Source organism: Aureimonas sp. OT7 (assembly GCF_014844055.1).
Lineage (GTDB): Bacteria > Pseudomonadota > Alphaproteobacteria > Rhizobiales > Rhizobiaceae > Aureimonas > Aureimonas altamirensis_A.
Map to the genome: position 1 here is coordinate 1,285,867 of NZ_CP062167.1, position 57,024 is coordinate 1,342,890.

The following is a 57,024-nucleotide window of genomic DNA, read 5'->3' on the forward strand; positions in this document are numbered from 1 at the left end:
AGCCATCGCGTCCGGCGCGGCGTTCGCCCGGGGGCGGACAACGACGAGCGCCCGGTCGGGAAAAGGCGCTTGAGGGCCGGGAAGGGGCGCAGGTTCAATCGACGTTCAGCCGGTAGCCGATGCCGCGCACGGTCTGCAGCCAGAGCGGATTTGCAGGGTCGCTTTCGATCTTGCGCCGCAGCCTGTTGATCTGCACGTCGACGGTGCGCTCGCCCACTTCGCCCTCGCCACCCAGCAATTCGTGGCGCTGGACGGTCTCGCCGGCATTGGCGGCGAACTGGGCCATGATCTCCTGTTCCCGGTCGGTCAGCCGGATCAGGTCCCCGCCGCGCTTCAACTCCCGCCGCGACAGGGAGAAGGTGAAGGGTCCGAAGCGCACATTCTCTACCTTGTGGATCTGTGGAGGCGCGCCCCGGCGCAGGATGTTGTTGACGCGCAGCAGAAGCTCGCGCGGGTCGAAGGGCTTGGGCAGGTAATCGTCCGCGCCGGCCTCCAGCCCGTTGATCCGCTCTTCCGTTTCGGACAGCGCCGTCAGCATCAGGATGGGGGTTTCGCGGGTCGCGGAAAAGCTGCGGACGAGATCGAGCCCGCTTTCCCCCGGCATCATCACGTCCACCACCAGCAGGTCGAAATCGAGCCCGCCCAGGATGCGCCGCGCCTCGGCGGCGTCGGCGGCCACCGACACCCGGAAGCCGTGCTCGGACAGAAATCGCGACAGAAGGCCGCGGATGCGCCTGTCGTCGTCGATGACGAGGATATGGGGGGCATCGTCGCCGGGCTTGCGGCCGTCGACAGGAACCGCGGGCTGGACATGGCTCATCGACGTTCATCCTCCACAACGCCCTGCCGCGCGAACCATTCGCGCGTCGCCTGACCGTCCTGACCCATCAGCCGCAGGAAACGGTGGATGGAGTCGGAGTGGCGCTGTCCCGTTCCGGCCATGGCCAGGTCGATGCGCCGCGCCTGTGCCCGCGACAGTTCCAGCGTCAGCTCCCTGCCGCGCGCCGTCGGAAACAGAAGCCGCTGGCGACGGTCGTCGTCGCCCGGCAGGATGGCGATGAAACCCTCCTCCACGAGCTGGCGCAAGACCCGCGACAGGGACTGCTTGGTGATCTGCAGAAGATCCAGGATCTCGGCGATGGTCATTCCCGGTGCGCGGTTCACGAAATGCAGGATGCGATGATGCGCCCGCCCGAAGCCATATTGCGCCAGAAGCTCGTCGGCATCGGCGGTGAACTCGCGATAGGCGAAGAAAAACAGCTCGATGAGCCGGAAGTCGACCGAGCCGGTCGTGGGCAGCGCTTCCCGCTCGATATCGTTCGGGTCGGCAGGAGGGTCCGTCAGGTCAAGCAAGGGAAAATCCGCTAAAATAGGTCAGCATTGTTGACGTATCCTGACGTTATTGTTACACGCAACACCGCAACGTGGAAACACTCGTCATGCCGGTCGAACCCCGATAAGGTCTGTCCGGAGACAGGGTCCCCGGGAGGCATGAGCCGCCGTTCCGCGGCTGCTATGATGTGGCGCATTGCCAAGCGGCAAACCGGATATCCTCTTTGCCAGACAATGCAATGGACAGGAAAGGCCGCCCGCAGGGCGAGGGGAGAAAAATGAGCGTCCCATTCGATCAAATGGACGGAAATATCTGGTTCAACGGCGAATTCGTCGACTGGAAGGATGCCAAGGTCCACGTACTGTCGCATGGCCTGCACTATGCCAGCGCCGTATTCGAGGGCGAGCGCGCATATGGCGGCGAAATCTTCAAGCTGCGCGAGCATACGGAGCGGCTGATCGAGTCGGGCCGCATCCTCGGCTTTACCGTGCCCTACAGCACGGACGAGATCGACGCCGCCTGCAACGAGCTTCTGCAACGTCAGGGCTTCAGCGATGCCTATGTGCGTCCCATCGCCTGGCGCGGATCGGAATCGATGGGCGTTGCCGCCCAGAAGAACCGCATCAACCTTGCCATCGCGATCTGGCAGTGGCCGAGCTACTTCGATCCCGAGCAACGCATGAAGGGCATCCGGCTCGACATTGCCGAGTATCGCCGGCCGGACCCGCGCACCGCGCCGTCCAGGTCCAAGGCGGCCGGCCTTTACATGATCTGCACGATCTCCAAGCATGCGGCCGAGGCCAAGGGCTATGCCGACGCGCTCATGCTGGACTGGCGGGGGCAGGTCGCCGAGGCGACCGGCGCCAACATCTTCTTCGTCAAGGACGGGGTCCTGCACACGCCGACGCCGGATTGTTTCCTCGACGGGATCACGCGCCGGACAGTCATCGATCTCGCCAAGCGTCGCGGCCTCGAGGTCCAGGTGCGGGCGATCCAGCCGGAAGAACTGGAAGGCTTCACCGAGGCGTTCCTGTGCGGCACGGCCGCCGAGGTGACGCCGGTCGCGGAGATCGGGCCGCACCGCTTCAGCCCGGGCGCGATCACCCGGCAACTGGTGGAAGACTATATGGCCGAAGTTCAGCCCAAGCGGCTTGCTGCCGAATAGGGCAAAGGTTGCGACGCAGGCCAGGGTCTGGTTTGACGCTTTGAAGAAGGCCGGATCAGGGAGCGGGGTGGCCGTCGGCCGCCCCGTTTCCATGTTCACCGTCCTGAGGCTTCTGTATCGCGGAGATCATGCGACATGACCAGACTTGCGGCCGAGATCGTCCCCGTCACGCCGTTCCAGCAGAATTGCTGCATCCTGTTCGACGTGGAGGAAAAGCGCGGCGTGGTCGTGGATCCGGGCGGCGATGTGGACGCCATCGTGGCGGCCATCGACAAGGCCGGTGTCGCCATCGAGGCGATCTGGCTGACGCATGGTCATATCGACCATGCGGGCGGGGCGATGGACCTGAAGGAGCGGTTCGGAAAAATCGAGATCATCGGTCCGCACCGCGCCGACGAATTCCTTCTGCAGCGCATCGAGGATCAGGCGACGATGTTCGGGGTCGGGGCAGGCTACCGCAACGCGACGCCGGATCGCTGGCTGGATGATGGCGACGCGCTGGCCATCGGGCCGCATCGCTTCGACGTCATCCACGCACCCGGTCATTCGCCGGGGCACGTCGCCTTCTTTCAACCGGAGGCGAGGTTCCTGCATGCGGGCGATGTGATCTTTGCCGGCTCGATCGGCCGAACGGACCTTCCGGGCGGCGACCACGCAACCCTCATCGACACGATCCGCACACGCATCCTGCCATTGGGCGACGATGTCGGCTTCCTGTGCGGTCATGGTCCCGGCGGGCGCCTGGGCCAGGAACGGCTGACGAACCCCTTCCTCCGCTGATCGGTCGTGCCGATTGCGGTGCCGAGTTTTCACGGGTGTGCGGTGGAGGAGCGGCCGGGTCGTGCGGACCCGCCCGTTCCTGTCATGATATCGCGCTGAACGGCGGTCCGGAGACCGTCAGTCGTCCGCTTGCAGATTGACCGCCTTGGGGCCTTTGCCGCGCTTGTCCGGCTCCATGTCGTAGGAAACCTTCTGGTTTTCCACGAGGCCGGACAGGCCGGAAGCCTGAACGGCGGAAATATGGACGAAGATGTCCGCGCCACCATTGTCGGGCTTGATGAAGCCGAAGCCCTTTTCGGTGTTGAAGAATTTGACCGTGCCGGTCTGAGCCATGCTGGAACCCTTTTCCTAAGGCTATTCATGTCGCCCTTGCGGGCATGCAGGCAAGTCTTGATGCGAGGAAAAGGAACCGATACATCGCAGACCGCATAAGCGGGCTGCTCGGGGAATGCGCCCCCGATACGCAATTCGTCCATTACCCGTGTTCGCAAAATTGCCCGAACGTTACTTTTGTGAATGCCAATCAAAGACTTTGCAAGCAAAAGTTTTGTGCACGACTGCTGAAAATATGGCCCGAGCAATGGTGGATCCCGAGCTGCTTCGCAAATGTATGTGAAGCGAACTAATCTGCACGCTATGGCGCCAATCACCTGCATTCACTGATGCTGGCCATCTTCAAACCGGTCCGTGCAGCGCTGGCGAAGGAATGACATCCTAAGTCGACGTGCCGGCCGGAGAGCGGATTGACGGCATCACCCTTTTCCCGACGCTCTTGAGTCCCAGATTGGGGGCATCCCTTCGCGGACGGGACCGTTCGCTACAAGAGTTCAGTCAAGGAGTTTGGACGATGAGACAGCTCACTGCCGCCGCCCTCGCCACCATCATCCTCGGTTCGGCCGGCGCCGCCCATGCACAGGCGCCCGCCACGCAGCAGGACCTGGAACCCTCGATGCAGACGGGGACGCCGATGGGCGGCAGCGCGCCGGTGGACAGTGTCCTGGGCACGGGTGCTCTCCCCGGCGTGGGCATGGGTAGCTCGGCGGCGCCCGACACGTCCGGCATTTCCGGGCCGGGCGGCCTGCAGAACGGCGTCGGCGCGCAGGGCGTGGCCGCCCCGAGCCTGTCCGGCTCTGCGGTGACGAACGATGGCTCGGTTCCTGGAACGGGCCAGTCCGGTTTCGGCATACCGCTCGACCCGCAGCCGGCGACCGGAAACTAAGCCGCCGCTGGCCTGTCGCCTGCCTACTGCCCCGGCCGGCCGGTCTTGCCGGGGCGGCGCTTGCGCCGCTTCTCGTCGCCGGGATCCTCATAGGAACCCGCGCCGATCTTCTCGCGGCGGATCGGCCGCGCATCGCCCTCAGGCTTTGAGGGCATAGATCCGCCGACCGGCTTTTCGGTCCGGCCCACGGTCATCTCGTCCAGGGTATTCTTGCGGAACAGCGATCCGCCGGCTTCTCCGCGCGGTGCCAGGGGCTCGCCGCGCGGCCCGAAGCGCGGGTTGGCTGGCGCCTTCGACCGGCCGCGCCGCTTGCCGCCTTCGGCCTCGCCGATATCCCGTGCCAGCGGGTCGTCCGCGATGGCCAGCTCGGTCGCCTGCAGGCGCTTGATCTCGTCGCGCAGCCGTGCGGCCCGTTCGAAGTCGAGATCGGCCGCCGCGTCGCGCATCTCCTTTTCCAGATGCTCCAGGTGGCTCTTGAGGTTCGAGCCGACCAAGGCGCCTTCGCGGGCGTTCGGCCCGGTATCCACCCGCACATGGTCTTTTTCGTAATAGCTGTCGAGGATGTCGGCGATCTTCGCCTTGACGCTTTCCGGCGTGATGCCGTTGGCGATGTTGTAGGCCTCCTGCTTCTCGCGGCGGCGATTCGTTTCCGCGATGGCGCGCTCCATGGAGCCGGTCATCCTGTCGGCATAAAGGATCACCCGGCCGTCGACGTTGCGCGCGGCGCGGCCGATGGTCTGGATCAGCGACGTCTCGGACCGCAGGAACCCCTCCTTGTCGGCATCCAGGATAGCGACCAGCCCGCATTCCGGAATGTCCAGCCCTTCGCGCAGCAGGTTGATGCCAACCAGCACGTCGAAGGTGCCCAACCGCAGATCGCGGATGATCTCGATCCGCTCCAGCGTGTCGATGTCCGAATGCATGTAGCGCACGCGGATGCCCTGCTCGTGCAGATACTCGGTCAGGTCCTCGGCCATGCGCTTCGTCAGCACGGTGCACAGAACGCGGTAGCCCTTGGCGACAGTTTCGCGGATCTCGCCGATCAGGTCGTCGACCTGGCTGCGCGCCGGGCGGATTTCCACGGGCGGATCGGTCAGCCCGGTCGGGCGGATCACCTGCTCGGCGAAGACGCCGCCCGCCTGTTCCAGTTCCCAGGCGCTGGGGGTCGCCGACACCGCCACGGTCTGCGGCCGCATGGCGTTCCACTCCTCGAAACGGAGTGGCCGGTTGTCCATGCAGGACGGCAGGCGGAAGCCGTATTCGGCCAGCGTCGCCTTGCGCCGAAAGTCGCCGCGGTACATCGCGCCGATCTGCGGCACGGTGACATGGCTTTCGTCGATGAAGACGAGGGCGTTGTCCGGCAGGTACTCGAACAGCGTCGGCGGGGGGTGGCCGGGCTGGCGCCCAGTCAGATAGCGCGAGTAATTCTCGATGCCGTTGCAGGACCCCGTCGCCTCGATCATTTCGATATCGTAGTTGACGCGCTGCTCCAGCCGCTGCGCCTCGAGCAACCGGCCGGCGCGATTCAACTCCACCAACCGATGGCGCAACTCGTCCTTGATCGACTTGACCGCCTGCTGCAGCGTCGGGCGCGGCGTCACATAGTGCGAGTTGGCGTAGATCTTCACGCTTTTCAGGTCGTCGGTCTTGCTGCCCGTCAGCGGATCGAACTCGGCGATGCTTTCGATCTCGTCCCCGAACAGCGAGATGCGCCAGGCGCGATCCTCCAGGTGGGCGGGGAATATCTCGATCGTGTCGCCCCGCACGCGGAACGAGCCGCGCTGGAAATCCATGTCGCGCCGCTTGTATTGCTGGGCAACGAGATCGGCCAGGAGCTGGCGCTGGTCGAGACGGTCTCCCACGGTCATCTGGAAGGTCATGGCCGTATAGGTCTCGACCGAACCGATACCGTAGATGCAGGAGACCGACGCGACGATGATGACGTCGTCCCGCTCCAGAAGCGCCCGGGTTGCCGCATGGCGCATCCGGTCGATCTGCTCGTTGATGGAGCTTTCCTTCTCGATATAGGTGTCCGACCGGGGCACATAGGCTTCCGGCTGATAGTAGTCGTAGTAGGAGACGAAATACTCCACGGCATTATCCGGGAAGAAATTCTTGAACTCGCCGTATAGCTGCGCCGCGAGCGTCTTGTTCGGCGCAAGGATAAGGGCCGGGCGCTGCGTGCGCTCGATGACGTTGGCGACGGTGAATGTCTTGCCCGAGCCCGTAACGCCCAGCAGAACCTGCGTCTGCTCCCTGTCGGCGATGCCCGCGACGAGATCCTCGATGGCCTGCGGCTGGTCGCCCTTCGGCGTATAGTCGGAAGCGATGCGGAAATTGTGCCCGCCCTCCGACTTTTCCGGCCGGTGCGGCCGGTGTGGTACCCAGATTTCGCCGTTCTTCAACAGCGGATTGCCCTCGGAGATCAGCCGGGTCAGCGCCTCCACGGTGGCGGTGACGCCGCTTTCCGGCAGCGCGGCGGCATCCTCCAGGCTGATATCCATTCCGGCCACGGGGTTGAGCCCGGCGCGGGCGCGCGCCTCGGGGTCCGCCGTGCCGCCCATGGACGTACCGCGCGCGGTGCGCCCGGAACTGGCCTTTGGGTCGCCCTTCCTGCCCTTGCCGCCCCTCGAGCCGGCCCTGGCGGGCTTGTCGCCGGACGTGTCCGCGGTTTTCTCCCCCGTCTCCTCCAGTTGTTCGGCGATGGCGTCCGCCCAGCCGGACACCGGCCCCTGGTAGGGCGTGGCATCCCAGCTCGGCTGCGGCGCCTCCCGCATGACGCCCGGCTTGTTCAGCGGCTCGGATGCGTCCGAAAAGTCGAGCGTCGGCGAGCGACGCGGGGAGGGTTTCTTGGAGTCGGCCATGGCGGGAATATGGGCTGTCGCAACGGTCGTGAAAAGGCCTGCGATGATCTTCATCTTTCGCTTACCAAACACACCCTACAGTTACCTTCGTCCGCTTGAGTTTGCGGGGAATGAGAGGCCATTTCCCATGGGTTTTGCGTACAGGAGATGGCATCGCACCGCGCTCGCCGCCGCGTGTATGGCGGCGGCGGGCACGGTCTGGCCCTCGGCGGCGAACGACCTTGCGCCGATGGACGGCATGCCGACCCTCGGCCAGTCCGGAAGCGGACAAGGCGCCACGCCGCGGCCGCAGGGCAATCTCGTCTGGGGTGGGCCGGTGCCGCCCATGCCGGCGCCTGGGCAGGACACGGTCTACGTGCCAAGCACGGCGTTCGGCGAGCGGCCCGTACAACCCGATCGATCCGATCGTGAACTCGCCCCGATGCCGTCGCCGGTAGAGGCGGGTGCGCTGCCGCCGCTGGAGCCTGTCGACGACACGGAGGACTATGCCGCGCTGGAGGATGAGCCGCCGGCCTACCCGCCGACGCTGCCGCCCGGCCGGGGCGTCCCTGCCGAGCAGACCCCGATGGGCTATGTGGTGCTGCCCGAAGGCGAGGCACTCTGCCGGCGCGAGCTGGCGCGGCTCGGCGCGCAGTTTACCGAGGCCGGGTCTGTCGGGCCGGGCAATGCCTGCGGCATTCCCCATGCGCTGAAGGTGCAGGTGGCGGTGCGTGGCATCGCCATGCAGCCGCCGGCGACGTTGAACTGTCGGGCGGCGCTGCAGGTGGCCCGCTGGCTGGACGACGACGTGCGCTCCGCCGCGCGGTGGCGGCTTGGGAAAAACCCGACGGCGGTGATCAACGCGTCGTCCTATCGCTGCTCACGCATCGCGGGCTCGCGCACGGTGTCCGAACATGCGACCGGTAACGCTCTGGATGTCGGCGGATTTCGGTTCTCCGACGGATCGACCGTGCGTGTGGAGCCGAAGGGCATCTTCCGCTTCCGCGAAAGGGCCTTCCAGAACAGCGTGCGCCAGGCGAGTTGCCGCCATTTCGGCACGGTGCTCGGCCCCGGCTACAACCGCGCCCACGACGACCATTTCCATCTCGATGCCAAGCAGAGGCGAAGAGCCGTCTGCAAGTAACGGGTCGGCATGGCCTGGCCGCCACAGCCGGCTATCGCTCCCAGTACCATGCGACATACATCCGGCTGCGTTCGTGGCCGCGACGCTGGTTACGCTTCGGTGGGCACCGGGGTCGGGCTGCCGGCGCCATCCAGGGCGACCATGGTGAAGACGCCTTCCGTCACCTTGACGAGATCGCGCGTCAGATAGCGCTGCGCCCAGGCCTCCACCGCGATCCGGATGGAGGTGCGCCCGACGCGCTCGATGGCGGTGTAGACGTTCAGCGTATCGCCGATCTTGACGGGGCGGTTGAAGACGAGCTTGTCCACCGCGACGGTGGCGACGCGGCCGTGTGCGCGCTCGACGCCGCGAATGCCGGCCGCCAGGTCCATCTGCGACATGACCCAGCCGCCGAAGATGTCGCCCGCCGCATTGGCGTCGGCCGGCATCGCCGGCACCCGGACCGTCAGCTCGCCCGCCGGCGTCTCGCTGGCCTGCTGAATCATGTTGCTTCGCTCCCCTCGCGGCACCGTACGGCCCAACGAGATACATGACTGTATCGGCAGGTTCAATTTCCGCGGCGGCGTGCCTGCCACGCGGCCGGCCCCACTTCCACCAGAAGCATCGCGGCGAAGATCAGCCCGCATCCGGCCAAGGCCACCGGGCCGAGCCGCTCGCCGAGGATGAGCGCGCCGAAGAGGCCGGCGAAAAGCGTTTCGGATGACAGCATCACCGCCGCCTGCGGGCCGGTCGTATGCTGTTGGGCCACCACCTGTACGGTGAAGCCGAGTGCGACGGATACCAGCCCCGCATACAGGATTTCCGGCGCCGCCGCGGCGATTTCGGACAGGCCGGTATCCTCAAGAAACAGCGCACCGACGCTGGAAAGCCCGCCTGCAACCAGAAACTGCGTCGCCGACAGGGCGAAGGGGCGCCCGGCGCCCGGGGCGAAGCGACCGATGAACAAGATTTGCAGCGCCCAGAAAACGGCGCCCGCAAGTACCAGCATGTCACCGCCTGACAGCGGCCCCAGATGCCCGCCGCCGGTCAGCACGATGCCGACGAAGGCCATCGGCGCCGCCATCAGGATGACGGGATGCGAACGGTTGCGAAACAGCGCCAGCGCAAGCAGCGGCGTCAACACGACATAGAGACCCGTCAGGAAACCGGCATTGGTGACGCTGGTATGGACCATGCCGATCTGTTGCAGGATCGATCCGGCGAAGAGGAATAGACCGATGGCGACATAGCCGTGCCACTGCCGCCCGGACAGGGGCGCGGCGGCGCGGAGCGCCTCCAGCCGCACGAGCGGCAACAGCGCGAGCCCGCCGACCAGGAAGCGCAACCCGTTGTAGGACCACGGCCCGATCTTCTCCATGGCGGTCGACTGCGCGACAAAGCCCATGCCCCACACGGCACCGGCGAAGAGCAGCAGGAGATTGGCGGTTACGCGGGACATGCGGGCAGGTCTTCAGGCAGAATTCGCAAGTCCGTGATCGGGAAAGTTGGAACCAAAGCGTGTGCCTGCGCCTTTCGCACCCCGCAGGCCGATGGCGCATCCGCTACGGCCGGCTTACGAATAGAGAGGCATTTATGAAGAACATCCTGATCGCCGCCAGCATTGCAGCCCTTATGAGCGGAAGCGCGATGGCGCAGACGAGCGCCACGACGCCGGCCCCCGCCTCCGACAATCCGGTCATCGTCGTGTTGCCTCCGGTTACGCAGGGTGCGGCGCCGGCGCATTTCCTGATCGACGATCTGGACGATGAGGATGTCTATGGCGTCGATGGCGCGAAGATCGGCGAGATCGAAGACTTCGTCGTCGACACCGAGGGGCAGATCGCGGCGGTGGTTGTCGAGGTCGGCGGCTTCCTCGGCATCGGCGAGAAGGAAGTGCTCGTGGACTGGTCCGCCCTCGACATCCAGGTCACCGATGGCGACCTGCGCGTCAACGCACCCACGCTGACCCGCGAGGAGCTCGAGGCTGCCGCCGATGTGGATGTCGATGCCATGGTGCTCGGCCGCGACTGACGCCTTTACCGGACGCCCGCCCTTCATCCGGCGGGCGTCCATTCTTTCGGCTTGAAGCCGGGCAGGGCCTCGACGCGGGTCAACCAGGCCGTGACTTCGCGGAACGGGCCGAGGTCGAACCCGCCTTCCGCCGCATCACGCGTGTAGGGATACAGCGCGATATCCGCGAGGCTTGGCCGCTCGCCTGCGAAAAACGCAGAGCCGCCTAGTGCGCGGTCCATCACTTCCAGCGCGGAATTGCCCCTTTCCAGCGTCGTCTTCATCCGCTCGGGCGTCGCCGCGGCCTTGCGCTCGGGATAGACGGTCAGGGCGCGGCGGACCGCAATCGCCGGCTCATGCTGGTTCTGCTCGAAGAACATCCATTGAAGCATCCGCGCGCGATCATAGGGATCCGCCGGCACGAAATCGGTCCCTTCGCCAAGATAGTTCAGGATCGCGCCCGACTCCGCCAGGAAGCGGCCGTCTTCCAGCTCCAGCAGCGGGCACTGGCCGATCGGGTTGCGGCCCAGGAAGGTGTCCGTACGCGTGGAGCCGTCCCGCGTCGAAAACTCGACATGCTCGAAGGGACTCCCGGTAAGAGCCATCAGAAGGCGCGGCTTGTAGCAATTGCCACTATCCAGCATTCCGTAAATACGCAGCACGGTCTGATGCCTCCGATCCGAAAGTGTTCGGGCGCGACGCTACCGACCGCGTGCGGGGACGGCAAATTCATAATGACGCGGCCGTGCATCACATTAATTGATGCAGACGATGCCGAATAACGTGTTGCGCACGCAGGCGTGGCGGCTCTATGTGTGGCCCGCAAGCCAGACTATCCAAGCCATCACCGCCGGAGTACCAGGATCATGGCCTTCCTTGCCGCCGCGCTCGACCGCGTGAAGCCTTCCGCCACCATTGCCGTTTCGCAGAAGGCACGGGAACTGAAAGCGCGGGGGGTCGACGTCATCGGCCTTGGCGCGGGCGAACCTGATTTCGATACGCCCGACAACATCAAGGCCGCCGCGATCGACGCGATCAACCGGGGCGAGACCAAGTACACCCCCATTTCCGGCATCCCGCAGCTTCGCGAGGCGATCTCGCAGAAGTTCAAGCGCGAGAACGGGCTGGAGTACACGCCCGCCCAGACCATCGTTTCCACCGGCGGCAAGCAGGTTCTGTTCAACGCCTTCATGGCGACGTTGAACCCCGGCGACGAGGTCGTCATCCCGACGCCCTACTGGGTCAGCTACCCGGAGATGGTGCTTCTGTGCGGTGGCACGCCCGTCTTCGTCGAAACCGGCCTGGAAAGCGGGTTCAAGCTCACGCCCGAGGCGCTGGAAAAGGCGATCACGCCGAAGACGAAGTGGTTCCTGTTCAACTCGCCCTCGAACCCGTCGGGCGGCGCCTACACGCACGACGAGGTGAAGGCGCTAACGGACGTGCTGCTGCGCCATGAGCATGTCTGGGTCATGACCGACGACATGTACGAGCATCTCGTCTATGGCGACTTCACCTTCGCCACGCCGGCACAGGTGGAGCCACGCCTTTACGAACGCACCTTGACGATCAACGGCGTGTCCAAGGCCTATGCGATGACCGGATGGCGCATCGGCTATGCCGGTGGACCGCTGAACCTCATCAAGGCCATGGACATGATCCAGGGCCAGCAGACGTCCGGTGCCTGTTCCATCGCGCAGTGGGCCGCCGTCGAGGCGCTGACGGGCCCGCAGGACTTCATCGCCAGCAACCGGACGATCTTCCAGGGCCGTCGCGATCTGGTCGTCTCGATGCTCAACCAGGCGACCGGCATCCAGTGCCCGACGCCGGAGGGCGCGTTCTACGTCTATCCGTCCTGCGCCGGGCTGATCGGCAAGACGACGGAAGGCGGCAAGCGTATCGAGACGGACGAGGATTTCGTCACCGCGCTGCTGGAGCAAGAGGGCGTCGCCGTCGTGCACGGCTCGGCCTTCGGCCTCGGTCCGAATTTCCGTATCTCCTACGCGACTTCCGAAGCCCTGCTGGAAGAGGCATGCAAGCGCATCCAGCGCTTCTGCTCCAGCCTGCGGTAGGCGGCGGCGCCATCCCGAACGATCGAAGCCCGCGTCATTCGGCGCGGGCTTTTTCGTGCAGGATGCCGGCGACAGGGCAAAAAAAAGCCGGGTTCGAAAACCCGGCTAAATCGAAGGGCTGCATATGGCAACCCTGGGAGGAAACGGTCGGGCGGAGGAATGGGAGGAGGTATTCCCCGGCCGCGACTGACTATCAAAATAGCGGTTCCCGGCTGGACAACCAGAGCCGATTGCACATGCCAGCCATGCACATTTGCATGGCGCGACCAAAACGTGTTTCGGTTGCCTCAGAAGGCCCAGGTGCGGGCCTTGGCGATCAGGAAGTCGCGGAACACCTTGAGCTTGGCCGCCTCGCGCAACTGTTCCGGATAGCAGAGATAGGTGTCGAAGGCCGGCATCTCCATCTCGGGCAGCACCTGCACGAGCTTGGAGTCCTTGTCGATCATATAGTCGGGCAGCAGCGCCAGCCCGATCCCGCGCTCGATGGCGGACTTGATCGCCATGAGGTTGTTGATCTGCAGGACGGCCGGGCGCGTCATGCCTTCCGGAAGCCCCACGGTTTCCAGTGTGTTGAGATTGCGCAGATAGGGCGGTGCCGGCTCGCCGAAGGTGATCAGCCGGTGGCGGTCGAGATCCGTGATGGTCTCGGGGCGGCCATAGCGTTGCAGGTAGCTGGGCGCGGCGTAGACATGCAGATGCACGGTGAACAGGCGGCGCTGGATCAGGTCCGGCTGCTGGGGCTGGCGCAGGCGGATGGCGCAATCCGCCTTGCGCATGGTGAGGTCGATTTCCTCGTTGTCGAACACGAGCTGCAGTTCGAGCTCGGGATAGAGTTCGAGGAACTCCTGCGCGCGGTGTGTCAGCCAGCCGGAGCCGAGGCCCACCGTGGTGGTGACGCGCAGCCGGCCGCTGGGCTTTTCGCGCGTTTCGGTCAACTGCATGCGGACGGTTTCGAGCTGCTTGAGCACATCCGTGGCGGTGCGGAACAGGATTTCGCCCTGCTCGGAAAGCACCAGGCCGCGCGCGTGACGGTGGAAGAGGGGAGCGCCGATCTCCTGTTCGAGCGCGGCGACCTGCCGGCTGATCGCCGACTGGCTCAGGTTCAGCGCGTTGGCGGCATGGGTGAAGGAGCCGGCCTCCGCCGCTGCGTGGAATATGCGCAGCTTGTCCCAGTCAAGCGCCATCGATCCGTCCCGCTTTCTCTCTTGGTTTGCCGGTGCCTTTTATTCCGCCGCCTGCCGCTCGGCAGGGGCATCGGTGCGCGCCGCCAGCCAGCGCTCGGCCTCCAGGGCGGCCATGCAGCCAAGCCCGGCCGCCGTCACCGCCTGGCGGTAGGTGTCGTCGGCGACGTCGCCGGCCGCATAGACACCCTCGACCGATGTCTGCGTGGTGCCCGGCTCCACCCAGAGATAGCCGCCCGGCTTGGTGCGCAACTGGCCGGAGAAGAGTTCGGTTGCCGGCGCATGGCCGATGGCAATGAAGACGCCGTCGGTTGCCTGCTCGGTGATATCCCCGGTGATGACGTCGCGCAGCCGCACGCCCGTGACCTGCTTCATCGGGTGCTTGATGCCGACCACATCGGCGATCTCGGCGTTCCAGACGACGGAGACGTTGTCGCGCGCCAGCAGCCGATCCTGCATGATGCGTTCCGCACGGAAGGCGTCGCGCCGATGCACCACCGTGACGCTGCGGGCGATATGCGAAAGGTAGAGTGCTTCCTCGACCGCCGTGTTGCCGCCGCCCACCACCACGACATCCTTGCCGCGATAGAAGAAGCCGTCGCAGGTGGCGCATGCCGAAACGCCGAAGCCCTGGAACTCCGCCTCGGTGTCGAGGCCAAGCCAGCGCGCCTGCGCGCCGGTGGCGATGATGAGGGCGTCGGCCGTATAGACGACGCCGCCGTCGCCACGCAGGCGGAACGGCCGCACCGACAAATCCGCCTCGACGATCAGGTCGGCGGCCATCTCCGTGCCCATGGCAAGGGCCTGCGCCTTCATCTGCTCCATCAGCCAGGGGCCCTGGATCGGGTCGGCGAACCCCGGATAGTTCTCGACGTCGGACGTGATGGTGAGCTGCCCGCCCTCCTGGAGCCCGGCCACCATCAGCGGCTTCAGCATGGCGCGCGCCGCATAGATGGCGGCGGTATAGCCGGCCGGCCCGGAGCCGACGATGAGAACTTCGGCGTGACGCTCGACGGTCATGGCGCTGATTCCGTGTTGATGCCTCGGTGTCCCGCAAGTGGCTCGCGGCACGTTATCTTTCAATAGAGGACGTGCAGGGGCGACACAACAAGGGGTGGCTAGAAAGCCACAGGGCTCTGCGGGGCGGGCCGGAGCTCCGCGCGCGGCTTGACCGGCGGATATTTGGATGGCTTTATGGCGCCTCTCGTCAACGAAGCAGACAGAAAGGGGGCGGCTGAATGAACAATCCGGATTTCGCACGCCCCTCGACGATCCAGGCGTAGGTACCGCCTTCCGCTCGTCCGCCGCCCAACCCGGCCGGCCCACCGCTTCGCCTTCCGCAGAGCACATCTCCATCACTGCCGGACGTCCGATTCGTCCGCGATGAAGGGCGGCCTCCGCGCCGCATCGAACCATGACCCAGCCGTCCAAGAGCGGGCGCAGCGCCTATCGCCGCGTCCTGTCCTTCACCTTTTCCAACTGGCGCAGCGAGTGGCGACTGGTCGCCACGATCCTGTGCACGATCACGCTGGCAACGCTGGCCGACATCGCCATGCCCGTCTTCGCGGGGCGGCTGGTGGATGCGATTGCCTCTTCCGGCGCCGGCGGCGGGCTCTATACGGCCCTTGGCGCACTTGCCGCCATGGCCGTGCTCGGGTTCGCCTATGTCGTGCTGCGGCACATCGCCTGGGCGGCGGTCGTGCCGATGACCCTTCGCATCATGGAGCGCGTCTCGCGCGGCGGCTTCGCTCAGGTGCAGCGATTCTCCGCGGACTGGCACGCCAACAGTTTCTCGGGCTCCACCGTGCGGCAGATCACGCGCGGCATGTGGTCCCTGGATATCATGCACGACGTGCTCCTGCTGGCGCTCTGGCCGTCGCTGGTGGTGCTGGTGGGCGCGGTCGCCATCCTCGGCTGGCAATGGCCGGTGATGGGTCTTGCCATGGGCGTCGGCGCCATCGCCTACATCCTCGTCACGATCGTCCTGTCGGTGCGCTGGATCGCGCCGGCGGCCCGCCTTTCCAACCGCATGGATACGCGCATCGGCGGCGTGCTGGCCGATGCGCTGGCCTGCAACGCCGTCGTCAAGGCGTTCGGCGCGGAGGCGCGGGAAGAGGAGCGGCTTGCCGACGCGACGCAGGAATGGAAACGGCGCACCGCCGTTACCTGGATGCGCCACACCTGGGCCGGGTCGCTGCAGACCGTGCTTTTGTGGATCACGCGGATCGGCCTTGCCGGGCTTGCCTTGTATCTCTGGCATACCGGGCAGGCGACGCCGGGCGACGTCACTTACGTACTGACCACCTACTTCGTGCTGCAGGGCTATCTCCGCGACATCGGCATGCATGTGAACAACCTGCAGCGCTCGGTGAACGAGATGGAAGAGCTGGTGGACCTTCACGACGAGGCGCCCCAGATCGTCGACGCACCGGATGCCGAACCCCTGCGCGTGACCGAGGGTGCGATTGCCTTCGACACGGTGGATTTCCGCTACGGCAGCCACGCGACGCCGCTCTACCAGGGCCTGGATGTGGTCATCCCGGCCGGGCAGAGCGTCGGGCTGGTGGGCCATTCCGGCTCCGGAAAGACGACGTTCGTCAAGCTGATCCAGCGTCTGTACGACGTTACCGGCGGCGCGATCCGGATCGACGGCCAGGACGTTGCCCATGTCACGCAGCAGTCCCTGCGCCAGAACGTGGCCATCGTGCCGCAGGAATCCATCCTGTTCCACCGCACGCTGTCGGAGAACATCGCCTACGGGCGGCCGGGGGCCACGCAGGGCGAGATCGAGCATGCGGCGCGGCTGGCCTCCGCCCACGACTTCATCATGCGGCTGCCGCAGGGGTACGAAACCCTCGTCGGCGAGCGCGGCGTGAAGCTGTCCGGCGGCGAGCGCCAGCGCGTGGCCCTGGCGCGCGCCTTCCTGGCCGATTGCCCGATCCTGATCCTCGACGAGGCGACTTCGGCGCTGGATTCGGAATCGGAGCTGCTGATCCAGAAGGCGATGGAGCGTCTCATGGCCGGGCGCACCGCGCTGGTCATCGCGCACCGGCTGTCGACGGTGCGCACGCTGGACCGGATCCTGGTGTTCGACAGGGGACGGATCGTGGAGGACGGCACCCATGCCGAGCTGCTCAAGCGGCGCGGCGGCATCTATCGCCGCCTGACCGAGCAGCAGGCCGGCGCATCGACCGAACAGATGCGGGCAGGCTGACGAGCCTGCCCGCAGGGGGCGCGCATCGTGCGGGCAGGGGTCTCGTATCTTTCCCCACACCTCGTTAGCCTTTAGAACGACGAAGACGAACTCTGATCGGGGCGCGTGGTATTTTCAGGATCGTTTCCCATGTCTCGTCGATCTTCGGCCTGGCCCTGGCCGGGGCGATGCTGCTGCCCGCATTGGTCGACTTCGCGGACGGCAACGACGACTACCTCGTCTTCGTGGGATCATCCCTGCTGATCGCCGCGCTCTGCAGCCTCGTTGCCGTCGCGACGCGCGGCCCGCGCGTGCAGCCTTCGCCGCGCCTCGGCTTCGTGCTGGTGACGGGGGTCTGGCTGGTCAGCTGCGCGGTTGCGGCGGTGCCGCTCTACATGGCGTCCATCGGGCTGACGGTATCCGACGCCGTCTTCGAATCGGTCTCGGGGCTGACGACCACCGGCGCCACCGTCATCAACGGTCTCGACGACATGCCGCGCGGAATCCTGTTGTGGCGCTCGCTTCTCAACTGGCTCGGCGGCATCGGCATCGTCGGCATGGTGCTGTTGATCCTGCCGTCGCTGCGCGTCGGCGGCCTGTCGCTGTTCCACCTCGAAAGTTCCGACAGGTCGGACAAGATGCTGCCGCGCGTCCAGCAACTGGCCAGCGGCATCGTCTCGGTCTATCTCGTGCTCACGGTCGCCTGCGCCGTCAGCTACGGCTCGTTCGGCATGGACGATTTCGATGCCGTCAACCACGCCATGTCGACCGTCGCCACCGGCGGCTTCTCCACCAAGGACGCCAGCCTCGGCTATTTCGACAATGACGGCATCCTGGCCGTCGCCACCGTCTTCATGACGCTCGGAGCACTCCCTTTCGTTCTGTATATCCGCTTTTTCCTGCCACGGCAGTTCCAGCGCTGGAGCGATCCGCAGGTGCCCCTGTTCCTCGGCATCTGCGTCGTGGCGACCGCCGTGCTCGTAGCGATGCGCATGGTCCACAACGAGGTGGGCTTCGGCGAGGCGCTGGTCAGTTCCGCCTTCAACTTCGTTTCGATCATCACCACCACCGGCTTCATATCGGAGGATTTCACCCGCTGGTCGCATGCCGCCGTCGGCGTCTTCTTCGTCGCCATGTTCATCGGCGGCTGCGCGGGCTCGACCTCCGGCGGCATCAAGGTCAACCGGATCCTGATCCTGTGGAACGTGGTGCAGGCCGGCTTCGGCCGGCTGCTGCGGCCGCGCTCGGTCCAATCCCTCAAATACGGGCACCGGGATATCTCGGCGGACGGCATCCAGAGCGTCACCATATTCGTTTCCCTGTTCTTCATGCTGCTGATGCTCGGAACCGCCATGCTGGCGACGCTGGGACTGGATTTCGTCACGGCATTCTCCGGCGCGCTGACGGCGGTAGCCAATACCGGGCCGGGCTTCGGCGACATCATCGGGCCGGCCGGCAATTTTTCCGCCGTCGACGACCCCGCGCTCTGGGTTCTTTCGTTTCTGATGCTGGTCGGGCGGCTGGAGATCGTCACGGTGCTCATCCTGCTGTCGCCGGCCTTCTGGAGGAACAGATGATGGATGCCGTCTTCATCAATCTCGACCGGGCTTTGGAGCGCCGGGCCTTCATGGAGGGGCAGGCCGCGTCGTTGGGCCTGTTGCTGCGCAGGCTGCCGGCCGTGGAAGCCGGCTCCATCGACGATGCGACGCGGGCCACGCTGGGACGCAGCTGGGAGCGGCCCCTGTCGGCGCCGGAGCTGGCCTGTTTCCTGTCGCATCGGGCAGCGTGGCAGAGGGCGGTCGATACCGATGCTCCCCTGCTGGTGCTGGAGGACGATGCCGTGTTGTCGCCCCGTCTTCCGCGGGTGCTGCGCGCCAGCGAGGCGGCGGGCGGGATGGAGTTCCTGAACCTCGAGGATTTCGGCAAGCGCCGCTTCGTCCGCAGGGCGGGGGCGCGGCCGCTCACCGACGGTGTGACGGCGGTGCCGCTGGCGCGCGACAAGGCAGGCTCCGCCGCCTACATCGTCTGGCCCGCGGGGGCGCGGCGGTTGCTGGCGATGGCGACGCGGCGCGCCGCCCCGGCGGACGCCTTCCTGCACGCCGAAGCGGGCCTTGCCGCTTTCGTGTGCGAGCCGGCCATGGCCATCCAGCAGCATGTTCTGGCGGCACGGCAGGGGGCGGCTGGGCCAGCCGAAGGGGCGTCGTCCGTCCAGGCGGAACGCAGGCGGCTGCCGCCGACCGTCGCGAACCTGCCCTTCATGCTGCGCCGGCTACGGACGCAATTGCGGCTCCTGCCTCTCCATGTCGGCAGGTTGGGGGCGCTGCGGTACAGGCAGGTACGCTTCGACACCACCTCACCGAACAAAACCACATGATAGAGAAAGTGACCGTGCCCGGACTCCAGCGACACGGTCGAAGACGGTAGAGTTTGCTGTCGATCGTGATGGACGGGGGAGACGGGAACGTGAAGTCGGGTGTACTGCCAGGCCTGTATGCGGGCATATGCATTGCCGCCCTGACTTTGTCCGGATGCAGCGGTACCGGCGAGGCGCCTGGATTCGCCACGGCGGCATCCGCGCTCCAGACCTACGACTATTCGCGGCTCACGCCGTTTCCTCGCAAGCCCGAGAAGGCGCCGCACGGACAACCCTACATTCCCGACGACGCCGAGCTTGCCGAAATCCTGAAGGGCGTATCACCCCAGCTTTCCGACCCGGTCAGCGGTCGCGTCGTGCGGGTCCAGGCGCGGACGCGCACGGCCGGTGTCGTCGAACTCTGCGGGCTTGCCCAGTCGCAGCATCAGAGCGGCGGGGATGCGCGCATGCTGCTGTTCGTCGGGCATCTGACCCGCTCGCCGGACGGCAAACCGCACTTTTCCGTCATGCAGACCGATACGATGTTCGACCGGGTCGAGTTCTGCCGCTCGCGCGGGCTGGTCTGACGCAGCCTTAGTCGCGGGGGCCCGAGCGCTCCAGCGCGAGGTTCAGCGCCGCCACAAGATCGTCCGAGGCGAAGGGTTTGCGAATGGCCTGGGCCGACCCGGCTTCGGCGGGCAGCTCGACCTTCTCGCCATAGCCCGTGACGAAGACGTAGGGGATATTGCGCTCGTTCAACCGTGGTACCAGGGCGAACGAGGTTTCCATGCCGAGATTGACGTCCAGAAGGGCGATATCCACGGTCTCGCTGTCGATGATCGCGCGGGCATCGCCGACGCTCGCAGCGATGAAAACCGTACGCATGCCATGGTCCAGCATAAGCTGCTCTGCATCCAGCGAGATGATCATGTTGTCCTCGACGATCAGGCCGGACAAGCCGTCGAGACTGAGGTTCTGCGCTTCCATCAGGCCAGTGGCCTCCTTCGTCGGAGCTCGGACGTCACCGCCCGGTACCTGCGACGCCGGGCGGAAACTGCGTTCCGGCAGCAGGAAGCTGGCGACGAGACCGGACAGACGGTAGTCCAGCCGGGCTTCGCCGCCAAGATCGTGCGGTATCGAACGCTCGATGATGGTGGTGCCGAAGCCTCGCCGCGTCGGCGCGATGACCGCGGGGCCGCCGGATTCGCGCCAGTCGATGCGGCAATTGCCATCCGCGTCGATCACCGTTTCCACCAGTACGCTTCCGGACGAATCCGACAGGGCGCCGTATTTGGCCGAATTGGTGACGAGCTCGTGAAACACGAGCGCGAGGGTGGAGAATGCCGACGCTTCGACCGTCAGGGCCGGCCCCCTGACGTCGACGCGCGAAGCCTTGTTGCCGATATAGGCCGAAACTTCCGTATGGATGATGCTGCTCAAGAGAACCGGTTTGAAATTGTCCGCGGTCAGCTGGTCGTGCGCACGCGCGAGCGCCTGCACGCGCCCGGAAATGATGCGGCCGAAATCTTCGACAGATGCCGCTCCGGGCTTGGACTGGGCTACGATGGCTCGCATCAGGCTCAGGACGTTTCGCACCCGATGGTTGAGCTCCGCGATCAGCAGCTCCTGACGCTGCGTCGCCTGGTTCTGCTGGCGCTCGCTTTCCTCGTTGAAGCGCAGGAGGATTTCCAGGATGCTGACCCGCAGGGATTCCGCGGCCTTGATCGTCGCCTCGGAAAAGCTTTCGGATTGACGATAGACGGTTTCCTTCCATGCCTCGAAGCTTTTGCGCGGCGTCAGCCTGACGCCATTGGGGCCGACGGTCCGCTCCTTGGTGGAGGGGTCGCCCGCCCATGTCACCGTCTGCACGAGCTCGCGCCGGAAGAACAGGAGGTAGTCGCGAGGCGACCGTGATATCGGCACGGCCAGGACGCCGGCGGCGCGATCGACATAGTCGGCGGCCGGCGGATGAACATCGGACAGGCAGTCCGTCGCGTAGATCCGGCTGGCCCCGGCCCGGTTGAGAAAGCGGGCGAGGGACTGGATCTCCTCGGTGGTCGGCGTCTGTCCGAACAGCCTTGCCTCGCCTTTCGCCCATACGGCAAAACCGTCATTGGGGATGATGGCGCGCAGCTCTTCCGCAAAATCGGCGACCGCCTCGATGGAGGGCGTCGCGGCCACGATCTTGGCGACGAAGCGATCGTGCAGGTCGCGCGTGGCCTCTTCCAGAAGCCGACGCTCCTTGTTGAGCCGCCCTTCGATCGTCAGGGAGACGATCTGGCCGAAAAGCTCCACGGCGGAACGCAGTTCCATGCCGAGCACGCGCGGCTGATAGTGATGCAGCGCGAACAAGCCCCACAACTTGCCGTCGATGATGACGGAGATCGACATGGATGCGCCGACACCCATGTTGCGCAGATACTCCAGATGGATCGGCGACACGCTGCGCGAGCCGGCCAGCGACAGATCCAGTAACTGCCCCATGGGGTCCTGCGCCGGCACGACCGGCACGACCGGCGCGTCGACATCGGCTATGATGCGGATCGGGTTGCGTACGTACAGGCTGCGGGCCTGCGCCGGAATGTCGGTCGACGGGTAATGCAGGTCGAGGAAGGACCCGATCCCGCTTCGGGCGGATTCGGCGATGACGTGGCCCGAATTGTCGGGGGAAAAGCGATACAGCATCACGCGGTCGAACCCCGTGACGCCGCGCAACTGCCTGGCGCATTCGCGATACAGGTTTTCCAGCGTATCCGTGCGATGGATCCGCGTGATCATGTTCTTGATGAGGATGCCGGGGTTGTAGCTGCTGGCTGCCGCAGGCTCGGCCTCGATGATGATCGACTGGGCGGACAGATGCAGCGCCACGTCGAACAGGCGTCCGTCCTGGAAGAGGTCGATCCCGAACACGCGCTCGGCACTGTCCGGTGCGGCCAGGACCTGCAACCGGCCGCGCAGCGTATGCAGCGTCCCCGCCGGCATCAGGAGGTTCAGCGGTTCGCCCAGAAGGTCGTCGACGCGGCGATCGACATAGTCGTGAATGTTGGTGGACACGCGCTGGATGAGCCAGTCCATCGAGACGCAGACCAGAAACCCGATCGGTTGTATCGAGCCCAGGAACTGGATGGGCTCGCGCTCGCAATTGGTAAGGTCGGCTACGAAGGAAAGCGCATTGTCCTGGGATGTCAAACCGGCACCATGACCCTGTCGGCTGAGGAGGCCGCGTCGTCACGCGCCTTCATGAAAAAATCGAAGGCGAAACGAGCAGCCCCCACGCAGCGTTCCGTCTCCTCTTTCGTAAAGGCAAGCTCGTCCATGCGCGCGGCCAGGCGGGAGAAGCGCTTGTCCTCTCCGGAACGGGCGAGGTACCGGAAGCTGGCGCCCGGCAGCCGCGCGGACGCATCGACCTTTTCGAAGCCGCGATGGATGAAGACCGCACCGAGGCGCGAGCCTTCGAGCACATAGGCAACGCCTACGGCTTCCGGCAGCCCGCCTTCGTCCAATGCGAAAGGCGGCATGGCCACTGGCGTCAGGCCCATGGCGTCCAGGTCGGCCTCGAGGTCGGCCAGCCGGCTCCACTCCGGCCATTCCGGCAGCCACTGCGTCAGCGGGGTTGTCGCCAGCCACGCCTCCACCCCGCCATGGGCGGCATGGTTCATGCGCAGGAAATGGTGGTAGGCCGCGATCTCGGGTATCGGCAGCAGCGCGGCAAAGGAGCGGTCGAGCGCCTCGTGCTGGCCTTTCGTGTCGGCGCGCAGGCGAAACCGAAGACTTTGGGAAGCAATTGCGTCGACGCTCATAAGGCAGCCTCACGATGAGTTTGCCGCGTCGGTTATCACAATCGGTCGCGAAGCGAAAACCATGTCATGGCCAGGAACAACAGCGGGGTACGCAACGGCGGGCCGCCGGGGAAGGCCGGAATGTCCAGCGCGCGCAGCGGGGCGAGCCTGTCCGGCGACCCCGCCACGAACTCCGCATAAAGCCGGCCGAAGAAGTTCGACAGCATGACGCCGTGGCCGGAAAAGCCACCGATGACCGTCAGTCCGGGATGGGGCGTATCCACGTAGGGCATGCGCGTCATGGTTATCCCCACCGTCCCACCCCATGCGTGGGTGATGTCGACGCCGTCAAGATGCGGATACAGGCCGGCGATCAGACGCCTCAGCGGGCCGGCGATGTCGCCGTCGCCGCTCATATAGGCCTCGCGACCGCCGAACAGCAGCCGGTTGTCGGCGCTCTTGCGGAAATAGCGCACGACGAAGCGGGAATCGTCCACGGCCTCGCCGCCGGGAAGTACGCGCTCCGGTTCCGCCAGCGGGGACGTCGCCGCGATGTAGGAGCAAATGGGCATGATGTGGGCGCTGGCGCGCGGCTCCAGCGAACCGCCATGGCCATTGGTTGCGACCAGCGCCCGTGCGGCCGTGACGACGCCGAAGGGCGTGTGGGCGCGAATGCCCCCGGGGAAGGGCTCGAGCCGCGTCACCGGGCTTTGCTCGTGCAGCGCCGCCCCTGCGGCGTGCGCCACGCGCGCCGTGCCGACAAGGAGCTTCATGGGGTTCAGATGGAAGGTGGCCGCATCCCGCAGGCCGCCGTGATAGCTGTCGGCGCCCAGCAGCGCCGCCATGGCGGACGGCTCGTGCCAGGACAGATGCGGGTAGTCGTAGTGCCTGGCCATGTGTTCGGCATGGGCCTGGTACTCGGCAGCCAGCCGCTTGCGGTGGACGACAGACAATTGCCCGGTGCCGAGATCGGCGTCGATGTCGTGTCGCGCCATGAAGCCCAGAAGGTGGCGCTTGGCATCCTCGGCAAGATCGAACAGGGCGCGGCTGCGCGCCCGCCCGATGCGCGGCTCCAGCTCCTCGGGCCAGAGGCGCTGGCCGGTGCCGAACTGGCCGCCATTGCGGCCGGACGCCCCGTCGCCCAGGCGGGCCGCCTCCAGAAGGACGACGCGCGCTCCTCCCTGCGCAAGGTGCGCGGCAGCCGAAAGGCCCGTGAAGCCGCCTCCGACGATGACGAGGTCGGCCTGGCGGCTGCCGTCGAGGCGGGGATAGCGCGGCCGCCCGGCGATCGAATCCTCGTAGAAGGAGCGGCCCGGCGAGATGGGAGACTGGTAGCCGGCCTCAGACATTGAGCAGCAGGAACTCCCGTTCCCAGGGGCTTATCACCTGCATGAAGGTTTCGAATTCGCCGCGCTTTATGCCGGCATAGGTAGCCAGAAAATCACGGCCCAGGACGTTCTGGAAGGAATCCTCCGCCTCGAAGGCGGCGACCGCTTCCAGAAGGCCACGCGGCAACGAGATGACGCCATCCTCGTTGACGGTGCGGTCCGTGGGCTGGTCCGGCTCGATGCCCTCGGTCATGCCGAGATAGCCGCAGGCCAGCGATGCGGCCAGCGCCAGATAGGGATTGGCGTCGGAGGACGGGAGGCGGTTCTCCACCCGCCGTGCCGCGGGTTCCGACGTCGGGACGCGGAACGCCGTGGTGCGGTTGTCGTAGCCCCAGGCATTGTTGGTGGGAGCGCTCATCCCGTGCGTCAGCCGCCGGTAGGAGTTGACATAGGGCGCCATCATCACGAGTGCGGCCGGCACATAGCGCTGCATGCCGCCGATGAAGTGGTGGAAAAGCTGCGAGGGCGACCCGTCCGGATTGGAGAAGACGTTGGCGCCCGTCCGCCGGTCCACGACCGACTGGTGGATATGCATCGCCGAGCCCGGCTGGCCCTGGATCGGCTTGGCCATGAAAGTGGCGTAGATATCGTGCTTGAGCGCCGCTTCCCGGATGGTGCGCTTGAACATGAAGACCTGGTCCGCCAGCTCGATCGGGTTGCCATGGCGCAGGTTGATCTCAAGCTGGGCGGCGCCGTCCTCGTGGATCAGCGTATCGATCTCCAGGCCCTGTCGGTCGGAGAAATGATAGATGTCGTCGATCAGCTCGTCGAATTCGTTGATACCGCCGATGGAATAGCTCTGGCCGCTCTGGATCTGCCGGCCCGAGCGACCGATGGGCGGTGTCAGCGGATAATCCGGGTCGACATTGCGCGACACGAGATAAAACTCGATCTCGGGCGCCACGATGGGCCGCCAGCCCTTCTCCTCGTAAAGTTCCACCACGTGCTTCAGCACGTTGCGCGGCGTGTAGCCGACGGCCTTGCCGTTGACGTCCACGAGGTCGCAGATGATCGCCGCGGTCGGGTCGGTCTCCCACGGGACTTCGGCGATGGTGGAGAAGTCGGGCACCAGCTTCAGGTCGCCGTCGTTGGGCGAATAGCGGAAACTGCCGGTCTCTTCCGGGTACTCGCCCGATATCGTGTGCATGAAGAGGGCGGACGGCAGCGCCAGAGAGGTATTGCCGGTGAATTTCTTGGCCGGCATCATCTTGCCGCGTGCGACGCCGGCAAGGTCGGGGGTGATGCACTCCACATCCTCGATCCGGCGCTCGGCAAGCCATTCGCGCGCCTCGTCCATGTCGGCGACACCACGCCGGGAATCCAGGAAGGCAGGTCGCTTTCGTGTCGCCTTGGCGAGGGGAGGCACGCTGCGCCCGCTTTCGCCGATGGCTGGGACGCCTGTCCTGACCTGTCCGTTCTTCTTGATCCTCGAGGGGGTGCCCGCCTCGGATTTGGGGGGTTTCGGACGTTTGGCCATGCAATCCTTCGCGACGGGTTTCGACGTCGATGGATGATAGCCAGTTCAGGTAGAGGCGGGCAAGGCGGCGCTGCCGCCGCCTTGCCCGGTTTTCAGCGTTCCGTACGCACGATCACGGGAACCAGCAGGTCGCCCCAGCAGCCATTGCCGGAATGGTGGCGTGCCGAGCGCACCAGTTCGACGGACAATCCTTCCTCCACCGCCTTCATGACCGACTGGTTGAGGCGGTGCAGATCGTTGGCGAGGGAGCGGATGGCCGCCTGCTGCGTGGTATCCATGGTGGCGGATTGCTCTTCGGCGCGTTCGCGGACACGGGTGCGCGGGCGCTTTTCTTCCATGACGAGGCTCATCTCGGTCTCTCCTTAAGAAGGGTTGTCTGGTTATTCGGCGGCGACGTTCAGCGGCGATGCCGGCCGGAACTGCGCACTTTCGGTGGATTCGCCCATGGCGGTGGTGGAGGATGTGCCGCCGCTGATGGCCATGCTGACGGCATCGAAATATCCGGTCCCCACCTCGCGCTGATGCTTGGTGGCGGTGTAGCCGTCCGCCTCGGCCTCGAACTCGGCCTGCTGCAGCTCCGAATAGGCCGCCATCTGACGGTCACGGTAACCGCGTGCCAGCTCGAACATGCCGAAATTGAGCTGGTGGAAGCCGGCCAGCGTGATGAACTGGAACTTGTAGCCCATGGCGCCGAGCTCCCGCTGGAACCGGGCGATGGTGGCCTCGTCGAGGTTCTTGCGCCAGTTGAAGGAAGGCGAGCAATTATAGGCGAGCATCCGGTCGGGATGCACCTTGCGGACGCCCTCGGCGAAGCGGCGCGCCTGGTCTAGATCCGGTTTCGAGGTCTCGCACCAGATCAGGTCGGCATGCGGCGCATAGGCGATGGCGCGGGCGATGCAGGGCTCCAGCCCGTTGCGCACGCGGTAGAAGCCTTCCGCCGTACGGCCGGCATCGTAGTCGACGAAGGGCCGGTCGCGCTCGTCGATGTCGGATGTGACCAGCTTGGCCGCCTCGGCATCCGTCCGTGCCACCACCAGGGTCGGCACGCCCATCACGTCGGCCGCCAGGCGCGCCGCCGTCAGGTTGCGGATATGCGCCGCCGTCGGTATCAGCACCTTGCCGCCGAGGTGGCCGCACTTCTTCTCGGAGGCCAGCTGGTCCTCGAAATGCACGCCGGCCGCACCGGCTTCGATGAAGGCCTTCATGATCTCGAACGCATTGAGCGGTCCGCCGAAGCCGGCCTCGGCATCGGCGACGATGGGCGCAAACCAGGTTTCGACGCTTTTGTTGCCTTCCGAATGCTCGATCTGGTCGGCGCGCTGCAGGGTGCGGTTGATGCGTCGGCACAGTTCCGGCGCGGCGTTGGCCGGATAGAGCGACTGGTCCGGGTACATCGAGGAGGCGGTGTTGGAGTCTGCCGCCACCTGCCAGCCCGACAGGTAGATCGCCTTCAGGCCGGCACGCACCATCTGCATGGCCTGATTGCCCGTCATCGCGCCCAGCGCATTGACGAAATCCTCGGTGTGGAGCAACTCCCAGAGCCGGTTGGCGCCGTTTTCCGCCAGCGTGTAGCGGATGGGGATGGAGCCGCGAAGTCGCCTTACATCCTCGGCCGTGTAGGGCCGCTCGATCGTATCGAAGCGGCCTGCCGGTGCGCTGGGGACGAGGTTGTAAAATTCAGTCATGTCCGGTTACTCCATGATGCTGCGCAGTGTGCTGCGTCCGGAAGCAGGATTGACAGAACTTCCGATCCGACGACAGCAGAAACCCGGAATTGAGGGCCCGCAAAGGTGTCGTCTTGTACGAGCTTTGACAAAAGCCGTATGTCATGATGTAAAATCTGTAAAATTCCCGGGCTGTAAAATTGCGGTCAAAGATTGGATGGCTGATAACAAGATCTTTGCCGGGCCACGGTTGCGTCGGCTGCGGAACGGATTGGGGCTGACGCAGACGGCCATGGCCGCCGAGCTCGGCATCTCGCCCTCGTACCTGAACCTTCTGGAGCGGAACCAGCGCCCATTGACGGTGCAGATCCTCCTTCGGCTGACGGAGATCTACGACGTCGACCTGTCGGGCCTGCAGGCGCGGGAAGGGGACAGCGTACGCGCCGAACTGAAGGCCGCCTTCGCCGATCCGCTTCTGTCGGGCGAGCTGCCCGGACCGCAGGAGATGGGAGAACTCGTCGACGCCGCGCCCAATGCCGCGGCCGGCATGGCCAAGCTCTATCGCGCCTACAAGGAGATGGAGGCGCGTCTGTCGGATCTGTCCGTCCTCCTGGCCGGGCAGGGCAAGGCGCTGGACGCCGCCGGCTCGCGCCTGCCCATGGATGCGGTGCGCGAGGTGCTGGAAGACAGGCCCAACTACTTCGCCGGCATCGACGGTGCGGCCGAGGGCCTGAGTACGGAGATCGGCCTTGGCGACGATGCCTATGGGGCGCTGAAAGCCTGGCTGAGAGCGCGGCATGACGTGTCCGTCCGCGTGCTGCCGGTGGAAACGATGCCCAACTGGCGTCGCCGTTTCGACCGGCATTCGCGCCGCCTGTTCCTGTCAGAGCGCCTGTCGGCGCCGGACCGGCTGCGCGAGGTGGCCTTTGAAGCGGCATCCCTTGCGCTGGCGCAGTCGATCGGATCGGAACTCGAGAGTTTCGCCTTCGCAAGCGCGGAAGCGCGGCGACTGGCCCTTTTCGAGCTGACGCGCTACGCGGCCCACGCGCTGATGATGCCCTATGGCGCCTTTCACGCCGCCGCCGAGCGGGCGGCCTACGATATCGACGCGCTCGCCGGCCGCTTCCAGGCCTCGTTCGAGCAGGTGGCAAACCGGTTGACGACGTTGCAGCGCCATGGGGCGCCCGGCGTGCCTTTCTTCATGATGGAGGTGGACCAGGCCGGCAACCGCTTCCGGCGGGCAGGAGCGCAGGGCTTTCCCGCCCGCCGCTTCGGCGGCGGCTGCGTGAAGCTGGCCATCCACACCAGTTTCGCCGAGGCGGGGCGGGTGATCGTGGAAGAGGTGGAGATGCCCGACGGGGCCTCCTTCCTGACGATCTCGCGGACGCTGGAGGGGTTGAAGGCCGGCTTCGCCGAGCGCCCCCGCCGCACGGCCCTGCTGCTGGCCTGCGATGTGGCTTTCAAGGACAGGGTCGTCTATGGCAGGCTCGGCGGGATGTCGCCGGTGCCAGTCGGGCCCTCGTGCCGGCTCTGCGAGCGGCCTGCCTGCCTGGCCCGGGCCGAGCCGCCGTTGACACGGCCGCTGGGCCTGGACGCCTGGGTCAGCGGCCTGTCGGCTTTCGATTTTTGAGTAGGAGTGTCGCTGGTGGATATGCGGAGCGGGTCATCCCAGAAAGCGAAGACCGAGGGCCTTGAAGACACGATGAGTCGGCAGGGTTTCGTCGCGCGGGCGGTGCAGAAGGTGGTGGACGGGGCCGAGGCGTGGAACCTGTCCTGTTCCACCCTCGGCAACCCGCCGGTCTACGACAATGCCGTCTTCCCCTGGGCTGCGGATGTGGAGGCCGAATGGCCCCTCATCCGAAAGGAGCTGGATGCCGTCCTGACCCGCAAGGGAGAGCTGCCCGCCTTCCATGAGATCTCCTCGGAGGTGCGCTCGATCTCCTCCGACCAGAACTGGAAGACCTTCTTCCTGTGTGGCTACGGCATCAAGTCGGAGGAGGCGATCCGGCAATGCCCGGAGACATGGCGCATCCTGCAGAAGATTCCCGGCATGAAATCGGCCATGTTCTCGATCTTCGAGCCGGGCAAGCATCTTCCGCCGCATCGCGGACCGTATAACGGGGTGCTGCGCTTCCACCTGGGGCTGATCGTGCCGGACGAGCCCGACAAGATCGCAATCCGTGTCGCCGACACGCTCTGCCACTGGCAGGAAGGCAAGGCGCTCATCTTCGACGATGCCTACGAGCACGAGGCATGGAACCACTCCGACGCGGTGCGCGTGGTGCTGTTTGTCGATTTCGAGAAGCCATTGCGTTTTCCCGGGCGCCTTACCAACAAGGCCGTCCTGAACATGGCCGTGTTCACCCCCTTCATCCGTGAAGGCTACAAGGCCCACAAGGCGTGGGAGAAGATCTTCTACGGAGCGGGACAGAAGCACCGATGAGCGACATGACGATGAACCAGGCGCGCTGGCGCGCGATGACGGACCATGACGTGGCCGCCGTCACCGCGCTGGCCGACCGGGTACATCCCGGCCTGCCGGAGCGGCCTGAGGTCTTCGCCAACCGCATCGGGCTTTTTGCGGATGGGGCCATCGTGCTGGATACCGGCGAGGCGATCGCCGGCTATGGCGTCGCACATCCGATCGAGCGGCTGTCGCCGCCGCCGCTGGACACCATCCTCGACGGGCTGGAGCCGGCAGCGGATGCCTTCTACATCCACGATCTCGTGGTTGCGCCGGAACGGCGGGGGCGGGGAGAGGCGCGGCAGGGAATCGAGCGGCTGCTCGCCATTGCGGCGCGCCTTCCGGTGACGACGCTGATCTCCGTCTATGGGACGGGGCCTTTCTGGGCCCGCTTCGGCTTTACCGCCATCGACGATGCGGCGCTTGCCGCCAAGCTCGCGGCCTACGGGCCGGATGCGATTTATATGCAGCGCGACAACCGTTTGTGATCTTGTCCAGTTAGGGGCTACCAAAAGGCCCGACTCTCGGAAATAGTCGGGCGTCCGGCCCCGTCGCGTGACTTCAGGAGATGCATATCTTGCCCAACCGTCCCACTTGCAGCCTCGTCGCCCTAGCCGCATTCGCCGCCCTGACCGGGCAGGCCGCCGCACAGCAGCAACTGAACATCTATAACTGGTCGGACTATATCGACCCGACGATCATCGAGGACTTCACCAAGGAGACGGGCATCCGTGTCGTCTACGACACGTATGATTCCAACGAGATCCTGGAAACCCGGATGCTGGCCGGCGGCAGCGGCTACGACATCGTGGTGCCCTCGGCCGAATATCTGGCCCGGCAGATCCAGGCGGGCGTATACCAGAAGCTGGACCCATCCAAGCTGACCAATCTCGGCAATATGTGGCCGATGATCCAGGAGCGTGTGGCGGCCTTCGATCCCGACAACGCCTACACGGTCAACTACATGTGGGGAACCACGGGCATCGGGTACAACACGGCCAAGGTTGCCGAAGCCCTGCCCGACGCGCCGCTGGACAGCTGGGCGCTCGTCTTCGATCCGCAATATGCCGAGAAGCTGGCGACATGCGGTATCGACATGCTGGATTCTCCCGGCGAGATCATTCCGGCGGCCCTGAACTTTCTGGGCGTCAATCCGGATGCGGCGTCGGCCGAGGATATCCAGAAGGCGACGGACCTGTTGCTAAAGGTGCGGCCCTATATCCGCAAGTTCCATTCGTCGGAGTACATCAACGCGCTGGCCAACGGCGACATCTGCGTGGCGGTCGGTTTCTCCGGCGATATCTTCCAGGCGCGCGACCGCGCGGAAGAGGCCGGTGCCGGCGTCGAAATCGGCTACTCCATCCCCAAGGAAGGCGCGATGATGTGGTTCGACCAGATGGCCATCCCCGCCGATGCGCCGCATGTCGAGGAGGCCCACACCTTCATCAACTACATGATGCGGCCCGAGGTGATCGCGCGCGCCACGGACTATGTCGTCTATGCCAACGGCAATCTCGCCTCGCAGAAGCTGATCGACCCGGACATCTTCAACGATCCGGCCGTCTACCCGGACGAAGCGACGCTGGAGAAGCTGTACATCAAGCTGCCCTACGATGCCCGGGCGCAGCGTCTGGTGACGCGCGCCTTCACCACCGTGCGGACCGGACAGTAGACGCGAAGGCGAGGCTCTGTTCGATGGCGACGCCGCTCAAATCGCTCGGTAGCATCCGGCGGAACTTCGATCCGTGGAACGACCCCACGGCCAAACCCCTGATCGAGTTCGACCGGGTGGTTCGGACCTTCGGCGACTTCAACGCCGTGGACGATCTGAGCCTCGACGTCTACACGCGCGAATTCTTCGCGCTGCTGGGGCCTTCGGGGTGCGGCAAGTCGACCCTGCTGCGGATGCTGGCGGGCTTCGAAACGCCGACCTCCGGCGATATCCGGCTGGGTGGACAAAGCCTGACCGGCGTTCCGCCCTATCGCCGGCCGCTCAACATGATGTTCCAGTCCTACGCCCTGTTTCCGCATATGAGCGTAGAGAAGAACATCGCCTTCGGCCTGAAGCAGGACGGCATGGCGCGGTCCGAGATTTCCGACCGCGTGGCCGAGATGCTGCGGCTGGTGAAGCTGACGCCCTATGCGAAGCGCAAGCCGCAACAGCTATCGGGCGGCCAGCAGCAGCGCGTGGCGCTGGCCCGCTCGCTTGCCAAGAAGCCCAAGGTATTGCTTCTCGACGAGCCGCTCGGCGCGCTCGACAAGAAACTGCGGGAGGAAACGCAGTTCGAGCTAATGGACCTGCAGCAGGAGCTTGGCCTGACCTTCGTGATCGTCACCCACGACCAGGAAGAAGCGATGACCATGTCGGACCGGATCGCGGTAATGCGCGCCGGCCGGATCGAGCAGGTGGCGACACCGGCCATCCTGTACGAGGCGCCGAACTCGCGTTACGTCGCCGACTTCATCGGCAATGTCTCGATCGTCGAGGGAACGGTGGAGGACGTCTCCGGCGACAGGCTGCGCCTCGCGGCCGAAGGCGGCACCCTGACGGTGGACGGCGCGCCGAACCTGGCAAAGGGGGCGGCCGCCGCAGTTGCGGTCCGACCCGAAAAGATCAAGCTCAGCCGCCGCCCGCCGGAGGCCGGCGCGGCCAATGTGCTGAAGGGCACGGTCTGGGACATAGCCTATCTGGGAGATGTGACGCTGTTCAACGTCAAGCTCGATAGCGGCACGATCATGCGGGCGACCGTCATGAACGCCTTCCGCGTCGCGCCGGAGCAGATCGGCTGGGAAGAAGAGGTCTATCTTTCCTTCCCCGCCGATGCCGGCGTCATACTGTCGACGTGAGGGCGCGGCATGGCGGCTGAAACAAGGGTCGGCGACAAGACGGCGGGTTCGGGCGGCGGCTGGTTCCGGGCTGGGGTGATCGGCATCCCCTATCTCTGGCTCGTCGCGCTCTTCCTCATACCCTTCCTGATCGTGTTCAAGATTTCCCTGTCGGAAACGGCGATCGCCCAACCGCCCTATCTGCCGACCTTCGACCTGGGCGATCTTTCGGCGAGCTGGGAGGCCCTGCGCGACCTATCCTTCGAAAACTACCTGTGGCTGGGAGGCGACCCGCTTTACATCAACGCCTATCTGTCGAGCCTGCGCATCGCCTTCGTGTCCACCGTCCTGGCCCTGGCGGTCGGCTATCCGCTGGCATACGGCATGGCCCGCGCACCGGGCGGCCTCCGCCCCATCCTCTTGATGCTGATCATCCTGCCCTTCTGGACAAGCTTTCTGATCCGCGTCTATGCGTGGATCGGCATCCTGCGGGGCGAGGGCTACCTCAACCAGTTCCTGCTATGGACCGGGCTGATCTCGCAGCCGCTGAACCTCCTGAACACCGAGATCGCCGTCTATATCGGCATCGTCTATTCCTACCTGCCCTTCATGGTGCTGCCCATCTATGCGAGCCTCGAGCGGATGGATCACCGGCTGGTCGAAGCGGCGAACGACCTTGGCTGCCCGCCCTTCTGGGCCTTCTGGAAGATCACCTTTCCACTGTCGCTGCCGGGCGTCGTCGCCGGGTCGTTCCTGGTCTTCATCCCGGCGGTGGGCGAGTTCGTCATTCCCGACCTTCTCGGCGGCTCCCAGACGCTGATGATCGGCAAGGTTCTGTGGGATGAGTTCTTCATCAACAGGGACTGGCCGGTGGCGTCCGCCGTGGCCGTCCTGCTGCTCCTCGTGCTGGTGGTTCCCATCATGATCTTCCAGAAGATCCAGGCCCGGAGCCTGACATGAGCGGCCGGCTATCGCCCTTCAACCTCGTGTCGCTGGTGGTCGGCTTCGCCTTCCTCTACCTGCCGATCGTGCTGCTGGTCGTCTATTCCTTCAACGCGTCTCAACTCGTTACCGTATGGGGCGGCTTCTCCACGCGCTGGTACACGGCGCTGGCGGGCAACAGCCTGTTCGTCGACGCGGCCTTCATCACGCTGCGCGTCGGTATCCTGTCGGCCACCATCGCCACCATCCTCGGCACGCTGGCGGCCATGGCGATGGTGCGCTACGGCAATTTTCGCGGCAGGCTTCTGTTCTCCGGCATGGTGGCGGCGCCCCTGGTGATGCCGGAAGTCATCACCGGCCTGTCCCTGCTGCTGCTGTTCGTCGCCATCAACTTCGACAGGGGGTTCTGGTCGGTCACACTGGCGCACACGACCTTCTCCATGTGCTTCGTCGCCGTGGTCGTCCAGTCGAGGCTGATCGGCGTCGACCGCTCGCTCGAAGAGGCGGCGCAGGACCTTGGTTGTCCGCCCTTGAAGGCGTTTCTGCTGGTGACCATACCGGTCATCTGGCCGGCTGTGCTGGCGGGCTGGATGCTGGCCTTCACTTTGTCGCTGGACGATCTGGTGATCGCCAGCTTCACCTCCGGCCCCGGCGCCACCACCTTGCCCATGCGGATCTACAGCCAGGTCAGGCTGGGCGTCACACCCGAGATCAACGCCATATCGACGATCATGATCGGCGTGGTGGCGACCAGTGTGGTGATCGCCTCGCTCGTCGCCAAAAGGCAGGAAGTGCGCCGCCTGCGCGACGAAAGGCTGGCGCAGGAAGCGGAGCGCCTGGCCGTTACGTCCGCCGCCTGACGATAATCCCTATCGACAGGCTGTGTCGTGGGCCGCACGGATGGCGTTCATGGTTTCGTCGAGCGCGGCGGCCACCGGGTCTTCGCCACCGCCGCGTGCCGCCATCACGACATCCAGCGCCTCGATGTCGGCAAGAGCGTTGACCAGCGCCGGGCGTACGAGCGGATCGGTGACCGAGGACAACGTCGGCGCAACCGCCGCCACATAGGTTGCCGCGCCGCGCCCCGGCGCCTGCGTGGCGGTATGTCGGTCCAGATCGATGAAACCGCCGCGCCGCGCCGCGAAGACCAGCCGTCGCGCGGCACGCTCGAGTTCACCGCGCGTCTCCAGCGCCATGGGCGGACGCCGCGCCGCCGGCCCGAGATCGCCGGTCGAGGGCAGGGTGGCCGCACCGGATGCGACGAGGGTCAGGAGGCCCGGACCGTCGCCTTGCTCCTCCTCGGCGTCGATGGATGGCAGGCCGCCCGGCCCGGCGATCTGCAGGCCGGGCCGATCGGCCGGCGCGTATCGTGGCGCGGGCGGCGGAAGCATCGCGTCGAGGGCGGCTTCGGCGTTGTCGCGGGCCGATTGCGCCAGGAAGGCTTCGGCCTCGTCCAGCCGCAGATCCGTCACGGCGAGCTGGTCGGTGTAGCTGCGCAACGTGCCGAGATAATTGTCGAGGCCGGAGCAAAGGTAGGGTGAGGGGCCCTGCGACAGATAGTCGGACAGGTCCGTGCGGACCCGTTCCGCAACCCAGCGGTTCGATGCCGTGGCCGGCAGCGACCGGGCGCCGCGTTGAGCGGCAAGCTGGCCGGCCAGCCGCCGTGCCTTGGCCAGCGGGGCATCCGCCTTGCCCGGCCTGTCGGCGATCGAAAGCCTGCCAGGCAGACGCGCATCACCGGGGGCCGTCCCCAGCATCGCCTTGACGTCGATGTCGGCCAGGCGCTTGAAGGCGTCGGCCCTTACGCTTTGCAGGGCGCGGTGATAATCGTCCGACGGGCCGGCCAGCGCAATCGGCGCGGATGCCGCGATGGCCAGGACGGCGATGGTCCCGATGAGGCCGATGGTCGCTTTTGCCGGCATGTCTCGAACCCGTACTCGCGGCACGGAGGAAGGGTCCGGCAGCGGATGTCTCGTTTCAGATCGGCTTGGAGCGCGGCGTCACGGTGACGTCCAGGCTCGGCCACTCGCCCCTCAATATGAACTCGATGGGTTTCGATGAGGTGAACGTGGCGTTGCCGTTCGCATCGGCGACATCGGGGGCCATCGGCTCGAACAGGCCCTCCAGGGATACGGACGTATCGGCCAGCGCGACGAGGCCCTGAAGCGTCATGCGGCCGGTGGTCGCCGCCATTTCGAAGCTGTCGACGCGCAGGAAGCTTCCGGCGGTCGACAGACGCGCGGTCAAACTCTCGAAGCCCGTCGATTGCCCGCCCGGCTGCAGCACGAAGCTGCGCTGGCCTTGCTGGAGGTCGCCGACAGTCGGCATTCCGGCCACCGTGCCTGCACGGATGTCCACCTTCGCCTCGATCCGGTTGCTGTTGGCGATCTCCACCCAGTTACGAACCGGCAGGTCCAGCTTGCCGCCGATCGTTGCGGTGCCGGTCAACTGCAGGTCATCGGCGGACAGGCGCTGTGCGATGGCCGCGGCCTCGATGCCCTGAAGCGCATAGGTGCCGGTAAGGCGGGGTGCCGCCGCGTTCGCATCCAGCGAGACACGCCCCTGCGCGCGTCCTCCGAAGACGGAGACATCGCCGATATCGATGACGGCATTGCCCGAAGCGAACTTCACCGTGGCCGCCAGTTCGTTCATGCCGACGCCGGCCAGCTGCGATTGCGTGGCCGAAAGGCGCAAGTCCACGTCGATGTCGCGTACGAAGTGCAGCGGGATGCGTCGTTGCAGGTCCAGGACGTTGCGCGGTAACGGCGCGATCGCGCTGCCCAGCGTATCGAAGTCGAAGCTTTCGAAGGCGAGGGTGCCCGCAAGCATGGGGCGGCCGGCCAGCATCGCGATTTCCAGTGCGCCCTGCGCGCGCATGTCGCCGAGGCCGATGCTGGTGCGGCTCAGGAAGGCGCGCTCCCCGGCCAGCCGCAGATCCGTCTCGAGCGCCACGGAGCCGAAATCCGGCAGCGAAGGCCCTGGGCTGCCGATCCACCGGCTGAGGCGCGCCAGCGAGGGCGCTTCCAAAGCCAGTCGTCCGTTGAGTTGGAACGGAGTGCCGCCTGTGCCTGTCCCGTCGAAACGCAGGCTGACGGGCGGCGCACGCAACGTGGCGGAGAGCTGGCTTTCCTCGCCGACCAGGAACGCCGCCGGCGAAGCCACGGACAGAGCGATGTCGGCCGGTTGGCCATTCCAGACGAGACTGCCGGACAGCTCTGCCGGTTGCCGACGGCCATCCCATTGCAGGGCCAGGTTGATATTGCTGATGCCGGGGGCATCGCCCTGCGGGCGGAACAGCCCGTCGCGAACCTCGATATGGCGCACGCCCTCGAACCGTTGCAGGACGGCGCGCAGCGTCTGCGTCGCAAGATCGATCACCTGCAGGCCATCCGCCGGTGCACCGTCGCCCGGGCCGTCCGGGGCGGCCGGTGCCGGATCGGACGTTGATGGACCGGTGGGCCGCTCATCCGCCTCGGTGAATTCGGGCCGCACCAGCGTCAGCCGGGAAATATCGGTTCGTCCGATCAACGCGTCCATGAGATCGAGCTGCGCGATGACACGCGCCACGCGCAACTCCCGCGTGTCGTCGGCGCTGTCCATCCGGATGTTCGACAACTCCACGACGGGGCGCGGCAGAAGCCGGAACGTGGCGCCGCCATCCACCTGCACGCTACGCCCCGTCAGGGCGGCAAGACGCTGTTCTATGCCGTGCCGGGCATTTTCGAGGTTCAGCGACAGGCTGGAATTGGCAAGAAAGACGATGCCGATCAGGATGGCCGCCGCGACGCCGGCGAAGGTCCAGCCGAAGATGCGGCGTTTGCGGCCATCTCCGGGGGGCGAATGCAAGGGCGTATCGTGGGCGGACAAACGGGTCTCGTGCGCGGACTAAACTGTAGGGTGTATATACGGGACATCTCTGCGCGATGCGAGTGTACCGGCCTGACCTGTCATTGAGCCACGACCCGGTCCGCCGGGAAGGTGATTTCGACGATGGTGCCTTCGCCCTGCGTCGAGCGCAATGTGAAGCGGGCGGAGTTCGCCTCCACCATCGCCTTGGTCAGCGGCAGGCCGAGCCCGGTGCCGTCGCCCCGTTCACGGGCGATGGAACTGACCTGGCTGTAGGGAATCATCGCTTCCGACATTTCGTCCTCGCTCATTCCGATGCCGGTGTCGCGGAAGCGCAGGATGAAGCAGCCCTTGGCGTCCACGCTGGCCGTGACGACCACCTGGCCGCCCGCCGGCGTAAAGCGGATGGCGTTGGACAGGAGGTTGAGCGCGATCTGCCGGATGGAGCGGGCGTCGGCCAGGATATGCGGAAGGCCGTGCGGCAGGTCGCTGCGCAGGATCACGCGGGCCCGGCCCGCCTGCGGCTGCATGAGGGAGACGATCTCCGCCGCGATATCGACGGCGGAGATGGGCGCGATCTTCAGCGAGGCCTTGCCGGCCTCGATCTTGGATATGTCCAGAAGATCGTTGACGAGGTCCAGCAGATGATGGCCGGAATGCTTGATGTCGCGTAGATATTGCAGGTAGCGCTCGTTGCCGATGGGGCCGAAGCTTTCCGCGGCCATCACATCGGCAAAGCCGATAATGGCGTTCAAAGGCGTGCGCAATTCGTGGCTGATATTGGTGAGGAAGCGGCTTTTATGCAGGCTGGCGTCTTCGGCCTGCCGCCGTGCCGCCACGAGCTCTTCCTCGATGCGCTTCCAATGCCCGATGTCCCGGATGACGACGCACCAGCCCCGCCCTGCGCCGAGCCTGCCGATGGTGATGAACAGCGGGATCGGCGCGCCGCGCGCTACCTTGCCCATCACTTCCCTGCCATCGTTCAGAATGCTCTGCATGCCGCCGTCGCGCAGCGCAGCCAGATAGGCGGCCGCCGTCGCACGGCTGTCTTCCGCGATGAGGTCGGTGAAGGGAAAGCCGCGGCACTTGGCGGCCGAGAGGCCGAACAGCGCCTCCGCCGAGCCGTTCATCGCGCGCAGCGTGCCATCGTCCTCCAGCATCAGGATGCCGTCCGTCGCCGTATCGAGTACGGCGCGCAACTCGATCGCCTCTTCGTCGGCGGGGGCGGGTGCCGGACGCTGGAAAGTCAACAGGAGGATTGCCGTACCGGCGATGGTGACGCGCTGCATCTGGCAGGAGACGCGCACGACTTCCCCGTCCTGCCGCAGCAGCCGGATGCAGCCGTGCGCCTCGCCGAACCTGGCTTCGCCGGCGGCAAGGACCTCCAGCCCCCCGGCCTCTTCCAGAGCCGCCAGTCCGGCATAACCGGACAGCTCGAAGAAACTGCGATTGGCATGCGCAAGGCGTCCCCGAACCTGCACCAGGGCGGCAACGGGCAGTACGTCCAGAAAGGTGACGATGTCGGCGGGCAGGTCCTGCGGGGGCGCGGCGGGCGGCGTATCGCCGAGCCCGCCAAGGGCTGCGCCGATGGAGGCGAAAGCGTCGGCCTCCGCACCGGAAAGCCCGCTGCCGCCGAGCGGTTCGGTGAGGCTTTCCGCCTCGACCCGCCCGACGATGCGGCCGAAGCCGCGTATACCCTCGAAGACCGTGCCACGGCCATAGACCGGCAGGGCCGCAAGTTCGATCCGCATGCGGTCGTCGCTGCTGTCGATCGGCCAATCCACCATTCGGTCGGACCATGGGGCACGGTTGCGCAGCAATGTGGCGACTTCGCCGGACGGGTCGAGGCCCAGGCGATCCATGACGTCGAAGATGGCCTGGCCGTGCAACGCCCTGGCACTCGCTCCGACGGCGGTTGCCAGCTCTTCGCCGACGGCGGTGAAGCGGTAGGCGGCATCGACGCGCCATTCGAAACGGCCGTCGGCGACCGGCATTTCCCGCTCTGCCGGTCCGGCTTGCCCCGGCATGGTTTCGGCGCGCAGCCTGTCGCGCGACTCCGCCGCCTTGTGGCGCAGGGTGACCGCCTTTTCGGAAAGGCGTTCATGCCACCGCTGGACGATCTGGCCGATCGGGGTCGTGGAAGGATGTTCCTCGGTTGCCTCGGCCCGCGTATCAGGGGCGCTTCGCGCCGGTTCGGCCATTGCCGGCGGAGAAGGCCGCGCGGCCGTCCAGGGGCCTGTATCCGCCACGAGGGCAAGTCCGGTGCCCAGACGCGCGAAGGCGAGCTTGCGGCCCTCGTCGGGGATTTCCAGGTAATCGATGGGGCCGGTCAGGAACTCTTCCGCAGCGTCGGTAAAGTCGGCTGCCCGGTCCGGGCCAAGCGAGGCGCTCATCGCCTGCAGTCCGCCGGCGGCGATGATCGCGGCCGGATGGCCGACCATTCCGGCTTCCCGCAACAGGCGCTCCGCCAGCATGGCGCCGACATCCGGACGTGCCATGGGATGGAGACTGGACAGCAGCACGAATTCGTCGCCAGCCCCGGCAACGGCCATGCGCAGGCGGATCGTCGTGGAGACGAAGCCGGCGCCGGACTGCGTTGGCAGCCGCGTCGTCACCTCTCCGTCCCGCATCAGGGCGCCGGCGAATTCCCGTATGCGGGTCAAGGGGGAGGGCGTCCCGGACATGAGCGTGTCGGCCGCTTCGTTGTGCCAGAGCACCCGGGCCAGATCGGCGGACAGCGCCGCAACGGCGCAGCCGGCTTCGCCGGCGCGGCGTACATCTTCAAATGCCATGATCTCCAGAGGGTTCATGTCCTGAAAATGTCCTGTCGAGGGCCCCGCCCATCCCGTTGGTTACGCCTTTGTTAATAGCGCCCGGCACGCGCGAAATCCATTGCGCGCGTCGGGGTCCGCCGATCATTCGTCGGGAAGGGTTAACATCCCGCGTCATGCGTCCGGCTGCTCGTCAGTTGTCAGAACTGAGGAAATCCGCTCATGTAGGCGCCTGACCATGGCGAGGGAGAGTGTGATGAAGGAGAAGGCAAGGCCCGCAGGCAAGGCCTCGGCGGAGTTTTCGCAAGCCGAGGACGCCTTCAGGCAGGCGATGGACCCGGAAAACGTCGCGCGCGCGCAAGCCGCGCTGGGGCTGGATCCCGAGCGGTTCCAGGAAGCGCTGCGCGGTTTGACCGAGCGCACGGTCGAGCAGTCGCGCAAGACCTATCAGGCGATCCGTGACAACGCCGACGAGGCCACGAAGACCCTGGAGGCCACGTTGGAGAACGCGCACAGCGGGTCGCTGTCGCTGTCCAAGAAGGCGATAGAGGCGCTGCGCACGAATGCCGAACTCGGCTTTGCCCATCTGGAAAAGATGACGAAGGTGCGGTCCGTGGCCGAGCTGGTCGAACTGCAGTCGGGCTATGTGCGCGAGCAGACGGAGCTGATGGCCGGGCAGATCAGGGACATGCAGTCGCTGTCGCGCACGGTCGCCAACGAACTGGTGCGGCCCGGCAAGGAGGCCATCGACAAGGCGCGCACCCGCAAGGAGTGATCCGGCGCGCGACATTGCATTTTAGGGTGGTCTCCATGCGCGGGATGGGCTTGCGTCCCGCGCCGAATGAATTTATGTGAACCGCCATGGAGCGACGCGCTCCTCGGTATGCGGTTGTAGCTCAGCTGGTTAGAGCGTTGGATTGTGGCTCCAGAGGTCGGTGGTTCGAACCCACCCAACCGTACCATCCCCAAGCCCCCATGACACATGGTCCGTCCGCACGATGAGCATGGAAGCGACGGACGCCGCCATGTGGATCGACGTCCGTGTGTCCCTGAGCCGATGATCGAAACCGAACGCCTTATTCTGTCGCCACCCACCATCGATGACTTCGAGTGCAGCCTCGCCATGCATCGACACGAGACGATGGCGCGATACACGGGCGGCCAGCTCCTCGGCCGCGAGGATGTCTGGAGAAAATTGCTGCAGGGAATCGGCCACTGGACGACGTATGGCTATGGCATCTTCGTCGTTCGCGGCAAGGCGGATGGCGCCTTCATCGGCGAGGTGGGCCTGGCTCACTTCCGCCGGGGCCTGGGCGAGGCCTTCGAGGCATCGCCCGAGGCGGCATGGATGATAGAGCCGGCCGCTCACGGCAGGGGGTATGCGAAGGAAGCCGCCGAGCGCGCGCACCGTTGGATGGCCACCGAGCACGCTATGAGCCGGTCGGTCTGCATCGTCCATCCCGACAACAGCGGATCCATCCGTGTGGCGGACTCTCTTGGATACGAGCGGATCGGCCAGGTATCGTACCGGGATGCCGATCCCTTCATGTTCGAGCGCATCGCGCCCATCCCGGCCGGCTGATGCAGGGCGTGGGCCGGAGCCGATCGGCCCCGGCGTTGCCGATGCTCAGGCGATCCCCGCACCTCCGGTGACGCCGTAGACCTCGCCCGTTATGTAGCTGCCTTCCTGGGTGGCGAGCAGAACGTAGATCGGTGCGATCTCGACGGGCTGGCCGGGCCGGCCGAACGCGCTGTGCCCGCCGAACTGTTGCACCTTCTCCGACGGCTGGCCGCCGCTGGATTGCAGGACTGTCCAGAACGGGCCGGGGGCCACGACATTGGCGCGAATGCCCTTTTCGATCAGCTGCTTCGACAGCGCCTTGGTGTAGGCGACGATTCCCGCCTTCGTGGTTGCGTAGTCCAGGAGAATGTCCGACGGATCGTAGGCCTGCACGGAGGCGGTCGTGATGACGGCGGCACCCGCCGGCATATGCGGAACCGCCGCCTGGCATATCCAGTGCAGCGCGTAGAGATTCGTCTTCAGGGTCTTGTCGAAATCCTCCGAGGAGAGCTGCGAGATGTCCTCGCGGAATTGCTGGCGGCCGGCGTTGACGACCAGGATGTCGATGCCGCCCATATGCGAGGCGGCCAGTTCCACCAGCTCGCGGCACCAGGCCTCGTCCATCACGTCGCCCGGCAGCGCGAGGGCCTTGCGGCCCTCGGCTTCGATCAGGGCGATGACTTCCGCCGCGTCGGCCTCTTCCGACGGAAGGTAGGCGATCGCGACGTCGGCGCCTTCACGGGCATAGGCGATGGCTGCTGCGCGGCCGATGCCGCTGTCGCCACCCGTGACGAGGGCCTTGCGGCCCTGCAGCCGGCCATGGCCGACATAACTCGTCTCGCCGTGATCGGGGGCCGGCTCCATCCTGGTGGCCAGACCCGGGGCGGGTTGTGGCTGATCCGGAAAAGGCGGTTGGGGATATTGCGTGCGCGGATCCTGCATGGTCGTGCGGCTGGTCATGAAAGCGTCTCCAGTTGTCGACAAGAGCAATCCCGTTGATCAATATCCGTTCCGCCGTTGGACATGCGGCTTGCTCTGGAGCGTCGTTCGATGCTGGGTGTTCTTCGCAACCGGTCCTACCGTCATCTTTTTGCGGCACAGGCGCTTTCGCTCGTGGGAACGGGGCTGACCACGGTCGCGCTGGGGCTGCTTGCCTATGACCTCGCGGGGGACGAAGCCGGAGCGGTCCTCGGCACTGCGCTCGCCATCAAGATGGTCGCCTATGTCGGCATTTCGCAGTTCGCCGGGGTCCTGACGGCGTGGCTGCCCCGCCGGACATTCCTGGTGACGCTGGATATCGTCCGGGCGGGGTTCGTGCTTCTGCTGCCCTTCGTCACCGAGATCTGGCAGGTCTATGCGCTGGTCTTCGCCTTCCAGTCCATGTCGGCGCTGTTTACGCCGACCTTCCAGGGAACGATCCCCGACCTGCTGCCCGACGAGCGCGACTATACCAGCGCCCTGTCGCTGTCGCGCCTCGCCTACGATCTGGAAAGCCTGTTCAGCCCCCTCCTGGCAGCCCTGCTTCTGACCGTGATCGGCTTTCACTGGCTGTTCCTGGGAACGGCGGTCGGCTTCCTGGCCTCAGCTTGCCTGGTCGCTACGGTCGTCGTGCCATCGGTGCAATCGGTGGCCGGTTCGGGCTTCGTCGAGCGCTTCACGCGCGGTGCGCGCATCTATCTTGCCACGCCCCGGCTGCAGGGGCTGCTGGCGCTGTCCCTCGCGGCGTCCGCCGGCGGTTCCATGGTCATCGTAAATACGGTGGTGCATGTCCGTACCGGGCTGGGCGGCTCCAACCAGGATGTCGCAATGCTGTTCGCCGCCTATGGCCTGGGTTCCATGTCGGTTGCGATCCTCATGTCCCGCATTCTCGCTGCGGTATCGACACGGGCGACGATGATCGGCGGTGCGGTGGCGATGGCCTGCCTGTTGCCGGTCGGCGGCGCCGGCCCGGGCTGGATTGCGAGCATCGCCCTGTGGATGCTGATGGGGGCGGCGTCCTCCGCCATCGGCACGCCGGCCGGCATCGTGTTGCGACGGTCGTCCAGCGCGGCAGACAGGCCGGCGGTGTTCGCTGCCCAGTTCGCCTTGTCGCATGCCTGCTGGCTGGTGACCTATCCGCTGGCCGGCTGGCTTGGCGCCACGATCGGCCTCGACGCGACGTTCATCGCCCTGGCCGCGGTCTGTTCCGCCGCCACCCTCGCCGCAGTCAGGCTCTGGCCCGCCGCCGATGCGGTCGAGATCGAGCACCAGCACGCCGCTTTCGACCACGATGCCATGCATGTCCACGACGAGCATCATCGGCACGCGCATGAGGGTTGGGAAGGTCCGGAGCCGCATCGCCATCCCCATCGGCACGCGCCGGTCAGGCACAGCCATCCCTTCACCATCGACGACCACCACTTCGTCTGGCCGAGGGCGATGGAACGGGGCTAGAGGGAAAGAATTCACAAAGGCGGGTTACCCGGGCACGCAACGATTGCGCCCCTCTGCCTTTGCCCTGTACAGGGCCTTGTCCGCCCGATCCATCCATGTCGCGACGTCAGCCGTTTCCGCATTGCATTGCGCAAGGCCGAAACTGGCAGTGAACGGCAGATCGGGCCGCTCCTCGATCGTCGCGGCCTCGATGGCGGAGCGAAAGCGTTCGGCGGCTATCCTGGCTGCGGGCAGGCCGGTGTTGACGAGCAGGATGGCAAATTCCTCGCCCCCGATGCGCCCGATCTGCTCCTCGCTGCGTTTGACCGCCTCGCAGGCGGCGCTGGCGCTTTTCAGCACCGCATCCCCTATGCCGTGCCCGTAGGTATCGTTGATCGACTTGAAGCGGTCGAGATCGAAGATGACCAGCGTGACGGGCTGGCCATGGCGCAGAAAACGGCTCAGCTCCCGCTCCGCAGCCTCGATGAAGGCTCGGCGCGTTGCCAGGCCCGTGAGGCCATCGCGAGAGGCGATCTGGCGCAACTCGAACTGCGTGATCGCCACCGCCGCAAACTGTCGGAGGGTGGCGTAATCGTCCGGCCCGAAGGTTCTCGGCTGCATGTCCAGGATGCAGATCGTGCCGATGTTGTAGCAGTCCGGCGATGTCAGCGGAATGCCGAGATAGCTGCGCAGATGCGGCGCTCCGGTAACCATCGGGTGGTCGGCGAAACGGGGATCGAGCGTCGTGTCCTCGATGGCGAGGATGTCGGCGGACTGGATCGTATAATTACAGAAGGCCGCGTCCCTGGGGATTTCCGCGATGGGGAGCCCCTCGACGGCCTTGTACCACTGCCGCCTGTCGTCGATGATCGAGATCAGCGCGATCGGCACCCTGAAAATCGTCTTCAGCAGGCTGACGATGGTATCGAACTGCGGCTCGGACGGGGTGTCCAGAAGGTCGTAGCGCGCAACCGCGCAAAGTCGGCCACGCTCATCGCCGAGCTTCAGGTCATGGAACATCGGCACACTCTCTTCATGGACGCCCTGGCACATGGATACGTAACTGGACGTAGATTGTCGGGACGAAGCGCAGTCAACCGATGGTGCGACGACACGACACAGTTGCAGCGGACGCCGCCACGGTCCGCGACCACCGACCGGACACCCGCGTATAAGGTATCTTTTATCATTTATCCTTAAATTTCAGGTCCGGCGGCCCTGGTTGCGGCATTTGCCGATGGACGACGCGCGCCATGGACTATAATCCTTGGCCTTCCGGCGGTTTCAGGCGCCGCCGTAAGCTAGGATTTCAGTCATCCATGAAGCTGCTCTTCGTGCATCAGAATTATCCCGGGCCGTTTCGCCACATCGCGCCGGCACTGGCCCGGTCGCCCGACCATCGCGTCGCCGCGCTCCATATGCGCTCGGACCTGCCCGACCGCGTGGACGGTGTGCAACTCGTTTCCTACCGCCCCGCCCGCAGCAGCACGCGGGATGTGCATCCCTGGCTGCGCGATCTGGAAACCAAGACGATCCGGGGTGAGGCGGCGTTCCGCGCGGCGAGCGCGATGCGAGAGCGCGGGTACGAGCCCGATATCGTCGTCGGCCATCCCGGCTGGGGCGAAATGATGTTCCTGAAGGACGTGTGGCCACAGGCGCGCATGGCGATCCACTGCGACTATTATTTCCGCAAGGATGGCGGCGATGTTGGTTTCGACCCGGAGTTCGCAACGCCCGATCCGCTCGACGCCAGCCGCATCGCCTTTCGCAACCTGCATCTGGACATGACCCTGCGCGAGGCCGATGCCGGGCTTGCGCCGACGCAGTTCCAGGCCGACGCCTTCCCCGGATTCTTCCGCCAATGGATAACGGTCGTTCCGGACGGCATCGACACGGTCCGTTTCGCGCCGCGCGCCGACGCCGCGGTCGATGTCGGTGAGGGACTGGTGCTGACCCGCGACGACGAGGTCGTCAGCTTCTGCGCCCCCGTGCTGGAGCCCGGCAGCGGCTATCACATCTTCATGCGTGCGCTGCCCGAGCTTCTCGCCGCGCGGCCGGCTGCGCACATCGTGATTGCGGGCGGGGAGGGCGCGCCCGCGGATTGGCCCTCCGCAGGGCTGAGCTGGAGGCAGAAATTCATCGACGAGGTGCGGTTGCTGGTCGGCCCGGCCGACTGGGCCCGTGTGCATTTCATGGGGCGGCCCGACCAGCGTGGGCGCCTGGCGCTGGCGCAGGTATCGCGCGTGCACGTGCACCTTTCCTATCCGTTCCCTCTATCGCCCTACCTGATCGAGGCGATGAGTGCCGGCTGTGCGGTGGTGGCCGGCGATACCGAGCCTGTTCGCGAGGCGATCGCGCATGGCGAGAGCGGCATTCTCGTCGACTATTTCGACGTGCCGGGCGTCGCCGCCTCGATCGCCTCCCTTCTGGCCGACGCGGCCACGCGGACAGAACTGGGAGCACGTGCGCGCGCGGCCGCCTGTGCCGGCTGGGATCTGAACGCGGTGTCGCTGCCGCGTGCCAAGGCATGGCTGGAGGCGGTCGCAGCCTGACCCCGGCCATGAGAAACCTTCTCTTCGTCCACAATAACTTTCCCGCCCAGTTCAAGCATGTCGGCCCCTTGCTGGCCCGCGAAAGGCGCTATGCCGTGTCCGCCCTTCACAAAAGGCCGGATCTGCCGGACCAGGCGCTGGGCATGCGGCTCTACAGCTACACGCCCGTCGGCGGCATATCGGCCGGGGTGCATCCATGGCTGACGCAGGTCGAGAATGCCCTGAACCACGGCGAGGCGGCCACACGCCGGGCGCTGGAACTTCGCCGGGCAGGCTTTGAGCCGGATGTTATCATCGGACATCACGGCTGGGGCGAGATGATGTTTCTACGGGATATATGGCCGAAGGCGCGTATCGGCCTGTATTGCGAACTCTATTACCGGCATCGGGATTCGAGCTGGGACTTCGATCCCGAGTTTCTGGATACGATCAACCCGGCGGCCGTATGCAAGGCCCGGATGCTGAACATTCCCTTCGACCTCAGTTTCGAGGGGGCGGTCGCGGGCCTTTCGCCGACACGCTGGCAGGCGAATACCTTTCCCGAGTCGATCCGCCGCCGCATCGACGTGGTGCATGACGGCATCGATACGGCGCAGATCCGGCCCATTGGCAGTGCGAGGCTGGAGGTGGATGGCGGGGTGCTGACACGCGATAACGAGGTTTTCACCTTCGTCAGCCGTCATCTGGAACCCTATCGTGGGCTCCATATCTTCATGCGTGCCTTGCCGGCGCTGTTGCGCAAACGGCCGGCGGCGCATGTCGTCATCGTCGGATCGGAGGGGAAGGAGGGCGGCTATGGCCCGCTACCCGAAAGCGGAACCTGGAAGGAAAAGTTCATCGCGGAGGTCCGCCCGCAGATGGACGACGCGCAATGGGCCCGGGTGCACTTCCTCGGCCGTATTCCCTATGAGCGTTTCCTGCAGGTGCTGCAGGTTTCCACGGTCCATGTGTACCTGACCTATCCGTTCGTGGTGTCGTGGTCTTTGCTGGAAGCGATGAGCGCGGGTGCCGCCATCGTCGCCGGCGATACCGCGCCTGTGCGGGAAATGGTCGAAGACGGGCACAACGGGCTGCTGGTCGACTTCTTCGACAGCATGGCGCTGGCGGATACGCTTGCGCGCCTTGCGACGGCCCCCCTGCAACGGGCGCGCATGGGCGCTGCCGCACGACAGTTCGTCATCGATACCTACGAGGTCGCGCATTGCGCACGGCGCCAGGCCGAATGGATCGACCGCGTGGCGGCTGGATAGCCAACCGGCGCGCCATGCGGCAACCTAGAACAACTTGCCCTGTTCCGGCTTGCCCTGTCCCACCTTGTCCGCCCCGGCCGTGCGGCGGGGCCGTGCGGCGGCGGCTTTTCCGTCCAGCGCCATGGCCTCGCGGCTTTCGCCGCTGGCAAACTCGACGGAAAATCTCTGCCCGGCCGTCAAGCCATCGGCCCGGGTGATCGCCTGGCCGGTCGTATCGCGGATGATGGCGTAGCCGCGTTCCAGCACCCGGCGCGGGTCCAGGCTGGCGGCAACACGCCAGACGCCGGCCAGCCGCTCCGCGCGGCGCGCGGCCGCACGCTCCCAGGTCTGCTGCAGCGTCGCGCCGACCGGCATCAGCCACCGACGCCCATTGTCCAGCCGGTGATCCAGCAGGGACGAGCGCAGCCCGGCGGCGATGCCTGAAAAGCGATTCCGCGCAGCGGATGCACGGCCGGAGATTGCATGGGCCGACCGGTTGGCCAATTCCGTCAGATGCGCACGCTTCTGCCCGATCATGACTGCCAGGCGGCCAGGCTGCAGCCGCGCGGATGCCGACAGGAAGCGTCGCCTTTCGCCGGTGACGTAGGCGGTCAGGCCGCGCTCCAGCCCGACGGCAAAATCGTCCAGGCGGCGTCGCGGCGTTGCAAGCAGCATGTCGGCGCCCGGCATGGCGCGCGCCAGCGCCACCAGCGCGCGACGCTCCTGCTGCAATTGCCGGCTGATGCCGGCGCGCAGGCGCGCATGCAGGGCGGCCACCTGCGCCGTCAGTTCGGCCCGGACGGGGACGGCCATTTCCGCCGCGCCGGTGGGCGTCGGCGCACGACGGTCGGCCGCGTGGTCGATCAGCGTCCAGTCCGTTTCGTGGCCGACCGCCGAAACGAGGGGGATGGCGGAAGCCGCGGCCGCCCGCACGACCGCTTCATCGTTGAAGCCCCACAGATCCTCCAGGCTGCCGCCGCCCCGCGCCACGATGATGAGGTCGGGCCGCGGAACCTTGCCGCCGGGTTGGATGGCGTTGAACCCCTCGATGGCGGCGGCAACTTCCGCCCCGGATGTCTCGCCCTGCACCCGCACCGGCCAGACCAGGAGATGCACGGGGAAGCGATCGGCGATGCGGTGGCAGATATCGCGGATGACAGCGCCCGTCGGCGAGGTGACGATGCCGATGACGCGCGGCATGAAGGGCAGGGCACGCTTGCGCGCCGTATCGAACAGGCCCTCCGTTTCCAGCTTCAGCCGGCGCTCGTTCAGCAGCGCCATCAGGGCGCCGGCGCCGGCCGGCTTCAGGTCGTCGATGACGATCTGGTATTTGGAGGAGCCGGGATAAGTCGTCAGCCGGCCGATGGCGATGACTTCCAGGCCTTCTTCCGGCCGGAACGCCAGCTTGGCGAAGGTGGCGCGCCAGATCACGGCATCCAGCCGCGCACGGTCGTCCTTCAGCGTGAAATAGGCATGGCCCGAGGCGTGGGCGCCGCGATACCCGGAAATTTCGCCGCGCACGCGAACATTGCCGAACGCATCCTCGACGGTGCGCCGCAAGGCGCCGGACAGTTCCGACACGGAATATTCCGCGGCATTGGTGCCTTGCGCCGCAAAGACGCCATCCGACATCACCAGCCGGCCGCCGTCATTCCGGGGCGCAGGCGTTGCGAGCGGATGACCCGTGTTTCCGGCAACTGCCGCGTCAATGGCGTTTCCTCCGTCGGCGGCACCAGGTTGCGCAGGCTTTCCCGGATGTGCTCGATCAGCGCGGAGATGACGGGGGTGTCGGTGTTCTTGCCTCGCATTACCGCGATCTCGGCATCCTTGAGCCTTGGGAAGCCTTCCTCCTCGGTCAGGACGCGCATCCCGGGCCGCAGGGCGCATTCGGGCAGGACGCTGATCGCCAGTCCCGCCAGCACGGCGGACGTGACGATGGTGGCCGACCAACTGGTAAACAGGACGCGGTGCTGCCGCCCGGCCTGCCGCAATGCCTCGATGCCCTGCTTGCGCCATACGCAGTCGGCCCGGCCGATCGCCAGTGGCAGAACCTCTTCCAGGTGCACCGTATGGCAGGCCGACGTCACGAAGTGCAGCGGCTCTCGCCGGACGATCTCGGACCAGGCATGCGTCTTGGATGGGCACACCAGCGCAACGTCCAGATGTCCTTTCTCGACATGCTCGACAAGGCTGTTGGTGGTCTCGCAGGCGATCTGTAGTTCGACACGCGGATTGGTCCGCACGAAGCGGCCCATGATCTCGGGCAGGAAGCGCTCGGCGTAATCGTCCGGCAGTCCGATGCGGACATGGCCGGAGATATGCTCTTCGTCGAAGGCCGTCAGCGTTTCCTGGCTCAGCGCCAGCATGCGCCTTGCATAGGTGAGAAGGCGCGCGCCATCGTCCGTCAGCTTCACGCTGCGGCCGTTGCGCTCGAACAGCTCTTTTCCGAGGCGGTCTTCCAGACGGCGGATCTGCATCGATACGGCCGACTGCGTCTTGAAGACATCTTCGGCGGCGCGGGTGAAACTGCCGGTGTCGACGACGGCGATGAAGGTTCTCAGCTGGTCCAGATCGAGAGGCGTTGCCATGAACTCAACCCATCATTGATGATGATGGGTAGCATTACAAACATTCGTTGGCCTAATCAATGAGGCAGCCTTATCTCAGGGTTGATAGCCAGCGTGACCACGGTCTGAACGGCGGGGATAGCCCCTTCGCCGAACGGGTTCGGCTGGCTCTCGACAGCGAAAGGGAACCAGAATGTCTATCACCCTGAAGGGTAGCGGCCGCGACGAGTTCGTCGGTATCGCCTCCTCCATACGGATCGGCTTCGCGGCCGTCCCCGCGATCCTGCGCTCCTGGCGCAATCGTCGTCACGCCTACCGCCTGTCCGAAATGCCGGACTATCTCCTCAGCGATCTCGGCATCCGCCGCGATGACGTGCACGAGGCGCTGGGCGCAAGCTGGCGGGAAGACCCGACGTTCAAGCTGGCGGTAAGGGCGGCCCGGCGCCGGCGCGGACTTTGATGCAAGAACCACCGCCGGACGCCGGCACAGCTTCTGTCAATTGACCGCCACGGATCGACGAGATTCGTGGCGGTTCTGCGTTCAGGCCTTGAAGGCTTCCACGAACTGCGGAACGAAGGTCTGCTGGAAGGTCACGTCGGCGTTCGCCAGTTCCGGGTCCAGCGTCTTCAGCATCTCGAACAGGCTGTCGAACCCGTCTTCGCCGATGATGCCGTCCGGGCTGTACATATCGCGCGAGTTCTCGAAGGCGGTCTTGTAGAATTCGCGGTCACCGAAGAGGTAATCCTCGGGCACGGTGTCGGCGACGTCGTCCGGGGTGGCGTCCCGCAGCCAGTGCAGCGACTTGACGAAGGCGTTGACGATGCGCTGCGTGGTGACCGGATTGGCGTCGATGAAGCTCTGCTGCAGGTATACGGTGGCGGCGGGGTTGGTGCCGCCGAACAAGGCGCGCGTGCCTTCCTCCGTGCGCGTATCCAGCAGGATCTCGATATCACCGTCCGCTTCCAGCCGTGCGATGACGGGATCGAGATGCGACAGGCCCGCGATCTCGCCGCGCTTGACGGCCGCAATGCCGCTCGCTCCGCCGCCGATGCCGATGATGGACACGTCGTTGGCCGTCAGCCCGTTCTTGACGAGGGCGTATTGCAGCAGCAGCGCGGTGGAGGAGCCGGGCGCCGTCACGCCCATCGCGCGTCCCTTGAGGTCGGCGATGCTCTTCACCTCTTCCGCAAGATCCTTGCGGATGCCGATGCAGATGCCGGGGAAGCGGCCGAGCTCGCACACCGCCTTGATGTCCTGACCCTTGTCCTGCATGCGGATAGTATGCTCGTAGGCGCCCGTGACGACGTCGACCGAGCCGCCGACAAGGGCCTGCAGCGATTTGGCGCCGCCGCCGAAATCATTGATCGAGACCGTCAGGCCCTCTTCCTCGAAGAAGCCGCGCCGTTCGGCAATGGTCAACGGCAGATAGTACAAGAGCGGCTTGCCGCCGACGCCCAGCGCCAGGCTGGCCTTTTCCGGCGTCGCGGAGGCATCCTGCGCATAGGCCGGCAGGCGCCCGAGAATGGATGTCAGGCCGAGCGCGGCGCTGCCCATCAGGATCGTTCTGCGTGTCGTCATGAAGTGTTCCTCCCTTTGTCGTTTGTTATGCGGTTGCCGAGCTTGCCGCCTGTGGACGCCAGACCAGAAGCCGATCCTCGACCAGCGTCACCAGCCAGTCGATCACCAGCACGAAAGCCATCAGCACGAACATTCCGGCGAAAACGCCCGTCACGTCGAAGACGCCTTCGGCCTGGTGGATCAGGTAGCCGAGGCCCGCCGCCGAGCCGAGATATTCGCCGACCACCGCGCCCACCACGGCAAAGCCGACGGCGGTATGCAGGCTTGAGAAGGTCCAGGACAAAGCGGAGGGCAGATAGATGTGGCGCAGGAGCTGGCGCTCGTTCATGCCGAGCATGCGAGCGTTGGCAAGGACGGTCTGGTTCACTTCCTTCACGCCCTGGTAGACGTTGAAGAACACGATGAAGAACACCAGCGTCACGCCCAGCGCCACCTTCGACCAGATGCCGAGGCCCAGCCACAGCATGAAGATCGGCGCCAGCACCACGCGGGGCAGGGCGTTGGCCGCCTTGACATAGGGGTCGAACACGGCGGCCAGCATCGGCTTGCGGGCAAACCAGAAGCCGATGGCGATGCCGCCGACCGAGCCGATTATGAAGGCCAGCGCCGCCTCCAGCAAAGTAATGCCGAGATGGTACCAGATCGTGCCGGCGGCGAACCACTCGTAGATGCGCACGGCGACGTCCACCGGCGTGGAAAAGAAGAACCGCGCATTGGCGGGGTTGCCGAAGATGGTGGTCGCGGTGAACAGGTGCCAGACCAGGATGACGACCAGCGCGACGCCGACCTGTGCCGGCAGGAGCATGTACTTCTTCACGACCGAACCCCGCTCGTCTGCCGATAACCCTTCAGCACCTCTTCCTTCAGCGCGTGCCAGATCTCGCGATGAATTTCGTGAAAGCCCTTGTCCAGCTTGACCTCGGAAATCTCGCGCGGGCGGGCGAGGGTGATGTCATAGGAGCCCATGATGTGGGACTTGGGCCCCGCCGACATGATGACGACGCGGTCCGACAATGCGATCGCCTCTTCCAGATCGTGCGTCACGAACAGCACGGCCTTGCGGTCCTGCGACCAGAGGTCCAGCAGCAGGTCACCCATGATGACGCGCGTCTGCGCGTCGAGCGGGCCGAAAGGCTCGTCCATCAGCAGGAATTTGGGGTTGCGGATCAGCACCTGGGCGAGGCCGACACGCTTGCGCTGGCCACCGGACAGCATATGCGGATAACGGTCGGCGAAGGCCGCAAGGCCGACGCGGCCAAGCCATTGCGACGCCCGCTCGCGCGCTTCCTTTCGCGATGTGCCGGCGACTTCCAGCCCGATGGCGATATTGTCCAGCACCGTCTTCCAGGGCATCAGCGAATCCTGCTGGAACAGGTAGCCGGCCCTGCCGTTCAGGCCTTCCAGCGGGCGCCCGTCGATGCGCACCGTGCCGGCCGAGGGCTTGAGAAGGCCGGCGACAGCGTTGAGCAGGGTGGATTTGCCGCAGCCGGTGGGCCCGACGATGGAGACGAACTCGCCGTCGCGCACGGACAGGTCCGTGGCGGCCACGGCGTCGAACTTCAATCCATTGGCCAGCCTGAAGGAGATTTCGACTTTGTCGAGGTCGATGGCCGGGTTGGCGGCCTGGACGGCCGGAGCAGCTCCGGAAGCCGCGCTCACGGGCACTGACCCGTCGGCACGTGGGCGCGCCCGAACGTTTGGCATGCTTGCATTGTCTCCTCCCATTGCGAGCGCAACCTAAGATTTTTATGCGTTTCGCGGAATACGTCAGCCGGGAATGGTCGTTTCCATTTGGCGAACGACGTGCCGCACCTGCCCGCCGGCCTGCGCGCCTGGAAGGGCGGCCGCCCGGTTGGCAAGCGGGACGAGCGCGTCGAGCGCCACGCCGGTCGAAACGCCCATGCGATCGAACATGGACACGAGGTCCTCGGTTGCGACGTTCCCGGTGGCGCCGGGGGCGAAGGGGCAGCCACCGAGGCCCCCCATGGCCGCGTCGAAAACGCGTACGCCCTCCTCGAAGGCGGCGAACACGTTGGCGACGCCGCGCCCGTAGGTGTCGTGGGCATGCAAGGCCCAGTGCCGGACGCCGGGAAAGGCCGACCGCGCCGCCGAAAAAAGCTGCCGCACCTCGGCCGGCGCGGCGCGCCCGGTGGTATCGCACAGGCAGATTTCGGCATCCGGCCGCATCGGCACCAGGCGTTCCAGCAGCGCCAGCACGTCGTCCGGCTGGACACGGCCATCGAACGGGCAGTCCATGCTGGTTGCAAGGTTGAGCCTGACCGGGATGTCGGCGGGCGTCGCCTGCATCAACTCTCCGTAGGCGTCGGCCGATTCCAGCGGCGACTGGCGGACGTTGTTGCGGTTATGCGCCTGCGATACCGAAAGGACGAAAGCGATCATCGGCGCGCCCGCTGCCAGCGCCTCGACCCCGCGCCTGAATGTCGGCACCAGAACCTGTGGCAAAAGGCGCTCTTCCGCCGCGATGCGTTTCAGAAGCTCGGGCGTGTCCGCCAATTGTGGAATGGCCCTGGCGCTGACGAAGGAGCCGATCTCGATGCGGCGCAGGCCGGCTTCGGCCGCGCCGTTCACGAAGGCGAGCTTCTGTGTCGTGGGGATGAAGGGGCCGATGGGCTGGAACCCGTCGCGGGGGCCGACTTCGACGATCTCGACCGCGTGGATCGGCGCAAGAGCTTGTGTCACACGACTTTCCTTTCGCGAAGACCTGCGATTTCGTCGGCCGCGAAGCCGGCTTCGGCCAAGACCTCGTCGGTATGTGCGCCGATGGCGGGGCCCGGCCAGCGGATATCTCCCGGTGCTTCCGGAACATGGGGCACGATACCGGCGTGGAGCGTCGGCCCGATCAACGGGTCGTCGACGCTGCGGACCATGCCGCGCGCCCGATATTGCGGGTCTTGCGCGATGTCCGCCGCCGTGTAGGCCAGGCTTGCGGGAATGTCGGCGGCGTCCAGTTCGGCGGCGGCATCAGCGGCGTTGCGCGCCGCTGTCCAGTCGGCGATGACGGCGTCCAGCGCATCGACATGCGCCAGACGCGCGGAATTGTCGACGAAGCGCGGGTCGGCGGCCAGGTCCGGCCGGCCGATCGTCGTGGCAAGCCGGCGGAAGAGCGGGTCCGAATTGGCGGCGATCAGCAGCCATCCGCCATCCGCCGTCGGGTAGGCGCTGGTGGGCGCAGCCGTCTTGATGCGGGCGCCCTGCGGCTCGCGGATGGTGCCCAGGCTGCCATATTCCGGCAGCATGCCCTCCATCATCGACAGGACGGATTCCGTCAGAGCGACGTCCAGGGTCAGCGATTGCGGCCGGGTGCGGCCGGCATCGCGCTGCCACAGCGCGGCCATCAGCCCGAACGCCGCATAAAGGCCGGCAATGGAGTCGCCAATGGAAATTCCGACGCGCGATGGCGGCAGGTCGGTCGTTTCCGGCGGATGGTTGGTCAGATAGCGCAGGCCCCCCATCGCCTCGCCGATGACGCCGAAGGACGCCTTGTCGCGGAACGGACCGGTCTGGCCGAAACCGGAAATACGGGCGATGACGAGATTGGGGCGCACGGCGCGCAGGCTGGCGGCATCGAGCCCGAACCGGTCCAGCTGGCCGGCCCGGAAGTTTTCCACGAGGGCATCGGAGCCGGCGGCCAGACGCAGGACCACGTCGCGGGCTTCCGGCTTCTTCAGATCGAGCGTGATGCAGCGCTTGTTGCGGCCATGCATGGACCACCAGGGCGAATGCCCGTTCTTGTGCTGGCCCCACTGGCGGACGGGGTCGCCGCCGGGCGGCTCCACCTTGATGATGTCCGCGCCAAGATCCCCCAAAAGGCGGGTGCAGAATGGCGCGGCGACGAAATGGCCAAGCTCGATCACTTTCAGCCCGGTCAACGGACCGTGCCTCGGCGTAACTTCCATGATGTCCTCCCCGGCCCGGTGGGGCCGGAGGCAGGTTTGCAAGCCCGGCTGCTTGCGTTCCATTAGCCTTGCGCCAACACGCGTTCGCCCCGCGCGAAGAAACTTACCCTCAGGCCCCGGCCAGGAGATGCTCGCGGAACAGGCGAACGGCGGGCGTCGCCTCGGCCGGGTCGCGGCTGACGATCTTCAGTTCGCGGCGGGCCCATTCATCCGTCAGCGGAATGGCCTTCAGCCGCATGCCCCGGCCGATGACGGCGAAGACCCCGTCCGGGATGAGGCCGATGCCGATGCCGCTTTCCACCATGCGAAGCACGGCATCGAAGCCCGGTACGTGGAACCGCAGTTTCACGTCGCGCCCCGCCATCGCCGCGGCGATCTCGGAGCGGCGATAGATGGCGCTGTCCTGATGCAGGCCGATATGCTCGTATTCGAGCGTATCGGCAAAACCGATTTCGCTGCGTTGCGCCAGCGGATGGTCCGCCCGAACGGCCAGCACCAGCCGGTCGCGGCGATAGGGGGCGGAAAACAGCTCGCGGCTGTCGATCGTGGCGACGCAGAGGCCGATGTCGCCGACGCCCTCTTCCACGCCCCGGATGACGGCGGCGCTGGTGCGCTCTTCCAGTTCGATGCGAATGCCGGGATGCGCCTTGTAGAAGCTCGACAGATCCTCGGGCAGGAACTCCACGATGGTGGAGATGTTGGCAAGGATCCGGACCTGGCCCAGCATTCCGCCGGCATGGTCCGACAGCTCCGCGCCCATGCGCTCGACATTGGCGAGGAT

Annotated in this window: 50 protein-coding genes, 1 tRNA gene and 1 pseudogene (1 of these 52 only partly in view); 24 read left to right on the plus strand and 28 right to left on the minus strand. The window is 65.9% G+C overall.

The window, feature by feature from the left end:
• Positions 1-94: 94 nt before the first annotated feature.
• Together IGS74_RS06230 and IGS74_RS06235 are read right to left on the minus strand one after the other, a co-directional pair.
• Complete coding sequence (locus IGS74_RS06230; protein ID WP_039188605.1) at positions 95-820, minus strand: response regulator transcription factor; 726 nt, start codon at positions 818-820, stop codon at positions 95-97.
• Positions 817-1,314 carry a MarR family transcriptional regulator gene (locus IGS74_RS06235; protein ID WP_246723120.1) on the minus strand — a complete coding sequence of 166 codons (498 nt, stop codon included), beginning with the start codon at positions 1,312-1,314 and terminating at the stop codon, positions 817-819. The genes IGS74_RS06230 and IGS74_RS06235 overlap by 4 nt, the downstream gene beginning before the upstream one ends.
• 296 nt (positions 1,315-1,610) lie before the next feature.
• On the opposite strand from IGS74_RS06235, the gene IGS74_RS06240 reads away from it, so the two are divergent.
• Both IGS74_RS06240 and IGS74_RS06245 read left to right on the plus strand, forming a co-directional pair.
• Positions 1,611-2,498 (plus strand): branched-chain amino acid aminotransferase, encoded by an 888-nt coding sequence (locus IGS74_RS06240; protein WP_192390198.1) that lies wholly within the window; start codon positions 1,611-1,613, stop codon positions 2,496-2,498.
• A gap of 135 nt (positions 2,499-2,633) precedes the next feature.
• A complete protein-coding gene (locus tag IGS74_RS06245) occupies positions 2,634-3,278 on the plus strand; it encodes an MBL fold metallo-hydrolase (RefSeq protein ID WP_192390200.1) in 645 nt (214 codons plus the stop codon).
• A 117-nt stretch (positions 3,279-3,395) separates the two neighbouring features.
• On the opposite strand, the gene IGS74_RS06250 is transcribed toward IGS74_RS06245, so the two are convergent.
• Entirely contained in the window at positions 3,396-3,611 is a 216-nt protein-coding gene (locus tag IGS74_RS06250; protein WP_039188609.1) for a cold-shock protein, read from the minus strand.
• Positions 3,612-4,125: 514 nt separating this feature from the next.
• Here IGS74_RS06250 and IGS74_RS06255 point away from each other — a divergent pair.
• The gene (locus IGS74_RS06255; RefSeq protein WP_039188611.1) at positions 4,126-4,497 is read left to right on the plus strand and encodes a hypothetical protein; all 372 of its coding nucleotides are present in this window, start codon (positions 4,126-4,128) and stop codon (positions 4,495-4,497) included.
• A gap of 23 nt (positions 4,498-4,520) precedes the next feature.
• On the opposite strand, the gene uvrB is transcribed toward IGS74_RS06255, so the two are convergent.
• Complete coding sequence (gene uvrB / locus IGS74_RS06260; protein ID WP_246723121.1) at positions 4,521-7,274, minus strand: excinuclease ABC subunit UvrB; 2,754 nt, start codon at positions 7,272-7,274, stop codon at positions 4,521-4,523.
• Between the two features lie 214 nt (positions 7,275-7,488).
• Between uvrB and IGS74_RS06265 the strand changes: the two genes are divergently transcribed.
• Positions 7,489-8,484 (plus strand): extensin family protein, encoded by a 996-nt coding sequence (locus IGS74_RS06265; protein WP_246723001.1) that lies wholly within the window; start codon positions 7,489-7,491, stop codon positions 8,482-8,484.
• An 89-nt stretch (positions 8,485-8,573) separates the two neighbouring features.
• On the opposite strand, the gene IGS74_RS06270 is transcribed toward IGS74_RS06265, so the two are convergent.
• Both IGS74_RS06270 and IGS74_RS06275 read right to left on the minus strand, forming a co-directional pair.
• Positions 8,574-8,969 carry an acyl-CoA thioesterase gene (locus tag IGS74_RS06270; RefSeq protein WP_192390202.1) on the minus strand — a complete coding sequence of 132 codons (396 nt, stop codon included), beginning with the start codon at positions 8,967-8,969 and terminating at the stop codon, positions 8,574-8,576.
• Between the two features lie 62 nt (positions 8,970-9,031).
• Positions 9,032-9,922: a DMT family transporter gene (locus IGS74_RS06275; protein WP_192390204.1), complete on the minus strand. Its 891-nt coding sequence runs from the start codon at positions 9,920-9,922 to the stop codon at positions 9,032-9,034.
• A gap of 134 nt (positions 9,923-10,056) precedes the next feature.
• Here IGS74_RS06275 and IGS74_RS06280 point away from each other — a divergent pair, with 134 nt between their 5' ends.
• Complete coding sequence (locus tag IGS74_RS06280) at positions 10,057-10,494, plus strand: PRC-barrel domain-containing protein (RefSeq protein WP_039188619.1); 438 nt, start codon at positions 10,057-10,059, stop codon at positions 10,492-10,494.
• A 23-nt stretch (positions 10,495-10,517) separates the two neighbouring features.
• Here IGS74_RS06280 and IGS74_RS06285 read toward each other — a convergent pair whose 3' ends face one another.
• Positions 10,518-11,135 carry a glutathione S-transferase family protein gene (locus IGS74_RS06285; protein WP_192390206.1) on the minus strand — a complete coding sequence of 206 codons (618 nt, stop codon included), beginning with the start codon at positions 11,133-11,135 and terminating at the stop codon, positions 10,518-10,520.
• A 204-nt stretch (positions 11,136-11,339) separates the two neighbouring features.
• Here IGS74_RS06285 and IGS74_RS06290 point away from each other — a divergent pair, with 204 nt between their 5' ends.
• On the plus strand, positions 11,340-12,542 hold the full coding sequence (locus tag IGS74_RS06290; RefSeq protein WP_192390208.1) for a pyridoxal phosphate-dependent aminotransferase: 1,203 nt from the start codon (positions 11,340-11,342) through the stop codon (positions 12,540-12,542).
• Between the two features lie 287 nt (positions 12,543-12,829).
• Here the strand turns inward: IGS74_RS06290 and IGS74_RS06295 are convergent, their stop codons facing one another.
• Positions 12,830-13,726: a LysR family transcriptional regulator gene (locus IGS74_RS06295; RefSeq protein ID WP_039188626.1), complete on the minus strand. Its 897-nt coding sequence runs from the start codon at positions 13,724-13,726 to the stop codon at positions 12,830-12,832.
• A gap of 39 nt (positions 13,727-13,765) precedes the next feature.
• Positions 13,766-14,743: a thioredoxin-disulfide reductase gene (gene trxB, locus IGS74_RS06300; protein WP_192390210.1), complete on the minus strand. Its 978-nt coding sequence runs from the start codon at positions 14,741-14,743 to the stop codon at positions 13,766-13,768.
• Positions 14,744-15,137: 394 nt separating this feature from the next.
• Here trxB and IGS74_RS06305 point away from each other — a divergent pair, with 394 nt between their 5' ends.
• From IGS74_RS06305 to IGS74_RS06320, 4 genes are all read left to right on the plus strand, one after another.
• A complete protein-coding gene (locus IGS74_RS06305) occupies positions 15,138-16,937 on the plus strand; it encodes an ABC transporter ATP-binding protein (protein WP_192390212.1) in 1,800 nt (599 codons plus the stop codon).
• Between the two features lie 155 nt (positions 16,938-17,092).
• Positions 17,093-18,493, plus strand: a complete 1,401-nt coding sequence (locus tag IGS74_RS06310) for a TrkH family potassium uptake protein (protein WP_192391466.1) — start codon at positions 17,093-17,095, stop codon at positions 18,491-18,493.
• Positions 18,490-19,290, plus strand: coding sequence for a glycosyltransferase family 25 protein (locus IGS74_RS06315; protein ID WP_192390214.1), 801 nt, complete (start codon positions 18,490-18,492; stop codon positions 19,288-19,290). The genes IGS74_RS06310 and IGS74_RS06315 overlap by 4 nt, the downstream gene beginning before the upstream one ends.
• A gap of 89 nt (positions 19,291-19,379) precedes the next feature.
• Entirely contained in the window at positions 19,380-19,856 is a 477-nt protein-coding gene (locus IGS74_RS06320) for a hypothetical protein (RefSeq protein ID WP_156122205.1), read from the plus strand.
• A gap of 7 nt (positions 19,857-19,863) precedes the next feature.
• Here the strand turns inward: IGS74_RS06320 and IGS74_RS06325 are convergent, their stop codons facing one another.
• The 6 genes from IGS74_RS06325 to aceA all read right to left on the minus strand — a co-directional run bounded on the left by IGS74_RS06325 (position 19,864) and on the right by aceA (position 27,598).
• Positions 19,864-22,458 (minus strand): HWE histidine kinase domain-containing protein, encoded by a 2,595-nt coding sequence (locus tag IGS74_RS06325; protein WP_192390223.1) that lies wholly within the window; start codon positions 22,456-22,458, stop codon positions 19,864-19,866.
• A complete protein-coding gene (locus IGS74_RS06330; RefSeq protein WP_192390225.1) occupies positions 22,455-23,069 on the minus strand; it encodes a biliverdin-producing heme oxygenase in 615 nt (204 codons plus the stop codon). Before IGS74_RS06330 ends, IGS74_RS06325 begins: the two co-directional genes overlap by 4 nt.
• Positions 23,070-23,104: 35 nt before the next feature.
• The gene (locus IGS74_RS06335) at positions 23,105-24,397 is read right to left on the minus strand and encodes an FAD-binding oxidoreductase (protein ID WP_192390227.1); all 1,293 of its coding nucleotides are present in this window, start codon (positions 24,395-24,397) and stop codon (positions 23,105-23,107) included.
• Positions 24,390-25,913 carry a glutamine synthetase family protein gene (locus IGS74_RS06340; protein WP_082015965.1) on the minus strand — a complete coding sequence of 508 codons (1,524 nt, stop codon included), beginning with the start codon at positions 25,911-25,913 and terminating at the stop codon, positions 24,390-24,392. Before IGS74_RS06340 ends, IGS74_RS06335 begins: the two co-directional genes overlap by 8 nt.
• A 92-nt stretch (positions 25,914-26,005) precedes the next feature.
• Entirely contained in the window at positions 26,006-26,263 is a 258-nt protein-coding gene (locus IGS74_RS06345) for a hypothetical protein (protein WP_232414385.1), read from the minus strand.
• A gap of 30 nt (positions 26,264-26,293) precedes the next feature.
• Positions 26,294-27,598, minus strand: coding sequence for an isocitrate lyase (gene aceA / locus IGS74_RS06350; protein ID WP_192390229.1), 1,305 nt, complete (start codon positions 27,596-27,598; stop codon positions 26,294-26,296).
• A gap of 196 nt (positions 27,599-27,794) precedes the next feature.
• Between aceA and IGS74_RS06355 the strand changes: the two genes are divergently transcribed.
• From IGS74_RS06355 to IGS74_RS06385, 7 genes and pseudogenes are all read left to right on the plus strand, one after another.
• A complete protein-coding gene (locus IGS74_RS06355) occupies positions 27,795-29,207 on the plus strand; it encodes a short-chain fatty acyl-CoA regulator family protein (protein WP_192390231.1) in 1,413 nt (470 codons plus the stop codon).
• Positions 29,208-29,279: 72 nt separating this feature from the next.
• Positions 29,280-30,020 (plus strand): aspartyl/asparaginyl beta-hydroxylase domain-containing protein, encoded by a 741-nt coding sequence (locus tag IGS74_RS06360; RefSeq protein WP_245282927.1) that lies wholly within the window; start codon positions 29,280-29,282, stop codon positions 30,018-30,020.
• On the plus strand, positions 30,017-30,529 hold the full coding sequence (locus tag IGS74_RS06365; protein WP_192390233.1) for a GNAT family N-acetyltransferase: 513 nt from the start codon (positions 30,017-30,019) through the stop codon (positions 30,527-30,529). Before IGS74_RS06360 ends, IGS74_RS06365 begins: the two co-directional genes overlap by 4 nt.
• 140 nt (positions 30,530-30,669) lie before the next feature.
• Complete coding sequence (locus IGS74_RS06370; protein ID WP_246723122.1) at positions 30,670-31,713, plus strand: polyamine ABC transporter substrate-binding protein; 1,044 nt, start codon at positions 30,670-30,672, stop codon at positions 31,711-31,713.
• A gap of 23 nt (positions 31,714-31,736) precedes the next feature.
• The gene (locus tag IGS74_RS06375; protein ID WP_192390237.1) at positions 31,737-32,888 is read left to right on the plus strand and encodes an ABC transporter ATP-binding protein; all 1,152 of its coding nucleotides are present in this window, start codon (positions 31,737-31,739) and stop codon (positions 32,886-32,888) included.
• Positions 32,889-32,904: 16 nt separating this feature from the next.
• Positions 32,905-33,827, plus strand: a pseudogene (locus IGS74_RS06380) (ABC transporter permease subunit).
• Positions 33,824-34,669 (plus strand): ABC transporter permease subunit, encoded by an 846-nt coding sequence (locus IGS74_RS06385; protein WP_192390241.1) that lies wholly within the window; start codon positions 33,824-33,826, stop codon positions 34,667-34,669. The pseudogene IGS74_RS06380 and the gene IGS74_RS06385 overlap by 4 nt, the downstream one beginning before the upstream one ends.
• A gap of 9 nt (positions 34,670-34,678) precedes the next feature.
• On the opposite strand, the gene IGS74_RS06390 is transcribed toward IGS74_RS06385, so the two are convergent.
• From IGS74_RS06390 to IGS74_RS06400, 3 genes are all read right to left on the minus strand, one after another.
• Entirely contained in the window at positions 34,679-35,731 is a 1,053-nt protein-coding gene (locus IGS74_RS06390; protein WP_192390242.1) for a hypothetical protein, read from the minus strand.
• A gap of 55 nt (positions 35,732-35,786) precedes the next feature.
• The gene (locus IGS74_RS06395) at positions 35,787-37,676 is read right to left on the minus strand and encodes an AsmA-like C-terminal region-containing protein (RefSeq protein WP_192390245.1); all 1,890 of its coding nucleotides are present in this window, start codon (positions 37,674-37,676) and stop codon (positions 35,787-35,789) included.
• Between the two features lie 80 nt (positions 37,677-37,756).
• On the minus strand, positions 37,757-40,447 hold the full coding sequence (locus IGS74_RS06400) for an ATP-binding protein (RefSeq protein ID WP_192390247.1): 2,691 nt from the start codon (positions 40,445-40,447) through the stop codon (positions 37,757-37,759).
• A gap of 235 nt (positions 40,448-40,682) precedes the next feature.
• On the opposite strand from IGS74_RS06400, the gene IGS74_RS06405 reads away from it, so the two are divergent.
• The 3 genes from IGS74_RS06405 to IGS74_RS06415 all read left to right on the plus strand — a co-directional run bounded on the left by IGS74_RS06405 (position 40,683) and on the right by IGS74_RS06415 (position 42,008).
• Entirely contained in the window at positions 40,683-41,201 is a 519-nt protein-coding gene (locus tag IGS74_RS06405; protein ID WP_245282928.1) for a phasin family protein, read from the plus strand.
• 110 nt (positions 41,202-41,311) lie between these two features.
• Positions 41,312-41,388: transfer RNA gene (locus IGS74_RS06410), tRNA-His, on the plus strand.
• Positions 41,389-41,483: 95 nt separating this feature from the next.
• Positions 41,484-42,008, plus strand: coding sequence for a GNAT family N-acetyltransferase (locus IGS74_RS06415; RefSeq protein WP_192390249.1), 525 nt, complete (start codon positions 41,484-41,486; stop codon positions 42,006-42,008).
• Between the two features lie 45 nt (positions 42,009-42,053).
• Here IGS74_RS06415 and IGS74_RS06420 read toward each other — a convergent pair whose 3' ends face one another.
• Complete coding sequence (locus tag IGS74_RS06420) at positions 42,054-42,947, minus strand: SDR family oxidoreductase (protein WP_192390251.1); 894 nt, start codon at positions 42,945-42,947, stop codon at positions 42,054-42,056.
• Between the two features lie 90 nt (positions 42,948-43,037).
• On the opposite strand from IGS74_RS06420, the gene IGS74_RS06425 reads away from it, so the two are divergent.
• Complete coding sequence (locus tag IGS74_RS06425) at positions 43,038-44,420, plus strand: MFS transporter (protein WP_192390253.1); 1,383 nt, start codon at positions 43,038-43,040, stop codon at positions 44,418-44,420.
• Between the two features lie 24 nt (positions 44,421-44,444).
• On the opposite strand, the gene IGS74_RS06430 is transcribed toward IGS74_RS06425, so the two are convergent.
• Positions 44,445-45,419, minus strand: coding sequence for a sensor domain-containing diguanylate cyclase (locus tag IGS74_RS06430; protein WP_192390255.1), 975 nt, complete (start codon positions 45,417-45,419; stop codon positions 44,445-44,447).
• A 299-nt stretch (positions 45,420-45,718) separates the two neighbouring features.
• On the opposite strand from IGS74_RS06430, the gene IGS74_RS06435 reads away from it, so the two are divergent.
• Both IGS74_RS06435 and IGS74_RS06440 read left to right on the plus strand, forming a co-directional pair.
• Positions 45,719-46,951 carry a glycosyltransferase gene (locus tag IGS74_RS06435; RefSeq protein ID WP_192390257.1) on the plus strand — a complete coding sequence of 411 codons (1,233 nt, stop codon included), beginning with the start codon at positions 45,719-45,721 and terminating at the stop codon, positions 46,949-46,951.
• An 8-nt stretch (positions 46,952-46,959) separates the two neighbouring features.
• Positions 46,960-48,201 carry a glycosyltransferase gene (locus IGS74_RS06440; protein ID WP_192390258.1) on the plus strand — a complete coding sequence of 414 codons (1,242 nt, stop codon included), beginning with the start codon at positions 46,960-46,962 and terminating at the stop codon, positions 48,199-48,201.
• 24 nt (positions 48,202-48,225) lie between these two features.
• Here IGS74_RS06440 and xseA read toward each other — a convergent pair whose 3' ends face one another.
• Both xseA and IGS74_RS06450 read right to left on the minus strand, forming a co-directional pair.
• Complete coding sequence (xseA, locus tag IGS74_RS06445; RefSeq protein ID WP_192390259.1) at positions 48,226-49,812, minus strand: exodeoxyribonuclease VII large subunit; 1,587 nt, start codon at positions 49,810-49,812, stop codon at positions 48,226-48,228.
• Positions 49,812-50,768, minus strand: a complete 957-nt coding sequence (locus tag IGS74_RS06450) for a LysR substrate-binding domain-containing protein (protein ID WP_039188655.1) — start codon at positions 50,766-50,768, stop codon at positions 49,812-49,814. The genes xseA and IGS74_RS06450 overlap by 1 nt, the downstream gene beginning before the upstream one ends.
• A 172-nt stretch (positions 50,769-50,940) precedes the next feature.
• Between IGS74_RS06450 and IGS74_RS06455 the strand changes: the two genes are divergently transcribed.
• Positions 50,941-51,207, plus strand: a complete 267-nt coding sequence (locus tag IGS74_RS06455; protein ID WP_039188656.1) for a DUF1127 domain-containing protein — start codon at positions 50,941-50,943, stop codon at positions 51,205-51,207.
• Between the two features lie 81 nt (positions 51,208-51,288).
• Here the strand turns inward: IGS74_RS06455 and IGS74_RS06460 are convergent, their stop codons facing one another.
• The 6 genes from IGS74_RS06460 to IGS74_RS06485 all read right to left on the minus strand — a co-directional run.
• Positions 51,289-52,326, minus strand: a complete 1,038-nt coding sequence (locus IGS74_RS06460; protein WP_192390261.1) for an ABC transporter substrate-binding protein — start codon at positions 52,324-52,326, stop codon at positions 51,289-51,291.
• 25 nt (positions 52,327-52,351) lie between these two features.
• Positions 52,352-53,143 (minus strand): ABC transporter permease, encoded by a 792-nt coding sequence (locus IGS74_RS06465; RefSeq protein ID WP_039188658.1) that lies wholly within the window; start codon positions 53,141-53,143, stop codon positions 52,352-52,354.
• Positions 53,140-54,030, minus strand: a complete 891-nt coding sequence (locus IGS74_RS06470; protein WP_192390263.1) for an ABC transporter ATP-binding protein — start codon at positions 54,028-54,030, stop codon at positions 53,140-53,142. The genes IGS74_RS06465 and IGS74_RS06470 overlap by 4 nt, the downstream gene beginning before the upstream one ends.
• Before the next feature lie 63 nt (positions 54,031-54,093).
• Positions 54,094-55,026 carry a hydroxymethylglutaryl-CoA lyase gene (locus IGS74_RS06475; protein ID WP_206688222.1) on the minus strand — a complete coding sequence of 311 codons (933 nt, stop codon included), beginning with the start codon at positions 55,024-55,026 and terminating at the stop codon, positions 54,094-54,096.
• Positions 55,023-56,243: a CoA transferase gene (locus tag IGS74_RS06480; protein ID WP_192390265.1), complete on the minus strand. Its 1,221-nt coding sequence runs from the start codon at positions 56,241-56,243 to the stop codon at positions 55,023-55,025. The genes IGS74_RS06475 and IGS74_RS06480 overlap by 4 nt, the downstream gene beginning before the upstream one ends.
• Positions 56,244-56,352: 109 nt before the next feature.
• Positions 56,353-57,024: the 3' portion of a LysR family transcriptional regulator gene (locus IGS74_RS06485; RefSeq protein WP_192390267.1), read on the minus strand. Its footprint extends 237 nt past the window's final position; 672 of the gene's 909 nt are visible here — the last part of the coding sequence; its start codon lies beyond the right edge, outside the window; its stop codon occupies positions 56,353-56,355.

Bases quoted from the DNA above. Each gene is read 5' to 3' on its own strand.
- IGS74_RS06230 (WP_039188605.1), bottom strand. From the start codon at position 820: ATGAGCCATGTCCAGCCCGCGGTTCCTGTCGACGGCCGCAAGCCCGGC.
- IGS74_RS06240 (WP_192390198.1), top strand. From the start codon at position 1,611: ATGAGCGTCCCATTCGATCAAATGGACGGAAATATCTGGTTCAACGGC.
- IGS74_RS06245 (WP_192390200.1), top strand. From the start codon at position 2,634: ATGACCAGACTTGCGGCCGAGATCGTCCCCGTCACGCCGTTCCAGCAG.
- IGS74_RS06250 (WP_039188609.1), bottom strand. From the start codon at position 3,611: ATGGCTCAGACCGGCACGGTCAAATTCTTCAACACCGAAAAGGGCTTC.
- IGS74_RS06255 (WP_039188611.1), top strand. From the start codon at position 4,126: ATGAGACAGCTCACTGCCGCCGCCCTCGCCACCATCATCCTCGGTTCG.
- uvrB (WP_246723121.1), bottom strand. From the start codon at position 7,274: ATGCGGGAGGCGCCGCAGCCGAGCTGGGATGCCACGCCCTACCAGGGG.
- IGS74_RS06265 (WP_246723001.1), top strand. From the start codon at position 7,489: ATGGGTTTTGCGTACAGGAGATGGCATCGCACCGCGCTCGCCGCCGCG.
- IGS74_RS06270 (WP_192390202.1), bottom strand. From the start codon at position 8,969: ATGATTCAGCAGGCCAGCGAGACGCCGGCGGGCGAGCTGACGGTCCGG.
- IGS74_RS06275 (WP_192390204.1), bottom strand. From the start codon at position 9,922: ATGTCCCGCGTAACCGCCAATCTCCTGCTGCTCTTCGCCGGTGCCGTG.
- IGS74_RS06280 (WP_039188619.1), top strand. From the start codon at position 10,057: ATGAAGAACATCCTGATCGCCGCCAGCATTGCAGCCCTTATGAGCGGA.
- IGS74_RS06290 (WP_192390208.1), top strand. From the start codon at position 11,340: ATGGCCTTCCTTGCCGCCGCGCTCGACCGCGTGAAGCCTTCCGCCACC.
- IGS74_RS06295 (WP_039188626.1), bottom strand. From the start codon at position 13,726: ATGGCGCTTGACTGGGACAAGCTGCGCATATTCCACGCAGCGGCGGAG.
- trxB (WP_192390210.1), bottom strand. From the start codon at position 14,743: ATGACCGTCGAGCGTCACGCCGAAGTTCTCATCGTCGGCTCCGGGCCG.
- IGS74_RS06305 (WP_192390212.1), top strand. From the start codon at position 15,138: ATGACCCAGCCGTCCAAGAGCGGGCGCAGCGCCTATCGCCGCGTCCTG.
- IGS74_RS06315 (WP_192390214.1), top strand. From the start codon at position 18,490: ATGATGGATGCCGTCTTCATCAATCTCGACCGGGCTTTGGAGCGCCGG.
- IGS74_RS06330 (WP_192390225.1), bottom strand. From the start codon at position 23,069: ATGAGCGTCGACGCAATTGCTTCCCAAAGTCTTCGGTTTCGCCTGCGC.
- IGS74_RS06335 (WP_192390227.1), bottom strand. From the start codon at position 24,397: ATGTCTGAGGCCGGCTACCAGTCTCCCATCTCGCCGGGCCGCTCCTTC.
- IGS74_RS06340 (WP_082015965.1), bottom strand. From the start codon at position 25,913: ATGGCCAAACGTCCGAAACCCCCCAAATCCGAGGCGGGCACCCCCTCG.
- IGS74_RS06345 (WP_232414385.1), bottom strand. From the start codon at position 26,263: ATGAGCCTCGTCATGGAAGAAAAGCGCCCGCGCACCCGTGTCCGCGAA.
- aceA (WP_192390229.1), bottom strand. From the start codon at position 27,598: ATGACTGAATTTTACAACCTCGTCCCCAGCGCACCGGCAGGCCGCTTC.
- IGS74_RS06355 (WP_192390231.1), top strand. From the start codon at position 27,795: ATGGCTGATAACAAGATCTTTGCCGGGCCACGGTTGCGTCGGCTGCGG.
- IGS74_RS06360 (WP_245282927.1), top strand. From the start codon at position 29,280: ATGAGTCGGCAGGGTTTCGTCGCGCGGGCGGTGCAGAAGGTGGTGGAC.
- IGS74_RS06365 (WP_192390233.1), top strand. From the start codon at position 30,017: ATGAGCGACATGACGATGAACCAGGCGCGCTGGCGCGCGATGACGGAC.
- IGS74_RS06375 (WP_192390237.1), top strand. From the start codon at position 31,737: ATGGCGACGCCGCTCAAATCGCTCGGTAGCATCCGGCGGAACTTCGAT.
- IGS74_RS06385 (WP_192390241.1), top strand. From the start codon at position 33,824: ATGAGCGGCCGGCTATCGCCCTTCAACCTCGTGTCGCTGGTGGTCGGC.
- IGS74_RS06390 (WP_192390242.1), bottom strand. From the start codon at position 35,731: ATGCCGGCAAAAGCGACCATCGGCCTCATCGGGACCATCGCCGTCCTG.
- IGS74_RS06400 (WP_192390247.1), bottom strand. From the start codon at position 40,447: ATGGCATTTGAAGATGTACGCCGCGCCGGCGAAGCCGGCTGCGCCGTT.
- IGS74_RS06405 (WP_245282928.1), top strand. From the start codon at position 40,683: ATGAAGGAGAAGGCAAGGCCCGCAGGCAAGGCCTCGGCGGAGTTTTCG.
- IGS74_RS06415 (WP_192390249.1), top strand. From the start codon at position 41,484: ATGATCGAAACCGAACGCCTTATTCTGTCGCCACCCACCATCGATGAC.
- IGS74_RS06420 (WP_192390251.1), bottom strand. From the start codon at position 42,947: ATGACCAGCCGCACGACCATGCAGGATCCGCGCACGCAATATCCCCAA.
- IGS74_RS06425 (WP_192390253.1), top strand. From the start codon at position 43,038: ATGCTGGGTGTTCTTCGCAACCGGTCCTACCGTCATCTTTTTGCGGCA.
- IGS74_RS06430 (WP_192390255.1), bottom strand. From the start codon at position 45,419: ATGTTCCATGACCTGAAGCTCGGCGATGAGCGTGGCCGACTTTGCGCG.
- IGS74_RS06435 (WP_192390257.1), top strand. From the start codon at position 45,719: ATGAAGCTGCTCTTCGTGCATCAGAATTATCCCGGGCCGTTTCGCCAC.
- IGS74_RS06440 (WP_192390258.1), top strand. From the start codon at position 46,960: ATGAGAAACCTTCTCTTCGTCCACAATAACTTTCCCGCCCAGTTCAAG.
- xseA (WP_192390259.1), bottom strand. From the start codon at position 49,812: ATGTCGGATGGCGTCTTTGCGGCGCAAGGCACCAATGCCGCGGAATAT.
- IGS74_RS06450 (WP_039188655.1), bottom strand. From the start codon at position 50,768: ATGGCAACGCCTCTCGATCTGGACCAGCTGAGAACCTTCATCGCCGTC.
- IGS74_RS06455 (WP_039188656.1), top strand. From the start codon at position 50,941: ATGTCTATCACCCTGAAGGGTAGCGGCCGCGACGAGTTCGTCGGTATC.
- IGS74_RS06460 (WP_192390261.1), bottom strand. From the start codon at position 52,326: ATGACGACACGCAGAACGATCCTGATGGGCAGCGCCGCGCTCGGCCTG.
- IGS74_RS06470 (WP_192390263.1), bottom strand. From the start codon at position 54,030: ATGCCAAACGTTCGGGCGCGCCCACGTGCCGACGGGTCAGTGCCCGTG.
- IGS74_RS06480 (WP_192390265.1), bottom strand. From the start codon at position 56,243: ATGGAAGTTACGCCGAGGCACGGTCCGTTGACCGGGCTGAAAGTGATC.